This window comes from Methylobacterium planeticum (assembly GCF_008806345.1).
Lineage (GTDB): Bacteria > Pseudomonadota > Alphaproteobacteria > Rhizobiales > Beijerinckiaceae > Methylobacterium > Methylobacterium planeticum.
Genome location: NZ_VZZJ01000026.1, coordinates 1 through 56067, shown reverse-complemented (window position 1 = coordinate 56067; position 56067 = coordinate 1). Strand labels below are relative to the sequence as shown.

General features: G+C 71.7%; 48 protein-coding genes, 1 tRNA gene, 1 pseudogene and 1 riboswitch (1 of these 51 only partly in view). Of the genes and pseudogenes, 23 read left to right on the top strand and 27 right to left on the bottom strand.

What is annotated here, in order from left to right:
• From F6X51_RS22215 to F6X51_RS22205, 3 genes are all read left to right on the top strand, one after another.
• Nucleotides 1-177: the end of a hypothetical protein gene (locus tag F6X51_RS22215; protein ID WP_150965861.1), read on the top strand. The gene continues 351 nt to the left of window position 1, outside the view; the window shows 177 of its 528 coding nt (coding positions 352-528); the start codon falls outside the window, past its left edge; the stop codon is at nt 175-177.
• A gap of 95 nt (nt 178-272) precedes the next feature.
• On the top strand, nt 273-1004 hold the full coding sequence (locus F6X51_RS22210; RefSeq protein WP_150965860.1) for a P-loop NTPase family protein: 732 nt from the start codon (nt 273-275) through the stop codon (nt 1002-1004).
• Entirely contained in the window at nt 989-1582 is a 594-nt protein-coding gene (locus F6X51_RS22205; protein WP_150965859.1) for a hypothetical protein, read from the top strand. Before F6X51_RS22210 ends, F6X51_RS22205 begins: the two co-directional genes overlap by 16 nt.
• Before the next feature lie 22 nt (nt 1583-1604).
• On the opposite strand, the gene F6X51_RS22200 is transcribed toward F6X51_RS22205, so the two are convergent.
• The 8 genes from F6X51_RS22200 to F6X51_RS22165 all read right to left on the bottom strand — a co-directional run bounded on the left by F6X51_RS22200 (nt 1605) and on the right by F6X51_RS22165 (nt 10583).
• Nucleotides 1605-3266, bottom strand: a complete 1662-nt coding sequence (locus F6X51_RS22200; protein ID WP_150965858.1) for a type IV secretory system conjugative DNA transfer family protein — start codon at nt 3264-3266, stop codon at nt 1605-1607.
• 41 nt (nt 3267-3307) lie between these two features.
• A complete protein-coding gene (locus F6X51_RS22195) occupies nt 3308-3892 on the bottom strand; it encodes a hypothetical protein (protein ID WP_150965857.1) in 585 nt (194 codons plus the stop codon).
• Nucleotides 3893-4660: 768 nt separating this feature from the next.
• Nucleotides 4661-6394, bottom strand: coding sequence for a DUF6538 domain-containing protein (locus tag F6X51_RS22190; RefSeq protein WP_150965856.1), 1734 nt, complete (start codon nt 6392-6394; stop codon nt 4661-4663).
• Nucleotides 6395-6483: 89 nt separating this feature from the next.
• Nucleotides 6484-6556 (bottom strand) — tRNA-Ile (locus tag F6X51_RS22185).
• An 80-nt stretch (nt 6557-6636) separates the two neighbouring features.
• Nucleotides 6637-7971: a nucleotide sugar dehydrogenase gene (locus tag F6X51_RS22180; RefSeq protein WP_150965855.1), complete on the bottom strand. Its 1335-nt coding sequence runs from the start codon at nt 7969-7971 to the stop codon at nt 6637-6639.
• A 383-nt stretch (nt 7972-8354) separates the two neighbouring features.
• Complete coding sequence (locus F6X51_RS22175) at nt 8355-8753, bottom strand: hypothetical protein (protein WP_150965854.1); 399 nt, start codon at nt 8751-8753, stop codon at nt 8355-8357.
• A gap of 267 nt (nt 8754-9020) precedes the next feature.
• Complete coding sequence (locus F6X51_RS22170) at nt 9021-9680, bottom strand: 3-oxoacid CoA-transferase subunit B (RefSeq protein ID WP_150965853.1); 660 nt, start codon at nt 9678-9680, stop codon at nt 9021-9023.
• Nucleotides 9681-9845: 165 nt separating this feature from the next.
• The gene (locus tag F6X51_RS22165; RefSeq protein WP_150965852.1) at nt 9846-10583 is read right to left on the bottom strand and encodes a CoA transferase subunit A; all 738 of its coding nucleotides are present in this window, start codon (nt 10581-10583) and stop codon (nt 9846-9848) included.
• A gap of 345 nt (nt 10584-10928) precedes the next feature.
• Between F6X51_RS22165 and F6X51_RS22160 the strand changes: the two genes are divergently transcribed.
• Entirely contained in the window at nt 10929-12956 is a 2028-nt protein-coding gene (locus F6X51_RS22160; RefSeq protein ID WP_150965851.1) for an AsmA family protein, read from the top strand.
• A gap of 21 nt (nt 12957-12977) precedes the next feature.
• On the opposite strand, the gene F6X51_RS22155 is transcribed toward F6X51_RS22160, so the two are convergent.
• The 4 genes from F6X51_RS22155 to F6X51_RS22140 are packed head-to-tail and all read right to left on the bottom strand — an operon-like array spanning nt 12978 to nt 16506.
• Nucleotides 12978-13811, bottom strand: a complete 834-nt coding sequence (locus F6X51_RS22155; protein WP_150965850.1) for an ABC transporter permease — start codon at nt 13809-13811, stop codon at nt 12978-12980.
• A 16-nt stretch (nt 13812-13827) separates the two neighbouring features.
• On the bottom strand, nt 13828-14739 hold the full coding sequence (locus F6X51_RS22150) for an ABC transporter permease (protein WP_150965849.1): 912 nt from the start codon (nt 14737-14739) through the stop codon (nt 13828-13830).
• Nucleotides 14736-15827, bottom strand: a complete 1092-nt coding sequence (locus F6X51_RS22145; RefSeq protein WP_150965848.1) for an ABC transporter ATP-binding protein — start codon at nt 15825-15827, stop codon at nt 14736-14738. Before F6X51_RS22145 ends, F6X51_RS22150 begins: the two co-directional genes overlap by 4 nt.
• Complete coding sequence (locus F6X51_RS22140; RefSeq protein ID WP_150965847.1) at nt 15820-16506, bottom strand: Crp/Fnr family transcriptional regulator; 687 nt, start codon at nt 16504-16506, stop codon at nt 15820-15822. The genes F6X51_RS22145 and F6X51_RS22140 overlap by 8 nt, the downstream gene beginning before the upstream one ends.
• A gap of 390 nt (nt 16507-16896) precedes the next feature.
• On the opposite strand from F6X51_RS22140, the gene F6X51_RS22135 reads away from it, so the two are divergent.
• The 3 genes from F6X51_RS22135 (at nt 16897) to F6X51_RS22125 (ending at nt 21037) form a co-directional block, all read left to right on the top strand.
• Nucleotides 16897-17802 carry a UDP-3-O-acyl-N-acetylglucosamine deacetylase gene (locus F6X51_RS22135; RefSeq protein ID WP_150965872.1) on the top strand — a complete coding sequence of 302 codons (906 nt, stop codon included), beginning with the start codon at nt 16897-16899 and terminating at the stop codon, nt 17800-17802.
• Nucleotides 17803-18094: 292 nt separating this feature from the next.
• A complete protein-coding gene (locus F6X51_RS22130; protein WP_150965846.1) occupies nt 18095-19966 on the top strand; it encodes an ABC-F family ATP-binding cassette domain-containing protein in 1872 nt (623 codons plus the stop codon).
• Between the two features lie 57 nt (nt 19967-20023).
• Nucleotides 20024-21037 (top strand): alpha/beta fold hydrolase, encoded by a 1014-nt coding sequence (locus F6X51_RS22125; RefSeq protein ID WP_150965845.1) that lies wholly within the window; start codon nt 20024-20026, stop codon nt 21035-21037.
• A 13-nt stretch (nt 21038-21050) separates the two neighbouring features.
• Here the strand turns inward: F6X51_RS22125 and F6X51_RS22120 are convergent, their stop codons facing one another.
• Nucleotides 21051-22172 (bottom strand): hypothetical protein, encoded by a 1122-nt coding sequence (locus F6X51_RS22120; RefSeq protein ID WP_150965844.1) that lies wholly within the window; start codon nt 22170-22172, stop codon nt 21051-21053.
• Between the two features lie 98 nt (nt 22173-22270).
• Between F6X51_RS22120 and F6X51_RS22115 the strand changes: the two genes are divergently transcribed.
• The 4 genes from F6X51_RS22115 (at nt 22271) to F6X51_RS22100 (ending at nt 26553) form a co-directional block, all read left to right on the top strand.
• Nucleotides 22271-22705 (top strand): GlcG/HbpS family heme-binding protein, encoded by a 435-nt coding sequence (locus F6X51_RS22115; RefSeq protein ID WP_150965843.1) that lies wholly within the window; start codon nt 22271-22273, stop codon nt 22703-22705.
• A gap of 4 nt (nt 22706-22709) precedes the next feature.
• The gene (locus tag F6X51_RS22110) at nt 22710-24320 is read left to right on the top strand and encodes a peptide ABC transporter substrate-binding protein (RefSeq protein ID WP_150965842.1); all 1611 of its coding nucleotides are present in this window, start codon (nt 22710-22712) and stop codon (nt 24318-24320) included.
• Between the two features lie 64 nt (nt 24321-24384).
• Nucleotides 24385-25308, top strand: coding sequence for an ABC transporter permease (locus F6X51_RS22105; protein ID WP_150965841.1), 924 nt, complete (start codon nt 24385-24387; stop codon nt 25306-25308).
• A 111-nt stretch (nt 25309-25419) separates the two neighbouring features.
• Nucleotides 25420-26553, top strand: coding sequence for an ABC transporter permease (locus F6X51_RS22100; protein WP_150965840.1), 1134 nt, complete (start codon nt 25420-25422; stop codon nt 26551-26553).
• Nucleotides 26554-26576: 23 nt separating this feature from the next.
• Here F6X51_RS22100 and F6X51_RS22095 read toward each other — a convergent pair whose 3' ends face one another.
• Nucleotides 26577-27398, bottom strand: a complete 822-nt coding sequence (locus F6X51_RS22095) for a transglutaminase-like domain-containing protein (protein WP_150965839.1) — start codon at nt 27396-27398, stop codon at nt 26577-26579.
• A gap of 243 nt (nt 27399-27641) precedes the next feature.
• The gene (locus tag F6X51_RS22090; RefSeq protein WP_246696952.1) at nt 27642-27914 is read right to left on the bottom strand and encodes a hypothetical protein; all 273 of its coding nucleotides are present in this window, start codon (nt 27912-27914) and stop codon (nt 27642-27644) included.
• 113 nt (nt 27915-28027) lie between these two features.
• Between F6X51_RS22090 and F6X51_RS22085 the strand changes: the two genes are divergently transcribed.
• Nucleotides 28028-29518 (top strand): MFS transporter, encoded by a 1491-nt coding sequence (locus F6X51_RS22085; RefSeq protein WP_150965838.1) that lies wholly within the window; start codon nt 28028-28030, stop codon nt 29516-29518.
• 21 nt (nt 29519-29539) lie between these two features.
• Here the strand turns inward: F6X51_RS22085 and F6X51_RS22080 are convergent, their stop codons facing one another.
• On the bottom strand, nt 29540-30553 hold the full coding sequence (locus tag F6X51_RS22080; protein ID WP_150965837.1) for a glucokinase: 1014 nt from the start codon (nt 30551-30553) through the stop codon (nt 29540-29542).
• Nucleotides 30554-30691: 138 nt separating this feature from the next.
• Entirely contained in the window at nt 30692-31447 is a 756-nt protein-coding gene (gene otsB, locus F6X51_RS22075; RefSeq protein ID WP_150965836.1) for a trehalose-phosphatase, read from the bottom strand.
• Between the two features lie 156 nt (nt 31448-31603).
• On the opposite strand from otsB, the gene F6X51_RS22070 reads away from it, so the two are divergent.
• A complete protein-coding gene (locus tag F6X51_RS22070) occupies nt 31604-32155 on the top strand; it encodes a DUF427 domain-containing protein (RefSeq protein WP_150965835.1) in 552 nt (183 codons plus the stop codon).
• A complete protein-coding gene (locus F6X51_RS22065; RefSeq protein WP_246696951.1) occupies nt 32152-33504 on the top strand; it encodes a serine hydrolase domain-containing protein in 1353 nt (450 codons plus the stop codon). The genes F6X51_RS22070 and F6X51_RS22065 overlap by 4 nt, the downstream gene beginning before the upstream one ends.
• A 28-nt stretch (nt 33505-33532) precedes the next feature.
• Here F6X51_RS22065 and F6X51_RS22060 read toward each other — a convergent pair whose 3' ends face one another.
• Nucleotides 33533-34021, bottom strand: a complete 489-nt coding sequence (locus F6X51_RS22060) for a GFA family protein (RefSeq protein ID WP_246696950.1) — start codon at nt 34019-34021, stop codon at nt 33533-33535.
• A gap of 849 nt (nt 34022-34870) precedes the next feature.
• Here F6X51_RS22060 and F6X51_RS22050 point away from each other — a divergent pair.
• From F6X51_RS22050 to F6X51_RS22035, 4 genes are read left to right on the top strand one after another with little or no spacing between them, the layout of a single operon-like run.
• Complete coding sequence (locus F6X51_RS22050; RefSeq protein WP_150965834.1) at nt 34871-35305, top strand: sugar 3,4-ketoisomerase; 435 nt, start codon at nt 34871-34873, stop codon at nt 35303-35305.
• Nucleotides 35302-36405, top strand: coding sequence for a DegT/DnrJ/EryC1/StrS family aminotransferase (locus F6X51_RS22045; protein WP_150965833.1), 1104 nt, complete (start codon nt 35302-35304; stop codon nt 36403-36405). Before F6X51_RS22050 ends, F6X51_RS22045 begins: the two co-directional genes overlap by 4 nt.
• A 22-nt stretch (nt 36406-36427) precedes the next feature.
• Nucleotides 36428-37084 carry an LbetaH domain-containing protein gene (locus F6X51_RS22040; RefSeq protein WP_150965832.1) on the top strand — a complete coding sequence of 219 codons (657 nt, stop codon included), beginning with the start codon at nt 36428-36430 and terminating at the stop codon, nt 37082-37084.
• Nucleotides 37081-41022 (top strand): glycosyltransferase, encoded by a 3942-nt coding sequence (locus F6X51_RS22035; protein ID WP_150965831.1) that lies wholly within the window; start codon nt 37081-37083, stop codon nt 41020-41022. The genes F6X51_RS22040 and F6X51_RS22035 overlap by 4 nt, the downstream gene beginning before the upstream one ends.
• Nucleotides 41023-41301: 279 nt before the next feature.
• On the opposite strand, the pseudogene F6X51_RS22030 reads toward F6X51_RS22035, so the two are convergent.
• Nucleotides 41302-42301, bottom strand: a pseudogene (locus F6X51_RS22030) (IS630 family transposase).
• Nucleotides 42302-42486: 185 nt separating this feature from the next.
• Between F6X51_RS22030 and F6X51_RS22025 the strand changes: the two are divergent.
• Nucleotides 42487-42819 (top strand): hypothetical protein, encoded by a 333-nt coding sequence (locus tag F6X51_RS22025; protein WP_150965830.1) that lies wholly within the window; start codon nt 42487-42489, stop codon nt 42817-42819.
• A gap of 202 nt (nt 42820-43021) precedes the next feature.
• Here F6X51_RS22025 and F6X51_RS22020 read toward each other — a convergent pair whose 3' ends face one another.
• Together F6X51_RS22020 and F6X51_RS22015 are read right to left on the bottom strand one after the other, a co-directional pair.
• The gene (locus F6X51_RS22020) at nt 43022-43681 is read right to left on the bottom strand and encodes a DUF2147 domain-containing protein (protein ID WP_150965829.1); all 660 of its coding nucleotides are present in this window, start codon (nt 43679-43681) and stop codon (nt 43022-43024) included.
• 267 nt (nt 43682-43948) lie between these two features.
• Nucleotides 43949-44158, bottom strand: a complete 210-nt coding sequence (locus F6X51_RS22015) for a hypothetical protein (protein WP_150965828.1) — start codon at nt 44156-44158, stop codon at nt 43949-43951.
• A 176-nt stretch (nt 44159-44334) separates the two neighbouring features.
• Nucleotides 44335-44530, top strand: a riboswitch (cobalamin riboswitch).
• A gap of 304 nt (nt 44531-44834) precedes the next feature.
• Here F6X51_RS22015 and F6X51_RS22010 point away from each other — a divergent pair.
• On the top strand, nt 44835-47012 hold the full coding sequence (locus F6X51_RS22010) for a TonB-dependent receptor (protein WP_150965827.1): 2178 nt from the start codon (nt 44835-44837) through the stop codon (nt 47010-47012).
• A gap of 9 nt (nt 47013-47021) precedes the next feature.
• On the top strand, nt 47022-48533 hold the full coding sequence (locus F6X51_RS22005) for a PepSY domain-containing protein (protein ID WP_246696949.1): 1512 nt from the start codon (nt 47022-47024) through the stop codon (nt 48531-48533).
• On the opposite strand, the gene F6X51_RS22000 is transcribed toward F6X51_RS22005, so the two are convergent.
• Together F6X51_RS22000 and F6X51_RS21995 are read right to left on the bottom strand one after the other, a co-directional pair.
• A complete protein-coding gene (locus F6X51_RS22000) occupies nt 48508-49122 on the bottom strand; it encodes a DUF938 domain-containing protein (RefSeq protein ID WP_150965826.1) in 615 nt (204 codons plus the stop codon). The two genes, F6X51_RS22005 and F6X51_RS22000, sit on opposite strands and share 26 nt — an antisense overlap.
• Nucleotides 49123-49283: 161 nt before the next feature.
• Complete coding sequence (locus F6X51_RS21995) at nt 49284-50384, bottom strand: DUF2336 domain-containing protein (RefSeq protein WP_150965825.1); 1101 nt, start codon at nt 50382-50384, stop codon at nt 49284-49286.
• A gap of 366 nt (nt 50385-50750) precedes the next feature.
• Here F6X51_RS21995 and rnhA point away from each other — a divergent pair, with 366 nt between their 5' ends.
• Entirely contained in the window at nt 50751-51494 is a 744-nt protein-coding gene (gene rnhA / locus F6X51_RS21990) for a ribonuclease HI (protein WP_150965824.1), read from the top strand.
• 37 nt (nt 51495-51531) lie between these two features.
• Here the strand turns inward: rnhA and F6X51_RS21985 are convergent, their stop codons facing one another.
• Nucleotides 51532-52869: an aspartate aminotransferase family protein gene (locus F6X51_RS21985; RefSeq protein WP_150965868.1), complete on the bottom strand. Its 1338-nt coding sequence runs from the start codon at nt 52867-52869 to the stop codon at nt 51532-51534.
• Nucleotides 52870-53042: 173 nt separating this feature from the next.
• Between F6X51_RS21985 and F6X51_RS21980 the strand changes: the two genes are divergently transcribed.
• On the top strand, nt 53043-53591 hold the full coding sequence (locus F6X51_RS21980; RefSeq protein ID WP_150965823.1) for a cupin domain-containing protein: 549 nt from the start codon (nt 53043-53045) through the stop codon (nt 53589-53591).
• A 297-nt stretch (nt 53592-53888) separates the two neighbouring features.
• Here F6X51_RS21980 and acuI read toward each other — a convergent pair whose 3' ends face one another.
• The 3 genes from acuI to F6X51_RS28930 form a co-directional block, all read right to left on the bottom strand.
• Nucleotides 53889-54872 carry an acrylyl-CoA reductase (NADPH) gene (acuI, locus tag F6X51_RS21975; RefSeq protein ID WP_150965822.1) on the bottom strand — a complete coding sequence of 328 codons (984 nt, stop codon included), beginning with the start codon at nt 54870-54872 and terminating at the stop codon, nt 53889-53891.
• 52 nt (nt 54873-54924) lie between these two features.
• Nucleotides 54925-55590 carry an acrylate utilization transcriptional regulator AcuR gene (gene acuR, locus F6X51_RS21970; protein WP_150965821.1) on the bottom strand — a complete coding sequence of 222 codons (666 nt, stop codon included), beginning with the start codon at nt 55588-55590 and terminating at the stop codon, nt 54925-54927.
• Between the two features lie 127 nt (nt 55591-55717).
• On the bottom strand, nt 55718-55840 hold the full coding sequence (locus tag F6X51_RS28930) for a hypothetical protein (RefSeq protein WP_281407655.1): 123 nt from the start codon (nt 55838-55840) through the stop codon (nt 55718-55720).
• Between the last annotated feature and the right edge of the window lie 227 nt (nt 55841-56067).

Genomic DNA, 56067 nt, shown 5'->3' with positions numbered 1-56067 from the left:
TCGACTTCTGCTTCCGCGATCCAGACACCTGAAGCGTCGGGATCGGCTTCTCCCCGTCCGGCCTTGTCGCTGGATCTCATCGCGGATGCCGCGGTCGGCTCACGATCACGCCTCTCTGACGCGGAGCGCCGCATCGCCGCCCTCGCTCGCGCCCGTTCCCTGCTCAAGAAGGACTGATCCCCATGGCTCGCACACCGTCCAACCCCACCTCGCCACCACCGTCCGCGTCCACCGAGTCTGCCTCCGACGCTCCGGTCGCGACGGGTGCGCGCTTGCTGTTCGTGGTCCAGGAGACCGGTGGGGTCGGCAAGAGCACGGTGGCGCGAGCGCTCGCCGAGGCGGTGGAGAACGCTCCGGTCTACGAGATCGAATCGAGCCTGCGCCTGCTGGAGCTGGGCGATCGCGTTCAGCACTTCCCGATCCGCGCTGACACCGCCGAACTGATGCAAACCGGCGGCGAGGCGGCCATGGTCGAGTTCAATCCGGTGATCAACGCCCTGGTGCGTGAGACCCGCCCGGCCATCGTCGATATCGGCGCCAACGGCGCGGCCCCGTTCCTCGCCGCGGTCGGACGCGCCGCCGGCCTGTTTGCCCGGCGTGGGCGCCCGCTCGGCGTGCTGGTCGTGGCAGCCGCGCCCGAAAGCGCCTACGACAGCCTGGAGACGCTGACCGCCATGGCCGTACCTTGGGCCGCCCGCCAGTTCGTGGTCGCCAACGAGTACCGCGATACAGTCGATCTCGCGCGTGTCCGCCAGATCGCACCGGGCGCGAGCGTCTCGCGCCTGCCGCGGTTCTCCTTCGCGGCCGGCGTGCGCCCGGTGGTCGATCCCCTCGGCCTGGCGCTGATCCCGCAGCTCGACGAGGAGGCCCTGGCCGAGCGGCTGCGTGATCGGCGCGGTGAACCCGACTATGCGCTCGCTGCCACCACGGTCGGGGTGCTCGCCGAGTTCCGTCTGGAAGCGATGCGTTCGGTGAGGGAGGCGGCTGAGTGGCTGATCGGGTGAGCGAGGCATTGCGCCAACTCAGGGCGCGCTTTGGTCAAGCCGAGGCGCACGTCGATGCAACGCAGGCGCGTGCCCGCAAGGCGAGCGCCCGGCGCCTGCGCGAACTCCTCGCCGGACCTCCGGCGGCACGGGTGGCGGGCTTGCACGATGCTGCCCTCACCCCCGCCGACCGCGCCGAGCTCGAAAGCGCCGTGGCCGGGGCGCTCCCGCGCCGGCACGTCCGCATGCGGAGATCTCTCACGGGCGCTGGGCGCCGCCTGATGCGCCACGTCCGCTATCGCCGACGGGGCCTGATCGCTCTCGTGCTGCTCGTCACATCGGCCCTCAGCTTGGCGCGGACGATATCGACCCACACCCTGGGGGATGCCGTGCCGGTGCGCCTGACCGCGCCGTACACCATCACGTGGACGCTTGCTGGAGGCCAGGTGCTACAAATGGACGAAGCGAAGGAGGCTAAGTTCGTGTGGTTCCAGCGCGACGGGAAGAGCTATCTGCGCCGCTGGTTCGACGGCCGCGGCTACGGCGAGGTCATGGTGACAAACGCCTTTACCCGGACCGCGATCACACTTCGCTTTTAGCCGAGCCACGGCCGCCGCGTGGCTAGGCAGCGGCCGTCACGGCAATCGCGTCCGCCAACCCGTCGAATCGCAAATCGTCGTGAACGGTCTTGCGGATCTGGAGGGCGCGTTTGGGATGAGCCGGACTGTTGGGGAAAACGACGAGGTCGGTTGCCGGCAGGGAAGCGAGTGCCTCCGCGGTCTTCAGCCGCGCAGGTTTGGCGGTCTTGGCGATCGTCGTGCGGCCCGGCTTGCCGTTTTGGGCCGCCTCGATGGTTTGGCTTTCCTCCAGCAGGGTGTAATCGCCGATCGCCCGCGACCAGTGCTCGCGCTCGTCCGGATCGACGAGGGATGGGTCGGACAGGGTCACCACCTCGGCGGTGGCCATCATCGTGCGGGCGTCGGCATCACCATATACGCCGATCAGCTGCGACCTGTCCTGCCAGAAGGTCCACAGGCTCGCGTTGTAGCCGGGCAGTTCGCCAGAGGCGACGACGATCTCCTGGAAGCGGCCGAGCACCCGCGCCTCATCGATGAACACCACCAGTCTTTCCCGCGGACGGTTGCGCCGCACGCTCGTGAACAGCTCGGTCAAGAGCCATCGGATCAGCGGAGCGAGGCCGAGCATATCCTCGGTCGGCAAGGTGATGAACAGGTCGGCCTCGCCGCGGCACACGGCGCGCAGGTCGACGGTACTGGTCGTGGTCATGCGCTGCAGGCGCGGGTCGTCGCACCACTGGAAAGCCTGCGCCGCGGTCGAGAGGATCGGGTCGCGCGTTTTCGGGTCCGCATCCAGCAGTAAGGCCACTTTGCGGGCGGGGTCGGCAAGCACGGGCTTCAGAACCATTGCGAACAGGTCGAGGTCGGCGAGATACTGCGAGACGCGCCGCGCGCTCGGCTGGCCTTCCTCTCGCGCGGCTAGGAATCCCGCCACGATCACGTCGGCGGCTCGGTCGACGAAGTACTGGCCGTCGCCACTCACCGATGACGGCAGCAGGGCACGTGCGAGACGCTGCAGGTAGAGGATGTCGTCGGGGTGGAAGGTCAGGAGTGGGTTCCAGGTATCGGTACCACCGACGAGGCCCTTCGGATCGAGGCAGAATACCCTCCGTTCGAGGTCTCGCCGGCGACGGGCCGTGGCGGTGTAGGCCTCGCCCTTTGGGTCGAGCACGACCACTGGACCGAACCACGCCGTCTTCTCGGGCGCGAGCAAATTGGGGATCAGCAAGCCGCTGGTCTTGCCGGTCCGTGGCGGGGCGATGGAGAGGAGGTTACCCTTGACCGCAAAGCGGATGGTGTGGCCGGTCACCGGATCGGTGCCGATCTCCAGCCCCGCACGCATCCGAGCGCGCTCCGACACGCTTGTCCAGCGGGCGCCGCCGTAGGTATCGCTCGGGTCGCGCTGCGGCCCCTTCAGCTTGGGCGTGCCGACCCATCCGGCCGCAGCCCCGCCGAGGATCGTGACGACCAGAGCCTGTACGAATCCACCGCCGGCCAAGGCCGGCGCTCGGCCCGAGAACATCGTCCAGTAGGTGTCGACGATATGGACGCCGTACGTAGTCAGACCTTTGTAGAGGAAGTCCGTCGGCACCTCGGCGACACTCGGCCATAGCCGCAGATCGGTTCCGTGCTCGACGAGTGAAATCACCGGGACGCCCCCGATGAACACAATAAGTAAAACAAATAATGCTAATGCTGCGCGCATATCTAAAGTCCGCTGGTGATTTTACACCAAGATTACCTTCATTAAATAAAAGACTTTCTGAATCCATAATATGATACAAATGAAACATCTAGATCTCTTAAAAAACTCTTTGCTTTTATAACGTCTCGGAGGCTATAATATGTAAACTTTTTGTAGCCTCTGATATTTTGCGCAGAATCCCATAATATTTCAATCTTATCGTGCAATTTAATGGCCAATTCAGCCTCATCGTCTGTCGGAAAATCGGCAAAATCATCTAAAACTGATATAGTAAACTTCTCGATATTAAGTTTGTCTAATGCAAATTGACGACCACTTGCAATAGAAACCATATCGCTAGTGCATCCAATTTGATCGTAGGCTCCAAACAATTTGCGTTCCATGAGGGCGCCAGCCGCACTAATAAATTCATCATCTTTCTTTGTTTTTCCAAAAAAACTCGGTCGTTGAGCAGCACCACGGCTACCAACTATTCCAATATAAATGTAATATGGCACCAAGCCATATCGTCTAAGTGCAATTACATGCCCGGCCTCATGTATCATTGCTCCACTCCTATCAGTCAGGAGCTGCTTTTTCCGATCCAAAGGCAAGCAAGAAACTGATTTAAGATTGTGCAGCGGCATATCTGGGACCATCTCAGCTAAAGAACCAAAATTAGCGGACGCATACTGACAGCGCCGCAACAAACCTGAAATCTTTTGGTTGGCTCGTCTATAGCATTCAATTTTTATCGAACATGCACCAACGGTCGACTGTATTTTGTCGGCCGAAAGATTCCATATGCTTTCTATCTAAAAAATGATTAATGATTGTTGTATTACGAAAGCGAACTTTGGAAAAAAGTGGAAGCATCACCTCGGGTTAAATCGGCTTCCAAGCATGGTCGATCCGTGCGTTCTGTGCAGCTGGATTATTCGGGCGTGGTTCCTCGTCGCGGTCTGAGGGCAGCTCGACAACAATCTCGAACCCATCATCGCTGTCGGTCCTGGACGCCCCTCACGTCGATGATCTGACGCTGGACACGTCTGGGTAGCTGATAATCGCTAACATCTCCGCGGCCCAGGCTGCCTGTCCGAGTTGCGGACTGTCCTAGACGCGGGCGCACTACGCCTAACGGCGAACTTTGAAAAACCTGCCGAGGCAGGATCGGAGCGGAATATTGCGCATCCGCGTGCACCGCTTCCGCTGCTGTCAATGCCCGGGGCGGATCTCTGTACCAGCTCACGGAGTGGATCTTCGCTCGCGCCGATCCACACTACTATTGGGACGCGACCGGCACATCAAGCCTTGATCGGTGTTACGCATCACTGTAGGATATACTCAAGTGCGACCAATATTTCGTAGACGGATCAGTGGTTTGCGCGTAGTTGGCTGTCGGGTCAGAGTCCTGGCTACTCACCCGGTTGGCTACCGAAAATCGATGGGAGAAACGTCCATTCAAGTTTTTGGATCGTTCGGCTCAGAAGTTTTATGTCGACTGGTTTAGGTCGACGCTTCGCCCCATATCGACCGGTTGTTCCCGGGTCTGAGTGACCCAGTAATGCTTGCTTTATTTCCAGTGACATTTTTGCGCAATCTAAGGAGTCCTTAAACGAATGTCTAAATGAATAAAGAGACTTGTCCTCCTCCTTGATGCCTATCGTACTTCTCGAAAATTCACTCCAGAATGCCGAGAAGTAATTCGAGACTATTGAGATGTCGCCTCCCTTCTCTTCAACGGTGCTCCACAGGCTACGCCAACCCTTCTGTCGTGCTGTCTCGACGAAGTCGAGGAAGCCGAGAGACAAGAGCTCTTTTCGGATCGGCACATACCGCTCCCGGGAGTAAGCTTTGATGGCACGTCCCCCTGCCGTCGTAACCCTGAAACACAACACGTCGGCGTCGGGGTGCTTACAAATCGTGTCAGGGCCAAGCTGAAGAATCTCGGACGAGATCAAACCGTGCGTGCACGAGATGAGCGGCAGCCAGAATTGGAGTTCGCCGCACGCTTTCACACGGGCCAATCGCTCGCCGGATCGGAAGATGGGATGAGCGAAGATGCGGCTGAGCTCGTCCGGTGAATAGGAATCGCGCTTGTCCTCATCTTCCGGAACGTCAATGTAGATACCGCCCTCGATCGCACTGTGGACCCAGCCTTTACCGGACGCCGTCGCGACCATGGTGGTGAGAAAGCCGGTTTTTTTGTTGACGGTCGCGACCTTGTACCCGGCATGATCCGTCAGGTGATCGCGAAAGCGGATGACGTGTTTGCGTTCGACCAGGCCCACATCCGTAACTTTGGTGAGATCCGCGAACCGCTTGATCGTCGCCCGCATGTCCGCAACGAGGTGAGCGTCGACTTTTTTCTTGAGCCTCACTCGATCTCGAATCCACTCGTCAATGCATTCATCGAGCGACTTGCCGGTGCCACGAGTCACAGCGGAGATGGTTGCGACTACTTCTGGGGTCATATCGATCGGTGTTGTCTTCTGCCGCCAAGGTCCGTCGATTGTATCGGGATGGACGTGGCTCACGGGTTTGCCACCCTCACGATCGAAGACGACATCGAGCGCGTTGAGTTCGGCTTGCAGGCATCCACGCAGGATCTGCTCGTAGTACGGAGAGGAAACCGATAGCGTCACTCCGAGGCGGGTCGCATAGGTTTGCAGATATGAGATGCGCTCGCGCCCGTACTCGGCAATGCTCATATCGAGAAGTCGTTTTTTAAGCGCGATCCTCTCCTTAAGTACGAACGCGTCCAGCCAGACGGCCCGGTTCGGTACATCATCGCGGGATAGGTGCCGACCCGTCATCGCCTTCGCGCGCAGTTGCAGGTCTTCATCGATCCAGGTCGCCTTAAGCCAGGCGATAAAATTTTCCCAATCGGGCCATGTCCACCCTTCATGCACCACAGGCGCGACTTGGAAGCCAAGCTTCAGGCGGGCCTTCGTAAATTGCTCTTCGACTTCCTGATCGATCTGGGCTGCGCGCAACCTCGCCTCGGTCGGGATCCGGGTCTTTAACGAGCGCTGGATGCGGGCCGTGGCGAAGGCGCTTGCAACGTCATCCGGTATGCGTCGCACGTACTGGAAGACGCCGTTCCGGCGAATCACGTGATTGGGCAGGGGCACGTTCTCATCGTCCATGTTATGCAGATTGTTATGCATTCCGGCCTTTCGCAAGGCAGCATGGTCGACGAACGTTAAGCGTTTGCAGTGGCTTAGCAGAAAATCGGTGGGCCCGGCAGGACTCGAACCTGCAACCAGACCGTTATGAGCGGTCGGCTCTAACCATTGAGCTACAGGCCCTGCCCGATGCGCACCGAGTCCTACCGGGTCCCGGGCCCGGCGTCACCCCGGATTTCCGCGGGCTCCACCGCGCGCAGGCCTCAGGCCTTGACGATGGTGGCGCCGGCGAGCCCGGCCCGGGCGCAGGCGTTGCGGGTGTCGACCACCAGCGGCGCGTGCGCGACCACCAGGCCCCAGTCGATGCCGTCGTGGTCGGTGACGATCAGGGTCGCGGCGGAGCGGGCGAGGAGTCCGGGCTCCAGGGGCAGCGAGCGCCGGCCCGTCAGGGCCGGGTGCTCGCGGGTCGGCGGGATCTCGGGCACGAAGGGATCGTGGAAGGAGACCCGGGCGCCCCGCGCCTCCAGGATCTCGGTGAGCTTCAGGGCCGGGCTCTCGCGCATGTCGTCGACGTTGCGCTTGTAGGCGAGGCCGATGATCAGGATCTCGGCCCCCGCGAGCCCGCGGCCGCCGCGGCGGTCGAGGGCCTCGGCGAGGCGGCCGACCACGTAGTGGGGCATCTGCCGGTTCACCTCCCCGGCGAGCTCGATGAAGCGGGTGGCGACGTCGACCTCCCGGGCCTTCCAGGTCAGGTAGAACGGGTCGATCGGGATGCAGTGGCCGCCGAGCCCGGGCCCGGGCTCGAACGCCATGAAGCCGAAGGGCTTGGTGGCGGCCGCCTCGATCACCTCCCAGATGTCGATGCCGAGCGCCTCGTAGACGACCTTCAGCTCGTTCACGAGGGCGATGTTGACGGCCCGGAAGATGTTCTCGGTGAGCTTCACGGCCTCGGCCGCGGCGGTCGAGGAGACCGGCACGGTGCGGCGCACGATCGCCCCGTAGAGCCGGTCCGCGAGGTCGCGCGCCGCCGCCCCGTCGCCGCCCACCACCTTCGGGGTGCTCGCCAGGGTGTGGGTCGGGTTGCCCGGGTCCTCGCGCTCCGGCGAGAAGGCAAGGAAGAAGTCGCGCCCGCTGCGCAGGCCGCGCGCCTCGAGGACCGGCTTGAGCACCTCCTCGGTGGTGCCGGGCCAGGTCGTCGATTCGAGCACGACGAGCTGGCCCGGGCGCAGGTGCCGGGCGATGTCGGCGGCGGTGGCGCGCACGAAGGAGAGGTCGGGCTCGCGCTGGCGCGTCAGCGGCGTCGGCACGCAGATCAGGATCGCGTCGGGGGCGCCGAGCCCGTCCATGTCGTGGCTCGCCCGGAACCGGCCGGTGTCGAGGGCCGCCCGCACCGCCCCGGTGTCGAGATGGGCGATCACGGGCTCGCCCGCGTTGATGCGCGCCACCCGGTCCGGGTTCACGTCGAACCCGATCACCCGGAACCCGGCCCGCACCGCCGACAGGGCGAGCGGCAGCCCGACATAGCCGAGGCCGACGACGCCGATCGTGGCATCGCGCGCCAGAAAGGCGCGGTCGAGGTGGTCCCGGGGATCGCTCATCACCGGCCCCTCATAGCGGGGCCCCGCGCCCGGCGGTATCCACGATCGCGCGCCGTCCCCGGACGCGGGGGCGGGCCGTCGCTCCGGGACGACGGGCCGGCAGGCGCGGGTGGCACGCCGCGCCCCCTCTCCCGTGCGGGAGAGGTTTGCCCGCGGAGCGGGCCGGGGTGAGGGGTGCGACATTTCCGGAAAAGTCGCACCCCTCACCCGGTCGGCTTGCGCCGACTCGACCTCTCCCGGACGGGAGAGGTGGGGCGCAGCGTCGTCGCCGGAGGATTGGTCGGCAGACGCGGGCGGCGCGACACGCTCCCTCTCCCGAGCGGGAGAGGGGGGCGCGGCGCCGTGGCGGTCAGGCGGTGAGCCGCGTCCCGCGAGGTCGCGGCTCAGGCCGGCAGGCCCGCGGTCTCGAACAGGAAGTCGTCCACGGCCGGGATGGTGACGGCGAGGCCGGCGCCGTAGGCGGCCTTGGTCAGGCGCCAGGGGCGCTCGGCCCGGGCGCGGATCGCCTCGGAGGGGCGCAGGCGGCGGCCGAGGCCGTCCTCGCCGATCTCCTCGACGGTGAGGAAGCCGTAGACCTGCAGGCGCGAGGCGGTGAGCTTGGTGTCCCGGTCCCCCGCCGCCACCGCGAGGCTGCCGGTGGCGTAGACCGCGTCCATCAGGGCGCGCTGGTCACTGCGGCGCTTGGCCTGGCCCTCGCGGAGCCCCGCCGGACGCGGGGCGCCCCGCACGGCGATTCGCCGGAAGGGCACGACATTGTCCATCGCCGTCGATACGCGACCCATACGCCTTCACCCTCGTGCCCCTGCGCAACTCCGGCCGGGCGGTGGCACGCGCGATCCGCGGGTCCGGCGGTCGCGAGGATTCGAGCATTCGGCTTAAACTTCGCTTAGCCATGCGGCCGGCGCCGGGCCCGGAAACGTCCCGAAACGACCCGGCCCGCAGGGCAGGCGGCCCCCGGCCCGGCCTCCGCGGCGCGCCGGGAGCCGGGTCGAGGGCCGTCCGGTCCGTCGGAACCGCGAGCCTCCGGGGCCGGGACGGCCCGGGACGCCTCAGGCGAGCGCCACCGTGAAGGCGGCCTCGGTCTTCGTGCGGATCTCGTCCTCGCTGACGCCGTCCGCAAGCTCGATCAGGGTCATGCCGCCCTCCCCCTTCTTGTCGATGGTGAAGACGCCGAGATCGGTGATCACCAGGTCGACCACGTGGGTGCCGGTGAGCGGCAGGTCGCAGGCCCTGAGGAGCTTGGGGCTCTCCGAGCCGTCCTTGTTCCGGGCCACGTGCTCCATCACCACGACGACGCGCTTGACGCCCGCCACGAGGTCCATGGCGCCGCCCATGCCCTTCACCATCTTGCCCGGGATCATCCAGTTGGCGAGGTCGCCGTTCTGGGCCACCTGCATGGCGCCGAGGATCGACAGGTTGATGTGCCCGCCCCGGATCATCCCGAAGGAATCGGCCGAGGAGAAGTAGCTCGTGGTCGGCAGGGCCGTGATGGTCTGCTTGCCGGCGTTGATGAGGTCGGGGTCCTCCTCGCCCTCGTAGGGGAACGGGCCCATGCCGAGCATGCCGTTCTCCGATTGCAGCTGCACCGACATGCCCTCGGGGATGAAGTTCGACACCAGCGTCGGGATGCCGATGCCGAGGTTCACGTAGAAGCCGTCCTCGAGTTCGCGCGCGGCGCGCGCCGCCATCTGGTCGCGGGTCCAGGCCATGATGAAGTCTCCTGATGAGGCGGCGCGCGCTCGCGCTGCCGAACGGGGCCTTCCCGGCGAAGGGGAAGGGGACGGGAACAGGGTGTCCGGGCGGACGCGTGTCCGGGGGGCGTGTCCGGGGGGGCGTGTCCGGGGGACGCGTGCCCGGGGCGTCCGGGCCGACGCTCAGACGGCGCCGCCGCCGGCCGCCGCCTGCGCCGCCTCGGCGCGCTTGCGGGTGGTGCGCTGCTCGATGCGCTTCTCGCGGATCGGCACGTGCACGATGCGCTTCACGAAGATGCCCGGCGTGTGGATGTTCTCGGGGTCGATCTCGCCGGGCTCGACGAGGTGCTCCACCTGCGCCACCGTCATCTTGGCGGCGGTCGCCATCATCGGGTTGAAGTTGCGGGCGGTCAGCCGGTAGGCGAGGTTGCCCTCGGTGTCCCCCCGGTAGGCGTGGACGAGGGCGAGGTCGGCGAAGAGGCCGCGCTCCATCACGAAGTCCTCGCCGTCGAACGCCCGCACCTCCTTGCCCTCGGCCACCTTGGTGCCGACGCCGGTCCTGGTGAAGAAGGCCGGGATGCCCGCGCCCCCGGCGCGGATGCGCTCGGCCAGCGTGCCCTGCGGGTTGAACTCGATCTCGAGCTCGCCGGCCAGGAACTGCCGGGCGAACTCCTTGTTCTCGCCGACATAGGACGAGATCATCTTGGCGACCTGCCGGGTGTCGAGCAGCTTGCCGAGGCCGACGCCGTCGATGCCGGCATTGTTGGAGATGACGGTCAGGCCCTTCACGCCCGATTCGCGCACCGCGTCGATCAACTCGTCGGGGATGCCGCAGAGGCCGAAGCCGCCGCACATCACCGTCATGTCGTCGCGCAGCAGGCCCGCGAGGGCCGCCGTCGCATCGGAGTAAACCTTCTTCATCGAACTCGTCCTTCTCGAACCGTCAACCCGCCCCGGTCCGCCGCGCGACGGGCCCGTCGCCCCGGCCCGCCCGGGACGGCAAGCGCCGGGGGGCCGGTCATGCACACGAATCACAAGCGCCGCGCTCGCAGGAAGCGCGCCGTGGAGACAAACCCCGCCGAAGCGTTTAAGGGAATGTCCCGAGCGTACCGGATGGTTACGGCTGGGGGCGGCCTGAAACAACCGGGAGCGGTCGCCGGGGGCCGGTCACCCCAGGATGGCCGGACAGTCCCGGGGCCTCCGGGGTCCTTGGTTGGGTTTCCCTCGCTCGGCACCCGGTGCCGGGCGTCCGTTGCCAGGAGAGCAATGCCGCCGCGCCACCTCATCCCAGCCCTCGGAATCGGGGCGCTCGCCGTCGCGGGGCTCGGTGCCGCCTGCCTGCCCTGGCGGGTGGCGACGCCGGGGGCGGCGCGCTTCGTCAGCCGCGGGCTCGAGCCCTACGGCCTGTCGCTGACCGCCGAGGGGGCGACCCACCTCTCCCTCCTGCCCCTGCCCCATCTCCGCTTCAGCCGCACCCGCCTCGCCGCGACCCCGGAGGCGACCCGGCCGGGCGCGACCGGACCCGGCGCGGCCGAGCCCGTCCAGGCCCTGGCCGAGGGCGGGCGCCTCACCATCGAGCTGAGCCTCCTCGCCCTCCTGTCCGGCCAGGCCGAGATCGGTGGCGTCGCCCTCGACGGGGCCCGGATCGCCCCGCCGCGCAGCCTCGACGATCCCCGCTGGGCCGAACCCCTGGCCCGGATCTCGGCGCGCCTCGCCCAAGGGGTGACGAGCCACCCGCGCCGGGTCACCGTGACCCGCGCCACCCTGGCGGGGCCCGACCGGGACCCGGAGGGCCTCGACCTCGTCCTGTCCTGGCCCCTGTGGAGCGCCAGCCTCGACGGCGCCGGCACCCTGCGCTGGAAGGGGGAGAGCGCCCGCTTCGCCCTGACCGGCCTGCGCCCGACCGACTTCCTGGCGGGCCGCCCGAGCCCCTTCGCGGCGACCGCCCAATGGCCCGCCGGCAGCCTCGAGACCCAGGGCAGCGCCACCCTGGCGGCGGACGGCCTGAAGCTCTCCGGCGAGGGCCGCTTCGAGACCCGCTCGCTGCCCGAGACCCTGGCCTATCTCGGCCGCGACGTCGCCCTCTCGCCCTTCATCGAGGGCTTCGCCCTCGACGGCCGCTTCGAGGCCTCCCGATCGGGCCTGATGCTGCCGAGCCTGCGCGTCAGCGTCGGCAGCAACGTGCTCGAGGGCGCGGGCTCGGCGAGCTTCCAGGAGGCGCGCACCGCCGTCCAGGCGACCCTGGCCGCCGACAGCCTGAACCTCTCGCCCCTCGTCGGCGGCCTCGTGCGCCTGTTCGGCCCGGGGGCGCCCGAGCCCGCGGGCAGCCCGGCGTCCGCGAGCCCGTCGACCGCGAGCGCGTCGCCCGCAAGCCCGTCGCCCGAGGCCGTCCAGGCCTCGCAGGGGCCGGCCGAGGGGGCGTCCCGCGAAGCTCCGGCCCACCGGCCGATCGCCCTCAAGCCCCTGACCGGGGGCGACCTCGACCTGCGCCTCTCCGCCGGCAGCAGCCGCATCGGCCCCGTGCTCCTCGAGGACCTCGCCGCCAGCGTCCTCGTGCGCGGCGACTCGATCGAGGCCTCCCTCGGCCGGGCGAGCCTGCAGGGCGCCGTGCTGAAGGGCCGGATCGCGCTCGCCCCCTCCGAGGCGGACGAGGCCGAGACCGAGGTGAAGGCGCAAGGGGCCTTCGACCGGCTCGACCTCGGGGCGCTCCTGATCGATCTCGGCCAGTCGCGCTGGGTGCTCGGGGGCACGCAGGGGCAATTCGCCCTGGAGAGCGTCGGGCGCGACGTCGCGGCGCTGACCGAGCGCGTCAGCGGGCGCGCGGTGCTGGCGAGCGAGGGCGGCCTGATCTCGGGCCTCGACCTCGCCGACGTGATCCACCGGGGCCGCCTCGCCCCCGGGGCGCTCGCCCGCCGCAACGGCCGCACCCCCTTCGAGCGGGCCGGGATCAGCCTGCGCTTCGCCGACGGGGTCGGCGAGATCGGCGAGGGCTTCCTCAAGGCCGCCGCCCTGACGGCGAGCCTGCGCGGGCAGGTCTCTCTGGTGGAGCGCCGCTTCCGGGCCCGCGCCGAGCTCGCGCCCCGGGTCGCGGGGGCGCCGGCGGGCGGCGAGGCGCCCCGCGCCGGCGCCCTGTTCGAGATCGCCGGCCCCTGGGACGCCGTCTCGATCCGGCCGGCGCGCCGCGACGAGACCGCGCCGGATCCGGGCGGACGCGGCGGCTCGGTGCCGGGGCCGGAGGCCCTGCGCCCGGCACCCGCCGGCCTGCCCGCCGCGGTCCGGGCCTACGCGCCCTGAACGGCTCGCCCCGCGCGGGCCTCAGGCCGGGGCGTGCCCCGTGCCGCCCGCCTTGCCGGCTTCCTTGCCGTCGTCCTTGCCGCCCTCCCCCGTCCCCCGCCCGGTGAGCCAGGAGGCCGTCAGCACCAAGAGGCTGACGGCCCCGATCAGCAGGGTCGAGGCCGCGTTGATCTCCGGGTTCACCCCGAGCCGGACCTGGCTGTAGAGTCGCATCGGCAGGGTGGTGGATCCCGGGCCCGAGACGAAGCTCGCGATCACGAGGTCGTCGAGGGACAGGGTGAAGGCCAGGAGGAAGCCGGCGCCAAGCGCCGGGGCCAGCAGCGGCAGGGTGATGCTCCAGAACACCCTGGCCGGGCCGGCCCCGAGATCGGCGGCGGCCTCCTCCAGGGCGCGGTCGAGCCCCCTCAGCCGCGCCGCCGCCACCACGGCCACGAAGCCGGTGCCGAAGGTCGCGTGCGCCACCACGATGGTGGCGATGCCCCGGTCGAGGCCGATCCCGACGAAGAGCAGCAGCAGGGACAGGCCGGTGATCACCTCGGGCATCACCATCGGGGCGTAGACGAGGCCGGTGAACAGGCCGCGCCCCGCGAAGCGCCCGTGCCGCTCCAGGGCCAGCGCCGCCAGCGTACCCAGGATCGTGGCGATCAGGCTCGCCAGCAGGGCCACCCGCAGGCTGACCCAGGCCGCCTCGATCAGGGGCCGGTCGGCCAGGAGCACCCCGTACCAGCGCGTCGAGAACCCGCCCCAGACCGTCACCAGGGCCGAGGCGTTGAACGAGTAGGCCACGAGGACGAGGATCGGGGCGTAGAGGAAACCCAGGCCGAGGATCAGGGCGATTCTGTTCGTTCCGCTCATGATTTGTTCCACATGGCTACCGGGCCGCCTCCCCCCTCCGGGTCTCGGCCTCGCGGAACAGGATGACCGGCCCGACCACGATCAGCAGCATCAGGACCGCCACCGCGGAGGCCAGCGGCCAGTCGCGGTTCGAGAAGAACTCGCCCCACAGGACCCGCCCCAGCATCAGGGTCTCCGACCCGCCGAGGAGGTCCGGGATGATGAATTCCCCCACCATCGGGATGAAGCAGAGCAGCGCCCCCGCCACCAGCCCGGGCGCGGCGAGCGGCAGGGTGACGCTCCAGAACACCCGCGTCGGCGAGGCCCCGAGATCGGAGGCCGCCTCTCGCAGCACCGGGTCGAGCCGGCTCATCACGGCGTAGAGCGGCAGCACCATGAAGGGCAGGTAGGCGTAGGTTAAGCCAATCAGAACAGCGACTTGCGTGTTCAGGATCTCGAGTGGCGCCCCGATCAGACCCAGACGCAGCAGCCCGGCATTGAGCAGCCCCTCGGGCTTCAGGATCGCGATCCAGGCGTAGACCCGGATCAGGAAGCTCGTCCAGAACGGCACCACCACGAGCGCCACGAGGATCGGCTGCCAGCGCGCGGAGGCCCGGGCCATCGCGTAGGCGACCGGCGTGCCGATGGCGATCAGGATCGCGGTGGCGGTCAGGGCGAGCGCCAGGGAGGCGAGCGCCGCATCGCGGTAGAGCGCGTCTCCCGCGAGCGTCTCGAAATTCGTGAAGTGCAGCGCTTCTAGGAAGCTCGACCAGCCCTCGACCCCCCCGGCCCAGTCGAGGACCGGCAGGTAGGGCGGCATCGCGGTCGCGGGTTCCGACAGGCTGATCTTCAGCGTGATCGCGAAGGGCACGAGGAAGAACGCCCCGAGCCAGAGCAGCGGTGGCAGCCGCACCAGCGCGCGCAACGGTCGGGCGGACCGGGGGGTCATGCGGGCAGGACCACGGCGGAGGCCGGCGCGAAGCCGAGGCGGACGTCCGCGCCGACGGGCCAGTCCGGACCGCCGCCGGGCCCACTCGCGCGCAGCACCGTGCCGTCCTCCATCCGGATGAGCCGGCGGATGCGGTCGCCGAGGAACGTGACCTCGATGACGCGCCCGGCAAGCCCCTCCCCGCTCTCGTCCGCGAGGCGGATCCGCTCCGGCCGCAGCGCCACCACGACGGCGTCCCCCGGGCCGAGGGCGGCGCCGGCGCTGGCCCGGATCGGCCCCAGCCCGGTCTCGACGGTGCGGGTCGGGCCCGCGGCATCCGCCCCGAGCCGCCCCTCGATCAGGTTCACGTCGCCGAGGAGCCCCGCCACGAAGCGGTTCGCCGGCCGCTCGTAGAGCTCGGCCGCCGCCCCGACCTGCATCAGGCGCCCGCGATCCATCACGCCGATGCGGTCGGCCATCGTCATCGCCTCGGAGGGATCGTGCGTGACCACCACGAAGCTGGTGGCGAGCCGCCGCTGCAGGGCGCGCAGCTCCGCTTGCGTCTCCTCGCGCAGGGAGCGGTCGAGGGCGCCGAGCGGCTCGTCGAGGAGGAGGACGCGCGGCTCGCGGGCGAGCGCCCGAGCGAGCGCGACCCGCTGGCGCTGGCCGCCGGAGAGGCGGTCCGGCCGCCGGTCCGCGAAGCCGTCGAGGCGCACGAGGCGCAGGAGGCCCTCGACCCGCTCCGCCGTGGCGGCGCGGGACAGGCCCAGGCCCTTGAGGCCGTAGGCGATATTCCGCGCGACGCTCATATGCGGGAAGAGCGCGTAGGACTGGAACATCATGTTCACCGGCCGCCGATGCGGCGGCAGCCCGGCGAGGTCCCGGCCGTCGAGGCCGATGCTGCCCGAGGTCGGCGTCTCGAACCCGGCGATCAGGCGCAGCAGCGTGCTCTTGCCGCAGCCTGACGGGCCGAGGAGGCAGAGGAATTCGCCCGAGCGGAGGTCGAGGCTGACATCCTCGACGGCCGTGTGGGTTCCGAACCGCTTGGTGACGTTGGCGAGCCGCAGGGGCTGCGTCTCCGGCGCGCCCGCCCGGAGGGGATCAGCCATCCTCGCGAAGGGCTTCGGCCACCCGCGCCTCGAGGAGGTCCGGCCGACGGATCACGAGAGCGCCGCGGGTGCGGTCGACGAGCCCCTCGCTCGCCATCACGGTGAACTCGCGGGTCACCTGCTCGCGGCGGCAGCCGATGCGGGCGGCGAGGACGTGGTGGTAGGGCGGCGGCGTCACCACGCGCTCGTCCCCCGCGCCCGCGCGCGGCACCGACAGGCGCAGCAGCTCCGCGTAGAGCCGGTGGCGCAGGTCGAGGAGGGCGTGCTCCATCAGGCGGGTGTTCAGCTCCCGCACGCGCTTCGTCAGCAGGCGGAACAGCCGGTCGGCGATGGGCTCGGAGGCGAAGACCATCTGGCGGAAGACGGCGGCCGGCACCACGCAGACCTCGCCGCGGGTGAGCGCCGTGACGTTGGCCGAGCGGCCGATCCCGTCGAGCGCCGCGAGCTCGCCGAAGAAGGCACCGGCCCGCATCTCGCCGAGGATGACCTCCTTGCCCGATTGCGAGCGGTTGAGGATCCGCACCTCGCCCGCGGCCAGGAAGTACACGTCGGTCGAAACGTCATCGTAATCGACCAGAACCTCGTTCTCGTCGAACCGCCGCCAATGGCATCGGGTCTCGAAGGGTGCGAGCTCGATGCCCGGCTCCTTGAAGAACGGAATGCTCGCTAGCCGACCCATCCCCTCAGCCCCCACGGAATCCGACGCAACCACGCCCGGCACGCTCCCGTCGCGCAAGCCTTCGATACTTCGGCCGTGAGGGAGCAAAGGGCCGGTTGGACCCGAATGTCGGCAACGTCAAGCTGCCTGCGATCGTGGCGGCAGCGTTTACACCGGTCAAGTCGAGGCCGGGTGATCGACGTGGATGAACCATAATGGTGGATGCGCCGCGCCGGACAGTGCCGATGACGAACCTTTTACTTCCGCCAAGCTCCGGCACCCGATAGGCAGCGCGACCGGATCTGAACCGGCGCAGGGCCTTGGCCACGATGTCGAACCGTCCGGTGACCGCCGCTGCCTCCCCGATCCCCCAATTCCGCCGGCCCGGGTGACATGTCTGCCCTTCCCGCCATGTTCGAGACATCGGGACCCTGGACGGTCCCCGTCCGCGCCCCGGCCCCCGCGCAGGCGACGATCGCCAATGCCTTCGCCCGCCAGGGGCGGAGTCTCCACACCGGGCGCAACGCCGCCGTGCGTGTCTCCCCGGCCGAGGCCGGCACCGGCATCGTGTTCCGACGCCGGCTGCGCAACGGCCTGGCGATCACGGTCCCGGCCCTGTGGCCGGCCCGGGTCTCCCAGCCCCTGTGCACCGCCCTCCAGGCGTCCGATGGGACGCTGGTCCGCACGGTCGAGCACCTGCTCGCCGCCCTCAGCGCCCTCGCGATCGACAACGCCCTGGTGGAGATCGACGGTGAGGAACTGCCGATCTTCGACGGCAGCGCGGCCCCCTGGTGCGCGGCGATCCGCGACGTCGGCCGGACCGAGCTCGCGGCCCCCCGTCGGATGATCCGGGTGCGCCGGACCGTCGAGGTCCGGGACGGTCGGCGCTCCCTGCGCATCGAGCCGGCGCCGAGCCTCTCGATCGCCGCGAGCCTGTCGCTCGCGCATTTCGGCGAGATGCGGTGGCAGGGCGCGATCACGCCCGAGACCTTCCAGCGCGATCTCGCCCCGTCGCGCAGCTTCGGGCGCCTGAAATGGGCGTTGCCGACCAAGCTCTACGCCTACGCCACCGGCCGCCCGCTCCTGCGCGGTGCCAACCTGTCGACCACCGCCGCGATCTTCGGGAATCGCGTCATCGGGGGCATGCGCGTGCCCGATGAGCCCGTGCGCCACCGCATCCTCGACCTCGTGGGGGACCTGTCGCTCGCCGGGCACCCGATCCTCGGTCATGTCACGGCGGCGCATACGGGCCACGAACTGAACCACGCCCTCGTCGCCAAATTGATGCGGGACGCCTCGGCCTGGGACTTCGTCTGAGGCAGCTCACGAATCGAGCCGCTCGCTGAGGCAGCGCGCGATGGCCTCGCGCAATCGCAGGCGCCAGCCGCCGCGCTCGGGCTCGGAGAAGATCTGAAAGGCGCGCCGCATCCGGGACCATCCGCGCCCCCGGCACGCGGGAACGCCGTGAACGAGCCCGGCGAACGGCGCACCCGGTGCGGACGCGGCCGGCCCGCTTAGGCGCCGGACACCCCCGAACCCGCAACCCTCGCGGTACGATCCGGTGCATTGGCCGCTTGCCTCGCGGCGCGTGCCTCGCCAGAACGCCCCCATGCTCCGCGTCAACGACCTCACCTACCGCATCGGCGAGCGCCTGATCCTCGACCGCGCCTCCTTCGCGATCCCCGACCGTGCCCGCGTCGGGCTCGTCGGGCGGAACGGAGCGGGCAAGACCACGCTGTTCAGGGCCATCCTCGGCGACATTCCCACCGAGGGCGGCACCATCGGACTGCCGAAGGGCATGCGCATCGGCGCCGTCGCGCAGGAGGCCCCCGCCGGCCCCGAGACGCTGCACGCGGTGGTCCTGGCCGCAGACACCGAGCGGAGCCGCCTGATGGCGGAGGCCGAGCACGCCGAGGGCCTGCGCCGGGCCGAGATCGAGACCCGGCTCGTCGATATCGGGGCGCACTCTGCGCCCGCGCGCGCCGCCGCGATCCTGCACGGGCTCGGCTTCGACGCGGAGGCGCAAGGCCGTCCCTGCTCCGACTTCTCCGGCGGCTGGCGCATGCGCGTCGCGCTGGCCGCGGTGCTGTTCTCCGAGCCCGACCTGCTCCTCCTCGACGAACCCACCAACTACCTCGACATCGAGGGCACGATCTGGCTCTACGATTACCTCGAGCGCTATCCGCGCACGGCCATCATCATCAGCCACGACCGCGACCTGCTCGACGAGTGCGTGGACCACATCCTCCACCTCGAGCGCGGTCAGCTGACCCTCTGGCGCGGCGGCTACACCGCCTTCGCCCGCCAGCTCTCCGAGAAGCGCGTGCTCCAGGTGAAGGCGCGGGCGAAGCAGGAGGCCGAGCGGGCCCATCTCCAGAGCTTCGTCGACCGCTTCAAGGCCAAGGCGACGAAGGCCCGCCAGGCCCAGTCGCGCGTGAAGCGCCTCGCCAAGATGGAGCCGATCGCGGCCCTGATCGAGGACGACGTGCCGGTGATCCACCTGCCGAGCCCGGAACGGCCGCTCTCGCCGCCGATCGTCGCGATGGAGCGGGTCCAGGCGGGCTACGCCGACCGGATCGTCCTCTCGGGCCTCAACCTCAGCCTCGCGCCCGACGACCGCGTGGCGCTGCTCGGGGCCAACGGCAACGGCAAGTCGACCCTCTGCAAGCTGATCGGCGGCCGGCTGCCGCCCCTCGCGGGCGAGCTCAAGCGCTCGGGCAAGATGGAGGTCGCGTATTTCGCGCAGCATCAGCTCGACGAGCTGCGCCCGGCCGAGAGCGCCTACGCCCATGTCCGCGAGCGGATGCCGGACGTGCCGGAGGCCAGGGTGCGCGCCGCGACCGCGCGACTCGGCTTTCCGGCCAACAAGGCGGACACCCCCGTCGCGCAACTCTCCGGCGGCGAGAAGGCGCGGCTCCTGATGGGGCTCGCCGCCTTCAACGGGCCCCATCTCCTCATCCTCGACGAGCCGACGAACCACCTCGACATCGAGAGCCGGCAGGCCCTCGTCGAGGCCATCAACGACTACGAGGGCGCGGTGATCCTGGTCTCGCACGACCGCTTCCTGGTGGAGGCCTGCGCCGACCGGCTCTGGCTCGTGGCGAACGGCTCCGTCAAGACCTTCGACGGCGACATGGACGATTATCGCCGCCTCATCCTCGCGGGGCCCGAGCGCGAGGAGAGCCGCAATTCGGAGGGGAACGGGGGCCAGAAGGCGGAGGCGCGCCGCTCAGCCGTCGAACGCCGCGCCGCTCTGGCGCCGCTGCGCAGGAAGCTCGAGGCCGTCGAGGCGCGGATGGCCAAGCTCTCGGAGGCCGTCGCCAAGATCGATGCGGCGCTCGCGGACGGCTCGGCCTTCCAGCAGAACCCGGCCAAGGCCGGCGAGCTCGCCCGGATGCGGGCCGAGGCGGCGGGCGCCCTCGGCAACGCCGAGGAGGAGTGGCTCGCCCTCAGCGGGGAGATCGAGGCCGCGAACGCCTGAGGCAACGTTCGCCGCGCCCGCGACGTTGTCGCCCCAACTCCGTGACGAGGCGCAACGATGGCGAGCCGATCCGAGCCTACCCTCCCGGCCCGGGTTTCGAGGATCGGCAAGACCGTCGGGCTCGGCGCCCTGGGGGCTGCCGCGGGCTGGCTCGCCTACAGCCGCCTCGGCATCGACCACCGGATGCCGCTCCCCCCGGCCCTGCCCGGCCGGCGCGCGGACTTGCCGACCCGCGGCGGCGTGGTCGGCCTCTACGGCGACGGCCCGAACGAGGGGACGCCGCTCCTCCTGATCCATTCGATCAATGCGGCGGCGAACGCCTACGAGGTGCGCCCGCTCTACCTCCATTACGGCCGGGCCCGGCCCGTCTACGCCCTCGACCTGCCGGGCTTCGGCTTCTCGGAGCGGCGCCGGCGCGCCTACACGCCGCGCCTGATGGTCGACGCGATCCACGCGGTGGCCGGCCTCGTCCGGCGGCGGCACGGCGGTGCGCGCCTCGATGCCGTCGCGCTCTCGCTCTCGGCGGAATATCTCGCCCGCGCGGCCCTGGAGCAGGCGCAGGATTACCGGAGCCTCGGGCTGATCAGCCCGACCGGGTTCGACGCGCGCCTCGCCGGCCGCGGCCCCCTGGGCGGGCACCGGGGGAACGAGGCCGTTCGGTCCGCGGTCGACAATCCGCTCTGGGGCCGGGCCCTGTTCGACGCGCTCGTCAGCCGGCCGAGCATGCGCTACTTCCTGGAGAAGACCTGGGGATCGCGCCGGATCGACGAGGGGCTACTGGCCTACGATTACGCCTCGGCGCATCAGCCGGGCGCCGAGCACGCGCCCTTCTCGTTCCTGGCCGGCCACCTGTTCCCGACGGACGCCACCCGCCTCTACGAGGCCCTGTGGCTGCCCGTCTGGATGGTCCACGGCGAGCGCGGCGACTTCGTGGATTACCGCCACGCGGCGGGGTTCCGGGAGCGTCCGAACTGGACGATCGAGCGGATGCCGACCGGGGCCTTCCCGCATTTCGAGCGGCTCGGCGCCGTCACCCGCAGCTACGACGCCTTCCTGGCCAAGCTCGGCTGAGGCGGGCCCGCCCTCAGGGCACGCGCCAGCGCGAGTAGCCGACGAGGCGGGCGAGGTGCTCGGCGGCGGCCTCGGCGAGGTCGGCCGGGACGCGCTGCCAGGGGGCGGGCGCGCGAAAGCCGAAATGCCGGACCGTCTCGGCCATCAGGGTCTCGATCTGCGCCTCGGTCTCGGGCGGGATCGCGTGTCCCGCCAGCTCGTTCGGCGGCCGGGGCGGGGCCTGCTGGACCGCGGCGCTCCAGGGGACGCCCCAGAGCGCGTGGGCGAAGCGCTCGTTCGGGAGGGCGTAGCGCGCCTCGACCCGGGCGCGCATCTCCGGGGCCTCGCCCCGGAAGGGCTCCGGGTCGAGGCCCCGGCTCCAGGCCGCGTCGTCGAGGACGTGGCCGATCCGGCGGGAATGGCCCCGGACCTGGCGGTGCACCCGCAGGCGGCGCAGGCGGCGCGCCGCCTCGACGGCGATCGGGCCGGGGCTGCGGTTGGTGACGAGGCGCTGCGTCTCCGCGCTCATCAGGGGGAAGAGGCGGTCCGCGAGGCCGAGGTCGCGCACGACACGCTGCAGGAGCGGCGCCTCGGAGCGGGCGTCGCGCAGGGGAATCGCGGTGACGCGGCCGTCGGCGGCGCGGCGCCACGGCTCGATCAGGGCGGCGTAGTCGAGGCGGCCGGAGCGCCAGGTCTGGCGGGCGAAGCCCCGGAAGGTGCGGGTCTCGCGGACGAGCTGGGCCAGGTGCGCGTAGGCGGAATTGAGCTGCTCGAATTGCGGCTTGACCACGATGGCGACCTCCGTCCGGAAGCCGTGGGCCTTGAACAAATCATGAACGATCCGCGGGATTCCGAGCCCCGGCTTCTGGACGGCGAAATCCTCGTAGGACAGGATCACCGTGTCGGCCCGGGTCGAGCCCAGGATCCCGGACAGGCGCGCCAGCGCCGCCGCCCGCTCGCGGGCCGGGCGGCGGCCGTCGAGGGCCTCGCCGAGGGGCTGGTGGTTCACGTCCGCCCCGGCGGGGCTGCCGGGCGGGGCGAGCTCGGGATAGAGCAGCCCGACGCCGCCGAGCTGCGGCCGGAGGGTGGTCAGCACCGCCTGGAGCGAGGTGGACCCCGTCCGCGGCATTCCGATATGGATGATCCCCCGACGCATGGTCCCTTCCCGGTCCGTCCTGTCCTGATGCAACCTGGGCGTGTTTTTATACGAAGATGCCCGCAAAGGGCGAGGCCGCCCGCCATCCGAGATCCCAGATGACCGAACTGACCCTCGCCGCCGCCCGCACCATCGTGACGACCGCCCTGGAGACGGCCCGCGCCCGCGGCCTGAAGCCCCTGGCGGTGGCGGTCTATGACGCCCGCGGTTCTCTGAAATGTGTCCAGGTCGAGGACGGCACCTCCCTGCGCCGCGCCGAGATCGCGCTCGGCAAGGCCAACGGCGCGCTGGCCCTCGGCCTCGGCTCCCGGGCGATCGCCAGGCGGGCCGAGGAGCAGCCCCACTTCGTGGCCGCCGTCAGCCACCTCGTCGGCCCCGCCGCCCTGGTGCCGGTGGCCGGGGGCGTGCTGATCCGCGCCGGCGCCCGGATCCTCGGGGCGGTCGGGATCTCGGGGGACACCTCAGACAACGACGAGATCTGCGCGGTGGCGGGCATCGAGGCCGCGGGCCTCGAGGCCGATACCGGCGCCTGAGCCGGTGCGCCCGCGCCGCAGGGACTGGCTCGCGGGCGCCGCCGCCCTGGCGGCCACGGCCGCCGCGGCGCGCCGGCCGGCGCGGGCCACCGGGGAGCCCGGCCTCTACCGGCGCGGCAACGATGCCGACCCGGAGACCCTCGACCCGCACAAATCCTCGACGGTGGCCGAGGCCCACATCCTGCGCGACCTCTACGAGGGCCTCCTCACCTACGACAACCGGGGCGCCATCATCCCGGGGGCGGCGGAGAGCTGGTCCGTCTCCGAGGACGGCCTGACCTACACCTTCCGGCTGCGCGCGGACGGGGCCTGGTCGAACGGCGACCCGGTGACGGCGGGGGATTTCGTGTTCTCGCTCCGCCGCATCCTGGCGCCCGAGACCGCGGCGAAATACGCCGAGGTGCTCTATCCCCTGCGCCACGCGGCGGCCGTGAACCGGGGCGAGCGCCCTCCCGGGGAGCTCGGCGTCGCCGCCCCCGATCCCCGGACCCTGGTGATCACCCTCGAGGGGCCGACGCCCTATCTCCTCGAGCTCCTCACCCACCAGACCTCGATCCCCGTGCACCCGCCCTCGGTCGCGGCGCACGGGGACGGCTTCACCCGGCCGGGCCGCCTCGTCTCGAACGGGGCCTACATCCTCGCCGGGCTGGTGCCGAACGACCGCATCACCCTGGAGCGCAACCCCCGCTTCCACGACGCGGGCAGCGTCGCGATCCCCCGGGTCGCCTTCATCCCGACCCCGGACCTCGCCAGCGCGGTGCGGCGCTTCGCGGCCGGCGAGGTCGATTCGCTGGCCGACCTGCCGGGCGACCAGATGACGGCGCTGAAGGCCCGCTTCGGCGATCAGGTCGTGCTCGGCCCGGCCCTCGGCGTCACCGTCCTGGCGGCCAACACCCGCAAGGCTCCCTTCTCGGACGTCCGGGTGCGGCGCGCCCTGTCGCTTGCCATCGACCGGGAGTTCCTGGCCGACGCGGTCTGGGGCGGCACCATGACGCCGGCCTATTCCCTCTGCCCGCCGGGCCTCGACCATTACGGCACGCCCCCGGAGACGCCGGGGCGCGAGGCCCTGCCGATCGACAACGAGGCCGAGGCCCTGCGCCTCCTGGCCGAGGCCGGCTACGGGCCGGGCGGGCGCAGGCTCAGCGTCGAGTACCGCTTCAACACCACCGACAACAACCGCAACACCGCGGTGGCGACCGCCGACATGTGGCGCGGCCTCGGCATCGAGACCCGCTTCGTCTACACCGACGCCAAGACCCACTTCGCCCACCTGCGCGACGGCGGCGATTTCGACCTGGCCCGGATGTCCTGGATCGCCGACTACGCCGACCCGCAGAACTTCCTGTTCCTGCTCGCCGCCGGCAACGACGGCATGAATGCGGGCCGCTACGCCGACCCCGCCTACGACGCGCTCCTGGGGCAGGCGGCGGCCGAGCGAGACCTCGCCCGCCGCGCCGACCTCCTGGCCCGGGCGGAGGCCATCCTGATGCGGGACCTGCCCTGGATCCCGCTGCTGCATTACCGCTCGAAGGCCCTGATCGCGCCCCGCCTCCACGGCTACCACCCGAACCTGCGCAACGCCGCCCCGACCCGCTTCCTGAGGCTCGACGCGTGAGCGGCCCGGGCGGCGCCGCGCCGCGTCCGGGCACCCCGCCGCGCGGACGCCGCAGGGGCTCGCGATGATCGCCTACACCCTGCGCCGCCTGCTCCAGGCGGTGCCGACCCTGGTCCTGGTGATCACCTTGAGCTTCTTCCTGATGCGCCTCGCGCCGGGCGGGCCGTTCGACCTCGAGCGCCCCCTGCCCCCGGCCGCGATGGAGAACCTGCGCCGGGTCTACGGCCTCGACCAGCCGCTGCCGGTGCAGTTCGCCCGCTATCTCGGGGCCCTGGCGACGGGGGATCTCGGGCCCTCCTTCTCGTTCCGCGACCTCAGTGTGGCGGACCTGTTCGCCCGCGGCCTGCCGGTCTCCATGACCCTGGGGAGCCTGGCGCTCGCCCTGGCGCTCGCCGTCGGCATCGGGCTCGGCACCCTCGCGGCGACGCGGCAGGGGGGCGCAGCCGACCGTCTCGTCGGGCTCCTCGCCGCCCTCGCCCTCTCGGTGCCGAGCTTCGTGGTGGCGCCCCTGCTGCAGATCGCCTTCGGGCTGTCCCTGCGCTGGCTGCCCCTGAGCGGCTGGGAGGGCGGCGCGCCCTCCCATCTCGTCCTGCCGGTGATCACGCTGGCCCTGCCCCAGATCGGCGCCATCGCGCGGCTCACCCGCACGTCGATGGCCGAGGCCCTGCGGGCCCAGCACGTCCGGACCCTGCGCGCGATGGGCCTGCCGCCCCTGGCCGTCGCCCGCCACGCCCTGCGCGGGGCGCTCCTGCCCGTCGTGGCGATCCTCGGGCCGCTCGCCGCCGCGATGCTGACGGGCTCCGTCGTGGTCGAGACCATCTTCGGCCTGCCCGGCATCGGCCGCTACTTCGTCGACGGGGCGCTCAACCGCGACTACACGCTGGTGATGGGCACGGTGGTGCTGGTGGCGGTGCTCGTCCTCCTCTTCAACCTCGCGGGCGACCTCCTCTCGGCCCTCCTCGACCCGCGCCTGAGGCTCGGGGCATGAGGTTCGGGGCCATGAGGTTCGGGGCCATGAGGTTCGGGGCCGTGAGGTTCGAGGCATGAGGTTCGACGTCTCGGGGCGTCCGGGCGCGGCGCCCGCCCGCCCCGCCCGCGCATGAGCGCGCTCGCGTCCCCGGACGGCCCCCGCCGCGTCGTCCCCCACCGGGTCCCCCCCTGGCGCCTCGCCCTGGGGCGGCTCGCCCGCAACCGCGGCGCCGTGGCGGCGCTCGCCGTGCTGGCCGCGGTGGCGCTCGCCTGCCTCGTCGGCCCGTTCCTGACCGGGCACGCGCCGGAGCGCGCCTATCCGGACCTGCGCCAGCTCGCCCCGGGCCTCGCCGCCGAGCCGGGGCCGGAGCGGCTCGGCCCGGCCCTGGAGCGCCTCGCCTTCCGGATGCGGGCGCGGGTCGAGGCCTACGCGGTGGCGGAGGGCCGCCTGCGCCTGACGCTCCGGGCCGATCGGCCGATCGAGGCCCGCTCCCTCGTCTACCTGCCCCGCTCGGACCTGTTCGGCGAGGCGACGGTGATCGAGCGCGCCGAGGCGGGCCACCGCCTCGTGGTCGAGGCCCCGGTCCGCCGGCTGCGCTTCCCCCTCGGCACCGACGTGCACGGGCGCGACCTCCTGAGCCGCAGCCTCGTGGCGGGGCGCGTCTCCCTGCTGATCGGCCTCGTGGCGACGGCGGTCGCGCTCCTCGCGGGCGTCGCCTACGGGGCGGTGTCGGGCTTCCTCGGCGGCCGGGTCGACGCCGTGATGATGCGCCTCGTCGACATCCTCTACGCCCTGCCCTTCGTGTTCTTCGTGATGGTGCTGGTGGTGTTCTTCCGGGCGAGCCTCGCGCTGATCCTGATCGCCATCGGGGCCGTCGAGTGGCTCGACATGGCCCGGATCGTGCGCGCCGAGACCCAGGCCCTGCGCCGCCGCGACTTCGTGCGCGCCGCCGAGGCGCTCGGCCTCTCGACCCTGGCGATCCTGCGCCGCCACATCGTCCCGAACACGCTCGGGCCCGTCACGGTGGCGGCGACGCTGCTGGTGCCCCGGGTGATCCTGCTCGAGAGCTTCCTGTCCTTCCTCGGCCTCGGCGTGCAGGAGCCGCAGACGAGCTGGGGCGTGCTGATCGCCGATGGGGCGCGGGCGATCGAGTCGGCCCCCGCGATGCTCGCCGCCCCGGCCGCCTTCCTGGTCGCCACCCTGATGGCGCTCAACATCCTGGGCGACGGACTCGCCGACGCCCTCGATCCGCGGGGCCGCTGAGGCCGTGCCCCGTCCCGTCCCGTTCAGGCCGCGGCGGGCTCCGGCGCCTCCTCGGTGGTGACGCGGAACGCCAAGAGGGTGTTCGGCCCGAAGGTCAGGGTCAGGGGCACGTCGGCGGCGTCGCGCCCGTAGGCGATCAGGATGCGGCCGACGCGCGAGCTGTTGTTGCGCGGGTCGAAGGTGTGCCAGCGGCCCCCGAGATAGACCTCCATCCAGGCCGCGAAATCCCCCGGCGCGTGCGGCAGGGGCAGGCCGATGTCGCTGACATAGCCGTTGCAGTAGCGGGTCGGGATGTTGAGGCAGCGGCAGAACGCGATGGCGAGGTGCGCGTAGTCGCGGCAGACTCCCCGCTGCTCCTCGAACACGTCGTAGGCCGTGCGGGTCGGGCGGGCATGCTCGTACCCGAAGGTGATCCGGTCGTGCACGTAGTCGCAGATCGCCTGGACCCGGCTCCAGCCGGGGGGCAGGTGGCCGAACAGGTCCCAGGCGATGTCGGAGAGCCGGTCGGTCTCGCAGTAGCGGCTGCCGAGCAGGAACAGCACGCTGTCCGATGGCAGCGTCTCGATCGCGGTCTCCTGCGCGCCCGGATCCAGGGTGTCGCCGCTGCCGTGGTCGCGCACCACCGTGTCGGTCCTCAGGGTGAAGCGGCCGGCCGGGGCGACCATGCGGTTGCACCAGTTGCCGAAGCTGTCGCGGTAGCCGTCGAGGGGCACCGCCGGGCTGGTGATCAGGTAGTCCGGCCGCTCGAGGTCGGAGAAGCGCGAGGCATGGACGTTGAGCGTCGCGATGACGGGGGTGGGCCGCGGGAAATCGTAGGTCATCTCGCAGCCGACAAGAATGCGCATGGGCTCTCTCCAGAGAGGCGGGACGGGGCTCCATGCCGGTCATCGGTGAAGGGCGGGAGGCGCGCTGGCAGGTGAGCCCCGGTCGGATGAGCGCGGCCCGAGCCTAGCACGGAATCCGGGGGGCAAGCGGGTGCCGTTTCCCGCGCCGCCGCGCCGCCGCGCCGGGGACGGCCGCGCCGCCCCGGGCGATCCGGCGCGGAGAGGGCCGGGATCCCGGGCGGCGCGGGCCGCGCCGTTCCGGTCTCAGCGGGTCGCGATCAGGGCCGGGTAGACCATCCGGACGTGGCGCCGCGCCTCCGGGACCGCGCCCGCGGGGGCGCTCGCCGGGTGGCCCGGGGCGGCGGGGCCGGCCTCGGTCGGGCGCAGGGACCAGCGCTCGGCGCCCGACAGCGCCACGGGCCGGCGCGCGGGGGCGAGCGTCGCGTCGGCGCCCTGGGTCGGGGCGCCCGCGAGGCTGATCAGGATTGCCGCGGCGCGGATCGCGAGGGTCGTCGAAAGTTTCCGGAACGGTTTCATGGGGCGCTGCCGTGTGAGCGCCCTAGATGAACCCCGGCGGGTGAAGGCTTGTGCGGATCCGGACGATTCGCAACCGGTCACCAACAGAAGTCTTGGCGGAGGGTAAACGATCGATGGCGAGCAGAGCGGAGACGGCCCCCGGCGCGAGAACGCCCGCAAAGTCTCCTGAACGCGTGCCGATGGGGACGGTGGTGGACACCGACATCTCCGCCCGCCTCGACCGGCTGCCCTGGGGACGCTTCCACGTCCTGGTGATCGTGGCGCTCGGCATCACCTGGGTGCTCGACGGGCTCGAGGTGACCCTCGCGGGCTCCCTCGTGGGCGCCTTGCGCCAGCCGCCGATGTCGTTCTCGGAATTCGACGTCGGGCTCGCGGCGAGCGCCTACCTCGTCGGCGCCGTCACGGGGGCCCTCGGCTTCGGCTGGCTCACCGACCGGATCGGGCGCAAGAAGCTGTTCTTCATCACCCTGGCGCTCTACCTCGCGGCCACCGCCGCCACGGGGTTGTCCTGGAATATCTACAGCTTCTGCCTGTTCCGCTTCCTCACCGGGGCGGGCATCGGGGGCGAGTACACGGCGATCAACTCGACGATCCAGGAGCTGGTCCCGGCCCGGGTGCGCGGCTGGACCGACCTCGTCATCAACGGCTCGTTCTGGATCGGGGCGGCGCTCGGCTCCTTCCTGTCGATCGTGGCCCTGCGCCCGGGGCTGATCGACCCGGCCTGGGGCTGGCGCATCGCCTTCTTCGTCGGCGGCGGCATCGGCCTCGTGATCCTGCTCCTGCGCACCTGGATCCCCGAGAGCCCGCGCTGGCTCGTCACCCACGGCTACGTGGCGGAGGCCGACCGGGTCGTGACCGGCATCGAGAAGCGCTTCACCGACGAGGGCATCACCCTGCCGCCCCCCGACGAGAGCAAGCGCCTGCGCCTCAGGACCCGCAGCCACACCCCCCTCTCGGAGGTGTTCGGCGCGATGTTCCGCACCAACCGGCGCCAGACCTTCGTGGGCCTCGCCCTGATGATCGCCCAGGCCTTCTTCTACAACGCCCTGTTCTTCACCTACGCGCTGGTGCTGGAGCGCTTCTACGGGGTGCCGGGGGACCATGTCGGCTGGTACCTGCTGCCCTTCGCCCTCGGCTCCTTCCTGGGGCCGCTGCTGCTCGGGCGCCTGTTCGACACGGTCGGCCGCCGCCCGATGATCGCGGCGACCTACGGCATCTCGGCGCTGCTGCTCGCGGGCGCCGGATACCTGTTCCAGATCGGGATGTTCGGGCCCGTCGGGCAGACGGCGGTCTGGATGGTGGTGTTCTTCTTCGCCTCCGCGGCCGCCTCCTCGGCCTACCTGACGGTGGCCGAGACCTTCCCCCTCGAGATCCGGGCGCTCGCCATCGCGGCCTTCTACGCCATCGGCACCGGCATCGGCGGCGTCTCGGGGCCGCTCCTGTTCGGCTCCCTGGTGGAGAGCGGCTCGCGCGGCTACGTCCTCGTCGGCTACCTGATCGGCGCGGCCCTGATGGCGGTGGCGGCGGTGGTCGGCGGGATCTACGGCACCGCCGCCGAGGGCAAGTCGCTGGAGGCGGTCTCGAAGCCGCTGGCGGCGGCCTGAGGGGGCGGGCGGGGCCGGGGCTTACCCGGCCCGCCAGACCTGGCCGTGATACACGAAGGTCTCGCCCTCGCTCGCCAGCGCCGCGAGGCCGCTCAGCGCCGGGTCGTGGACCGCGATCACGCTGGTGGGGATCGCCCGCATCATCGCCGCGAAAGGGGCCTTGCGCTCGAAGGCCTCGCGGAACGGGCCCGATTCCAGCACCCGCACGATCCGGGGCGCGATGCCCCCCCCGATATAGACCCCGCCGGTGGCCAGGAAGGTCAGCGCGAGGTCGCCGCAGACCCGCCCGAGGAGGCGGGCGAACAGCTCCAGCGCCTCCGCCGCGTGAGGGTCGTCCGCCGCGAGCCCCGCCTGGGTGATGGCGGCGGGGTCGAGCTTGTCGCCCCGCTCCCCCGTGCGCACCCGGCGCAGCGCCGCGTGGATGCGGGCGAGGCCGGGGCCCGAGAGCAGCGTCTCGACGGTGATCCGCCCCTCGACCCGCTCGAGGGCGTGCCAGAGCGCCTCCTCGTCGGCATCGGCCGGGCCGAAATCGGTGTGGCCGGCCTCCGTCGACACGATGGCGAGGCGGTCGGCGTAGGGCACGAGCGCCGCCGCCCCGAAGCCGGTGCCGGGCCCGAGCACGAGGCGGGCGCCGCCCTTCGCCTCGATCCGGGGGCCGATCGGCGTGAGGTCGCCCGGGGCGAGGCCCGCCGCGCCCGCCGCGACGGGGACGTAATCGTTGACGATTACCGCCGAGGACAGCCCGAAATCCGCCCCGAGCCGGGCCCCGGCGATCACCCAGTGGGCGTTGGTGAGCTGCACCTCCGGCCCGTCGACCCGCCCCGCGATGGCGAGGATGGCCGAGCGCGGCGCGGCGGGGCCCCGCCCATCCCGCGCGCCCTTGGCGAGGGCGGCCCGGACCGCGCTCGAGGGGTCGGGATGGCCGGCCGTCTCCTCGTGCGAGAGCAGGCGCGGGGCCGCGCCCGTCTCCTCCACCAGGGCGAAGCGGGCATTGGTGCCGCCGATATCGCCGACGAGAACCGGGAATTCGAACATGCGCGAGACGTCCCTCCTGCACCGGCCCGGCCGGAATGGTCTTCGGATCCGGCCCCTCGGCACCGGCTCGGCCGAGCCGGCACCTTAGCGTCGCCGCCCCGGGCCGGGGAGGCCCCGGGCCCGGGTGACCCCGGGGCGTCACGCCCGCGGCAGCGCCTCCGGGTCGAACCGGCCGGTCTCGGCCCAGGCGTAGAGCAGGCCGCGCACCGCCTCGGGATCGGCGAGGCGGCGCGCCGCCGCCGTCTCCCCCGGGCCGACCCGGATGCTGAGGCCTCCGTCCTGGTTGACGGCCTCGAAGGCGAGCTCATCCGTGCGGTCGTCGCCGAGGAAGACCGCGCGGCGGCCCGCGTAGGGTGGGCGCTGCATCAGGGCCCGGATGGCGTGGCCCTTGGTGGCGGCGGCCGGCACGATCTCCCCCACCGCCTTGCCGAGCTGCAGCCGGTAATCCCCGGCGAGGTCCGCCGCGACGGCCCTGACCGCCGCCTCGGCCCGCTCGGCGTCGCTCGGGGTGGCGAGGCGCCAGTGCACCGCCACCGAGGCGCCCTTGTCCTCGATCAGCACCGCGTCGAGATCGGCCACCAGGGCCTGCAACTGCGGCAGGCGCGCGCGCAGCTCCGGATGGTCCTCCGCCCGTCCGCCGACCTGCACCCCGTCGATCCGGAGCTCGACCCCGTGCAGGCCCGCCACGTCGAAGCGGGCGGGCGCCAGGAAATCGTCGATCACGCCGACGGGCCGCCCGGTCACGACGGCGAGCGCCCCGCCGAGACGCCCGCGCAGGCGCTCCAGCGCCGGCGCGAGCTCGGGGGCGACCCGCACCTGGTCGGGCCGCGGCGCGATCTCCACCAGGGTGCCGTCGAAGTCGAGGAAGAGGGCGTCGTCGCTCTGGCCGGTCACGCGGAACTCCGTTCGTCGGATCAGGCCTGCGCTAGCACGCCGCGCCCCGGGGGCAAACGTCCCGCCCTACCTTGCGGGGCACGAGTCCGAGACGGGACGGCCGAACCGCCAGGACATGCCATGCGCACAGGACATCCCTTGAGCACAGGACATGCCATGCGCCCGGCTCCCCTCACCCCCGGTCCCGGCCAGGAGAGCGTCTGGGACTATCCGCGCCCGCCCCGCCTCGAGCCCGTGGCCGAGCGCCTGCGGGTGATCCTCGGCGGGCGGACCATCGCCGACACCCTGGCGGGCTTCCGGGTCCTCGAGACCAGCCACCCGCCGACCTATTACTTCCCGCCCGGGGACGTGGCCGCGGGGGCGCTCGGGCCGCCTCGCCTCGCCGGCATCTGCGAGTGGAAGGGCCGCGCCGTGCTGTTCGATGTCCAGATCGATGTTCGAGGCGATGTCCGTGCGGGCGGGCACGGGGGCGCGCCTGCCCAGGCGGCGCCTGACGTCCGGGCGCCCGGCGCCGCCTGGGCCTATCTCGACCCGACCCCCGGATTCCGGCCGATCGCCGGCTACGTCGCCTTCCATGCCGGGCCGATGGAGGCCTGCTACGTCGGCGCGGTCCGGGCCGAGCCCCAGCCCGGGGGCTTCTACGGCGGCTGGATCACCCCGGGCGTCGTCGGGCCGTTCAAGGGCGGCCCCGGCACGATGGGCTGGTGACGCGCCGGTTTGTCGCCGGCGCGGACCGCCGCTACACCGGCAGCGATCCGGTGGCGAGCGAGGGAGTGCGCGGGATGCAGGGCGGGGTGCAGGACAGGCAGAACAGGCAGGACAGTCAGGATCGGAACGACGGGGATGCGGGGGCCGACCCGCGGGCGCTGGGCCTCTGCCCCGAGCGGCTCGGGCGCATCGACGGCTGGATGGACCGGCTCGTCGCCGAGGGCAAGCTCGCGGGCCTCTCCGTCACGGTCTCGCGCCGGGGCGGCACCGCCTATGCCAGGGCCGCGGGCCGGGCCGACCTCGCCCGCGGGACCCCGTTCACCGAGGACACCCTCACCCGCATCTACTCGATGACGAAGCCGCTCACCTCGGTGATGGTGATGATGCTCTACGAGGAGGGCCGCTTCCAGCTCGACGACCCGGTGGCGCGCTTCCTGCCGGAATTTTCCGAGATGCGGGTGCTCACCGGCGGCAACCGCAACAAGTTCGACAGCGAGCCGGCCCGGCGCCCGATCACCATCCGGGACCTCCTCACCCACACCTCCGGCCTCACCTACGGCTTCATGGAGGCGACCCTCGTCGACGAGCTCTACCGGCGCAACGGCGTCGATTTCCACCAGCCGGAGGCGACCCTCGCCGAGGTGGTCGGGCGGGTGGCCCGGCTCCCGCTCCTGTCCCAGCCCGGGGAGCAGTGGAACTACAGCGTCGCCACCGACGTGCTCGGCCACCTCGTGGCCGTGGTCACCGGCCGGGATTTCGCCGAGGTACTGCGCGAGCGGGTGATCCGGCCCCTCGGCATGGTCGACACCGACTTCTTCGTGCCCCCCGAGAAGCTGCCGCGGCTCGCCGCGAACTACACCCTGTTCCGCGACCGCAGCCTCAAGCTCTATGACGATTCCGTCGACACGCCCTACGCCCGGCCCCCGGCGATCGCCTCGGGCGGCGGCGGCCTCGTCTCGACGGCCGCGGACTACCTGCGCTTCTGCCGCTTCATCCTGGGGGGCGGCGCCCTCGACGGGGTGCGGCTGCTCGGCCGCAAGACCGTCGCCCTGATGCTCGCCAACCAGCTGCCCGGCGATCTCGCCAGCATGGGCACGCCGCGCTTCGCCGAATCCTCCTACACGGGGATCGGCTTCGGCCTCGGCTTCTCGGTGATGCTCGACCCGGTCCGCGCCCAGATCCTCGGCTCCCCCGGCGAGGTCGCCTGGGGCGGCGTCGCCAGCACGGCGTTCTGGATCGACCCGGCGGAGGACATGGCCGTGGTCCTGCTGACCCAGCTCGTTCCCTCCTCGGCCCTGCCGATCCGCCGGGAATTGCGGGTGCTGACCTACGCGGCCCTGGTGGATTGAGGCGGGGCGCGCGCCCCGCCCGCCGGGCTCAGGCCCCGGCCGGCTTCCGGTAGGGCAGCGGCGAGCCCTGCGGGTAGCGCGGCAGGGCGTCGGGGCCGAGGGCCCAGGGCAGCGCCTCGCAGGTCCAGACATGCATCTCGGGCTGGATCGCGGCCGGGTCGTCGAGGGTGGCGAGCGGGATGCCGAGGCGCGGGGCGTCGCGCGGCTCCAGGAACAGCCGGGTGCCGCAGCGCGGGCAGAAATGGCGATAGAGCCGGTCCGACGAGCGCCAGCGCGCCGTCGTGCCCTCCCAGCTCACGGCCCGGCGCGGGAACTGCGCCTGGGCGAGGTACGGCGCCGCCATGGCGGCGCGGCAGGTCGCGCAATGGCAGATGCGCGCGCCGAGCGTCGGGGCGGCGGCGACGTAGCGCACCGCCCCGCAGAGGCAGCCGCCCCGGTAGGGCGGCGGCGCGTTGCGCCGGATCGCATGCGCCTCCGCCATGCCTTGCAGCTGTCGGCCTTTTCCCGTCTCCTGCATCAGGGATATCTCACATCTCTCTGCGGGACGGGCAATGGCGAAGGCGCCTGCGATCGACACGGCCGCCACGTTTGCCAAGCCGGAGCCTCGGAGAATTCCCGGCCGGCACGGCATATCAGGCGGTCGGGGCGCCGTCTCGCCCCGGGTCTCGCGGGACGGCGCGCCGGTCGCGGTCGACAGGACCCAGGGTCTGCTGCGGGATCCGGGACGTCGCATCGACGGCGGCGGGTGTTCGGGGATCGACCGCACGGAGCATCGGCTGTGCTGTTCAGGCACGGTGTTGCCCTTCTGGCCCTCGCGACGGGGGGCGCGGTGCCCGCCGCGGCCGCGGCATGGGGCGTTCCCGGATGCCCGAACCGTCCCGAATACGCCCGCGCCCTCGGTGCCCTCCAGGGGATGACCAGCGCCTGCGGCCTCAGCGTCGAGGAGGCTCGCCGCATCGTCGCCGCCCAATCGCCGCCGCCCAATCGTCGCCGCCCAATCGTCGCCGCCCAATCGTCGCCGCCCATGACGACGGCGTCGCCGTCGCGGATCAGCGGATGGCGCCGGTGCCCCGGGCGCATCGTCCCCGAAGGCCGCTGCGGGCGAGGATGCCCCAGCCTCGGCGGGATGCCGCATGCGAGGCGCGGACGCGGTCGCGCGGCCTTCCGCGAAGGGTCGCCCCGATGGCCTGCCAGTCCGGACTTCCATGGCCTGCCAGTCCGGACGTCTTGGGATAAACCGGCAATAAAACTTGCCAAAGTTCAATATTCGATTTGCCGGAATGTAGATGTTGTACGTTGCATCAGAACTACTTGCTGTCATTCTTGGTTGTGACCATAATTCGATCCAATACCCAGGGAGAACGGAATGCGGGCAACCCCCTCAGGAAGGGACCTCATCGCGGGCGTCCGTCTCCTGTCCCAGCGCGTGCATGCCGACGCGCGCGGGGAACTCGTCGCCTTCGAGCAATCCGGCAATCTTCCCTTCCCGGCCGAGCGCATCTTCTTCCTGCGCGTCGACCGGACGGGCGTCGTTCGCGGCGGGCACGCGAATTCCTGCGACGAGCTCATCGTGCCCCTCTCCGGGTCCGTCCTGGTCGAGGTCGACAACGGTTCGGAGCGGACGGCCATTCGCCTGCGCGACCGGGACCAGGCACTCTGGATCGAGCCCGGCATCCTGATCCATCTTCGCGAGTTCGAGCCGAGGACGGTGCTGCTGGTCTTCGCGTCGGCGCGCTACAGCGAAACCCGGCACTACGATCGCGCGCAGCCGCACATGGTGGCCGCGGATCGCGCTGCGTGATCCCGCAGGCGGCACCGCCCCTGCGCATCGCCCGGTTCAGGCGCGAGGTCGAGGCGGCCATCGCCTCGGTGTTGGGCGGCGACGCCTACATCCTCGGCTCGGCCGTCGCGTCCTTCGAGGCGGCGTTCGCGCGGCATTGCGGCGGGCGCCACGGGGTCGGGGTGGCATCCGGCACCGACGCCCTGACGCTGTGCCTGCGCGCTCTGGGGATCGGGCCCGGCGACGAGGTGATCCTGCCGTCGCTGACCTTCGCGGGCAGCGCCCAGGCGATCCTCCAATGCGGCGCCGAGCCCCGCTTCGTCGAGGTCGATGCGCGGACCCGCTGCATCGATCCGGCGGCCGTCGCCGACGCGGTGAACGGGCGCTCGGCCGCTCTCCTGCCGGTCCATCTCTTCGGGCATCCATGCGACATGCCGGCGCTGATGGCGATCGCGGACCGGCATCACCTGGCGGTCATCGAGGATTGCGCGCAGTCGCACGGCGCCACCCTGGATGGGCGCCGGCTCGGCGGCTTCGGTCACGCGGCCGCCTATTCGTTCTACCCCACCAAGAACCTCGGCTGCATCGGCGACGGCGGCGCCGTGGTGACGGACGACGCGGGCCTCGCGGACCGCCTGAGATCGTTGCGCAACTACGGCTTCGCGCCGGGCGAGCGGGTCAGCCGGACGCTCGGCTTCAACGCGCGCCTCGACGAGATCCAGGCCGCGATCCTCCTGGCCCTCCTGCCCCATCTCGAGGCCGGCAACGCGGAGCGCCGGGCGATCGCCTCCCGCTACCGCGCGGCCCTCGGATCCTGCCCGGCCCTCGGGCTGCCGCCGGAGGCGGATGGCTGCGTCTACCACCAGTTCGCCCTCACCCACCCGGACCGCGACGGCCTGATGCGGCATCTCGCGGCGGCCGGCATCGGCAGCGCCGTCCATTACGCGCCGGGCCTGCATCGTCACCCGGCCTTCGTCGAGGGGGCGGCCCGGCCCCTGCCCGTCACGGACGCGTTGAGCCGGACGCTCCTCAGCCTGCCGATCCAGCCCGAGGTCGCCCGGGAGGGCGTGGATCGGATCGTCGCGGCGGTGTCGAGCTTCCACGCGGCGAGGCCCCGATGAGCGTCCGCGCGGCGGGGCCCCGATGAGCGGCGTCCTCCTGTTCGGCACCGGCTCGCCGGTCCTGATCGACGTCGAGGAGAGCCTGCACCGGGCCGGCCTGCCCGTCGCGGCGGGCATCCGCAATCGGCCGGGCGCGTGCCATCTGCCCGCGGACCTTCCCGCCCGCGCGGTCGGCGATCTCGACGACGCCCTGCGGGCCCTCCCGTTCCTCGTGCCCCTGTTCACGCCGGCGCACCGGCAGGTGGCCGCCCTCGAAGCGGCGGTGGCCGGCCTGGCGCATCCCTTCACGTTGATCGATCCGAGCGTGCCGGCGCCCCGCCGGATGGAGGCCGGGCCGGGCAGCTACGTCAATGCCGGCTGCAGCCTCGGCAGCGGCTCGGTCCTCGGCGCCTTCGTCTTCGTCAACCGCGGGGCGAGCCTCGGGCATCACGCCCGGCTCGGTCCCTTCGTGTCGATCGGGCCCGGCGTGGTCGTGGCGGGGCACGTCACGATCGGCCGGGGCGCCGTGATCGGCGCGGGGGCGACCATCCTGCCCGAGCTGACGATCGGCGAGAACGCCGTGGTCGGCGGCGGCGCGGTGGTGACCCGCGACGTGCCGGCCGGCGCCCTGGTGCTCGGCAACCCGGCCCGGATCGTCCGCCCGGATCTCGGCGGCTACAAGGGGCTCGCGGTCTCGTGAGGACGCCGGTCGTCCACCTCTACACCGTCTGCTGGGACGAGGCCGACATGCTCGGCTTCTTCTTCCGGCACTACGACCCTTTTGTCGACCGCTACGTCGTCTACGACGACGGCTCGACCGACGGCTCGCTCGACCTGCTGCGGGCCCACCCGAAGGTGGAGCTCCGCAGCTTCGCGCGCGTCGAGGCGGAATCCTTCGTGCTCTCGCACAAGGCCATGCAGGACGAGGCCTGGAAGGAGAGCCGCGGCGCGGCCGACTGGGTCGTCGTCACGGCGATCGACGAGCACCTCCACCTCCGCGGCCGGACGATGCGGGACTACCTCGCCGCGCAGGCGGCGCAGGGCGTCACGCTGATCCCGGCGCTCGGCTTCGACATGAACCATCCGGTGATGCCCGACGATTCCGGCCTCCTCGTCGAGCGGGTCACCCGCGGCAGGCCCCGCATCGCCTTCAACAAGCTGAGCGTCTTCCGGCCCGAGGCTCTTCGGGAGAGCGGCTTCACCGCCGGCCGCCACGCCGCCGAGCCCGACGGCAGGCTCCGCCTGCCGGCCCGGGACGCGCTGATGCTCTGGCACTACAAGCATCTCGGCTTCGCGCGGAACGCCGCGCGCGAGGCGGCTCAGGCCGAGCGCCTCGGCACGATCGATCGCCGCAACGGCTACGGCCAGCATTACCTCTGGGGACCGGAGCGGCTGCGCGCCTTCTGGGACGAGATGGAGCGCGAATCGCGCGACCTGTCCGGGGCGGGGTTCGATCCCGCCGCCGAAGCGGCCCGGCCCCTCTGGTGGGACGCCCGGCCCGGCACGGTCCGGGCGGGCGACGCCCCCGCCCCTCCGGTGCGGGCCGCCTCGGCGCCGAGCGTGTCGGTTCTCGTGAAGAGCTACAACCACGCGCCCTACGTGGCGCAGACGATCCGGAGCATCCTCGACCAATCGTTCCAGGATTTCGAGATCGTCGTCACGGACGACGCCTCCTCCGACGCGACCGCCGCGATCGTGCGCAGCTTCGACGATTCCCGCATCCACCTCGCGGTGCTGCCCGAGAACCGCGGCATCTCGGGGGCCATGAACGCCACCATCGCCCGCGCCCGCGGGCGCTACCTCGCGATCCTGAACTCCGACGACTGGGCTCTGCCCGGCCGCCTCGCGTCCCAGGCCGCCTTCCTCGACGCGAACCCGGAGGTCTCGATCGTCTTCGGAATGCCGCTCGCCGTCGACGAGGGCGGCACGCCGACCGTGCCCTTCAACGACTTCCGCGCGCCGTTGCGCCTGCCGGATTTCTCGCGGCGCGCGTGGCTCCGGCAGTTCTTCTTCCACGGCAACTGCCTGTGCGCGCCGACCGCCATGATCCGCCGCGAGGCCTACGAGCAGGTCGGCGCCTATGACCCGCGGCTGACGAACTACCAGGACCTCGACATGTGGATCCGGATGCTCGTCGCCGGCCGCAACATCCACGTGCTCGATGCGGCGCTGACGGCTTTCCGGATCCGGGCGGGCGACGCCAACATGAGCGCGCCGCGCCCCGATACCCACCTGCGCTCGGCTTTCGAGATGACGAAGCTCCTGCGCCACTTCGCGAACCTCGACGCGGCCGCCTTCGACGAGGTGTTCGGCCCGGACCCGTCCGACGGACAGGGCGAGGTGTGCCCGCCCGGGATGCCGGTCCCGCTTCGGGTCGCCGAGCTGGCGCGCCGCGTGGGCCGGGTCGAGTACGATCACTTCGCCCTGGAGATCGTCTACGAGACCGCGCACCGGCAGGAGGATTTCGATCGGTTGCGGGTCCGGGCCGGCGAGACCGACGCGTTCGGCCTGGGCGCCGTGGCGGCGCGCGACCGGGTGATCCGGGACCTCGGCGCCCGGGCCGGTTTCGGCTTCACCTACCCGGTCAGCCCGGCCGAGTGCCGCATCCTGGCGGATTTGACCCTGCTGTACCGGGTCGTGCTCGGGCGCGATCCGGATCCGGACGGGCTCAGGCATTACGTCCGGCATCTTCGCGGCGGACAGGGCCTGCGATCCATCGCCGAGGACTTCCTGCACTCGCCCGAGTTCCGGTCGCTGCAGGGCACGGGCGACGGCGCCACCCTCCTCTGCCGGCAGGCCGCCGGCCGCCTGCCGGATGCGGGGGAGCGCGGCCTGGCCCTGGCCGACCTCGCGGTCGCGCTCGTCGCCTCGCCCGAGGCCGCGAGCCGGCACTCCGTGCTTGCGGCGGTCTACCCGCACGGGCTGCCCGTCCACGCCCCGCACCTCTACGCCTGGTGGGACGAGGAGCGCGAGCGCCTGGGCGCCGAGCAGCCCGTGCCTCCGGGCGATCCTGTCCCGGACGCCTCGCTCTCGGTCATCGTCCTGATCGACCGGCCGCTCGATCCCGACGAGCAGAGCCTGCTGTCGCGGCAGGTGCGGGACATGGCGGCCTACGGCCAGATCGTGCTCGCCCCGGTCGATGCGGCGAGCACCCTGTTCTGCCGCAGGCTCTGCCGGAGCCTGCGCACCCGCTCCCTCACGATGGTGAGCGCGTGGCGGTCCCGGACGCCCGAGGCGGTGCTCGGCCGGGCCCAGCGCCGATGCCGGGGAACCTTCACCTGTCTCGTCAACCGCGGCGACGTCGTCGCGGCCGGGAGGCTCGCGGCCGTGCTCCCGATGCTGGCGCAGCGCGACGTCCTCCTGTGCGACGAGGATGTCCGAGCCTGCGGCGGCGGGCGGCGGGACCCGGCCTTCAACGGCCGCTGGGACCCCGATGCCGGCCTCGCCCGTCCGCCCTCCGCCCTGGTCCTCTTCAGGAGCAGGCTGATCGGCGCCTGCGGCGGCTGGCGCGGGCCGTCGGCGCCCGGATACGCGCGGGAGTTGCTGCAGTGGGATCTGCTCCTGCGCATCGGCCATCGCGCCGGCCCCGCCCGCATCGGGAACGCGCCGCTGGTTCTCGTCCACAGGCGGGCGCTCCCGGCGCGCGCGCCGGACGCCCTCTCGGAGGCCGGGGCGGCCCTCGTCCGGCGCTTCCTCGACGAGACGGGGCGGCGCTCCGTCGCGGCGGCGGTCGCGGCGCCCGGCATCCTGCGCCTGCACCACCGGTACCCGGGCACCCCCAAGGTCTCGATCCTGGTGCCGACCCGCGACCGCGTCGACCTGCTGAGACCATGCATCGAGAGCCTGCTCGCGCGGACCCGCTATCCCGCCTTCGAGGTGCTCGTGATCGACAACGAGAGTTCCGAGCCGGAGACGCACGCCTTCCTGGCGCGTGCCGCCTCGGATCCTCGCCTGCGCTCCGCGTCCTGCGCGGGCGTCTTCAACTGGGCGCGCAGCAACAATGTCGGGGCGGCGCAGACGGATGGCGACGTCCTGCTGCTCCTCAACAACGACACCGTGGTGATCAACGACGACTGGCTGGACGAGCTCGTCTCGCAGGCATGGCGGCCCGAGGTCGGTGTCGTCGGCGCCAAGCTCTCCTACCCGGATGATCGGGTGCAGCACGCCGGCATCGAGATCGACCCGGACGGCGAGGCACGGCACGGGTGGCGGGGGACGCCGCGCCGGGACCCCGGCTACCTCGACCAGCTTCGCATCGTCCGCGCCGTCTCCGCGGTGACGGGCGCCTGCATGGCCTTTCGGCGAACGACCTTCGACGAACTCGGCGGCCTTGACGAGACGCTGCGGGTCGCCTGGAACGACGTGGATTTTTGCCTGCGCGCGCGGGCCGCGGGCTATCGCGTCCTCTGGACGCCCTACGCCGAACTCTACCACCACGAGGGCGCGACACGGACGTTCGACACCTCCCCGCAGGATGACGCCCGCTTCAACCGCGAGAAGGAGCGGGTTCGGGACGCCTGCGGCGGGAAGCTCCCGGATCTCGGCTTTCAGAGCCCGAACCTCGTGAGCCACCACGATCAGCCCTATCTCTCGACGCGCGTCCTCGCCGATCTGGCTCAGCGCCACCGGGCCGATTGAGAGCGCTCGGGACTGCGGGCGTCCCGCTGAAGGCTGGCCTCGTTGCCTCGGCAACCGGCGGCGCCAACCAGGCGCATGCGGTCCTATCCACATCGAAAACGCGGCCGGAACGCCCATCATCGACGGAAGTGAGGCTTCAGAGAAAGTCTAGTCACGGGTCCTGAAATCGACGTCAGTCAAGCTGCGAAATTATGCGGGATACATTATTGGTAATACCACATCATTTGCGAAAACGCATTATCTTATACCACGAAAAATAACAATTAGAGCATTTTCCACCTAATTCGGCTCGTAACAGGCGGCGGCGCAGTAGTTGGCGCACTCGGCTGGCGTGAAGGCGTCGAGCAGATCGCCGACGGCAGTCCAGAGCCGCTCGACCGTGCGCTCGGCCGCCTTGCGCAGCAGCGCCTTGAGCTTGGCGAAGGCCATCTGAGGGGGTCCCCAATCGACAGGTCGATTGGGGTATCCCCTGATCGGATTGAAGTCGGGCGAGTACGGCGGCAGGAAGCGAAGCCGTGCTCCGCGCGCCGCGATGGCGGCCTCGATCGCTGCGCCCTTGTGGGCGGGGAGGTTGTCGAGGATGACGGTGTCGCCGGGCCTGAGGGTCGGGGCGAGCACCTGCTCGACGTAGGCGAGGAACCAGTCCCGCGTCATGGGACCGTCGAGGACCATCGGCGCGCTCATCCCCGACAGGCGCAGGCCCGCCACGAAGGTCGTCGTGAGCCAATGGCCATGCGGGATGCCCGAGCGGAGGCGCTGACCGCGGGCACAGCGACCGCGCAGGCGCGCCATGCGGGTGGACAGCCCCGTCTCGTCGACGAAGATCAGGCGCTCGGGATCGAGGTCGGGCTGCGCGGCAAACCACGCCTCGCGCGCTGCGGCCACGTCCGGGCGAGCCTGCTCGGCCGCGTGCGCTGACTTTTTCTCCACGTCACCGTTTCCACGTCACCGCCCGGCGGGCGAAGAACCGCCAGAGCGTGCCCAATCCGACCGATACGCTGCGCTCGGCACGCAGGCGCTCCTGCATCTCGGCGAGCGTGATGGCGTCCTTCTCTTCGGTGAGGGCGAGCAGGAAGGCTTCGTGCACGTCGAGCGTGGAGCCGGATGGGCGGCCCTGACGCTGAGCCCGCGTCTCTCCTGTCGTCGTCGCGTGCGCGGCCCAGCGGATCACCGTGGCGATGCCGACCCGATAGCGCAGGGCCGCGGCCCGGCGGGACAGACCGGCGCCCACCGCGTCCAGGACGCGAACACGCAGATCATGGCTGCAGGCACGGGCCATGGCGATCTCCCTGACGAACCCTCAGGGATGCTGGACGGCTGGACCGGCGGCCTGCCGCCGCCGCCCCGCATCGCCCCCGATCGGATGGTGCCGGGGCGTCCCGACATCGACGCTCGGCACGCTGCCGCAGTTGAAAGTTGATGCCGGCGGCATCACCTGGGCGCTGACCGCGATAGAAGGCGCGCATGAGCAACGTCATTCGCCCAGATTTCGGCGGCAAGCGCCGCAACGAGCCCGCAGCCGACGATGCGCAGATGGTCGATGCACAGGTGGTCGAGGCGCTCGCGCTTTACGGTGAAGAGGCCGGCTACCGGGTCGGCCTCGTGCAGGACGACACCGGGCCGGAAGGGCTCGTGTTCCGGGTGTTCGTCGGCGCCTGCGCGCTTGACGATGTCGAGACGGTCGCCGTTCTGCCGCCGACGCCGGAGGGCCGGGTCGAGGCCGACGCGATCGGCCTTGCCATCCTGCGCACGCTCGAGATCATCGCCAGCGACCAGGACTTGTCCGGCGCGACGTGAGAGGCACGGCGCGCCGGACTCGCGCCTCCGCTCGGCGCGCACGGGGTGAGCAGAGGGCGGATGGCTGGCGCCGGAGCCGAGCGCGAGCGCGTCGAACGCCTATCGATTGCGGTCGGCCCGCCTCACTTGTCCCGGTGCGGCGGGGGCGTTGCGGGGGGCTCTGGCGGTGGTCGCGTCCCGCCTTGAGCAGGACGCGCGGGGCTCACTCCTGAGGGGGAGCGGTCGGGGTGGCGGTCTTCGGGGCCGCCGGCTTCGGGGCGGGCTTGGCCGCCTGGGCCGCCGTGCCGGTGGTGCCGGGGACGGACGCGGCCGCGGCGGGCTTCGGGGCCCACTCGGCGTCGGTGCGGGGGCCGCCCGGGCCGTTGGTGGGGCCGGTGAGCTGGCCGAGCGCCGTGTCGGTCACGCGGCTCCAGGTCTGCGAGCCGCACAGGATCGCCAGCATGCAGCCGCGGATCGAGAGCTCGGTCGGCTGCTCGGTCCAGATCGTGACGTCGTAGAACTTGCCCTCGTCGGCGTTGTAGATCTTGCCCTCGTAGCGGGCATCGGCGTTCGGCTTCAGGCCCATGATGAGCTGGTGGCCGAGGGAGGGCCGGGCCTGCTTCTTCGGGTCGGGGTTCTTGAAGTCGACCCGGGGCTGGCCCTTGTCGTTCAGCGGGACCTTGAGCCAGACCACGAAGCCGCAGACGCTCTTCTCCTGCGGGCCGCATTTCTCGATGCGGATGCGGGCGCGCCCGTCCTCCGTCAGCCAGGTGCCGCTCGGGTCGGCCGGGGCCGCCGCCTGGGCGAGCCCGGTCAGGGCCGCGAGGGCGATGAGCGGCGCGGCCACGCGTCCGCCAACAGCGCCGATCCGTCGAAACGTCATACGAGAACTCCCATCGCACCGAGCCGCGAGGCGGCAGCGGAGACGGCACCGCCGACGCGACGCCGCTCCCGTCAAGGCCCCGCCATCGTCCGCGAAGGTGACCGGATCATGACCGAGGCGTGTCGCCAATCCGCCAATCCCGCCGCCAGGGCGCGGCGGTACGCTCCCGGCGGGCGGACCCGCCCGGGACGCCGGCCTGTCCCGGACGCGAAAAAGGGCCGGCGCGCCTGCGCCGGCCCTTCCGCCCGGATCCGATCCGGATGCCGATCACTCGGCGGCGGTCATCTCGGCGGTGAAGTGACCGCACCAATCCTGCGCGGCCACCACCGGCCACAGGCCCTTCGACTCGGGAGCCGGCTGGCTCACCGGCGGGTTGAAGCGGCAGAGGCCCTCGTCGCCCATGGCGGTGGCGCCGTTCAGCTTGTGGTCGTCGAAGAAGCGGCAGCTCTGGCAGGCGGCGTTCTGGGAGGTGGCCATGGGTCTGATCTCCGTATGGTGGGCTGCGGGCCCTCGGGGCCCGTCGATTCCGTACAGTTCTTAATTAGAACAACTCCAATGAACAGTCAATGCGCGGAGCGGCGGGCGGTTCCTGCCAATCCCCACCTTTCCGGGCACCGCCGGGCCGTCGCGCGTTGACGCGGCCGCCCTCTACGGCCTAGCTTGCGCCGGACGGTTCCTCATCGAGGATCAAAAGGGAACGCGGTGAGGAGCTTGCTCCGAGGCCGCGGCTGCCCCCGCAACTGTGAGCGGCGAGCCTCCATCAACACGTCACTGGGCGGATCGGCCTGGGAAGACGATGAGGGGCAGCGACCCGCGAGCCAGGAGACCTGCCGTCAGCCGTGGTCACACGCGAAGCGCGTCGGGCGGGGTGTCCTGACGGGTGTCGAGCCCTGCGCCGGAAGCGGCGTGCCGGCCGGCCTCGTTCGCGGTGACGTGCCACTGCCGAGCCCGTTCCGCACGAGCCCATGTCCGTTTCCGCCGCAAGGCCCCTGCCCGCCCCCGCGCGTCCCCGCGCCGTGCCGCCCCGCGCGGCCGGCCCCGGCGCGGCCGGACCGGGCCGGACCGGGCGTTCGGAGCGCAATTGTAACAAAGTTACATTTGCGCTAGGTCTCGGGCCGGCTGCCGCGCTCCGAAGGTCGATCCCCGCCGAACCATGTCCATCGCATCCCGCTCCCACCGGTCCCGCGGCCGGAACGCCCCCGCACGCGCGCTCACCTTCCTGCTCGCCTCCGGCTGCCTCGCGGAGGCCCGCGCCGAGGAAGGCGGGCCCGCCGGCGTCACCCTCGACACCCTCTCGGTCGCGGGGTCGGGCACCGCGCCGACCGGGCTCAACCTGCGCACCCCCGACCGGGGCGCCAGCCGCCTCGGCCTGACGCCCCTCGAGACGCCCGCGAGCGTCGACGTGATCGCGGGGGAGACCGCGCGCCTGCGCGGCCAGAACACCGTGGTGGAGGCGGTGACCCAGAACGCCACCGGCATCACCACGATCGCCTCCCCGGGGAACGGCAACGGCGCCTTCACGGCCCGGGGCTTCGCCGGCCCGAACTCGATCCAGCAGCTCTACGACGGCACCCGGCTCTACGTCGGCGCCGGCACCGTCACCTTCCCGTTCGATACCTGGAACATCGAGCGCATCGAGGTGCTGCGCGGCCCGGCCTCCGTGCTCTACGGGGACGGCGCCATCGGGGGCGTCGTCAACGTGGTGACGAAGAAGCCGGTCTTCACGCCTCTGAACGAGGCCCGGGCCGTTCTCGGCTCGGACGGGATCGCGCGCCTCGCCGTCGATTCCGGCGGTCCGATCGGCGAATCGCTGGCCTACCGTCTCAACGTCAGCGGCAACCGGGCCGGGGGCTGGATCGCCCCGGAGGGCGACTTCCGCAACCTCGCGGTCTCGGGCGCGGTGACGCTCAGGGCCACCCCCGACCTCGACATCACCCTCAGCCACGATCTCGGCTACCAGGAGCCGGCCCGCTACTGGGGCACGCCCCTGGTCCAGGGCCGCATCCTCGATGCGCTGCGCTTCAACAATTACAACGTGCGCGACGCGAAGATCACCTGGACCGACAACTGGACCCAGCTGAAGGCCGAGTGGACGCCCACCGCCGACATCACGATCCGCAACACCGCCTACCGGCTGCAGAGCCGGCGCCACTGGCGCGACGTGGAGCAATACGCCTTCAACCGCCAGACCGGCCTCATCGACCGCTCCGACTACATCGAGATCTATCACCAGCAGGAGCAGATCGGGAACCGCTTCGACGCGGCCGTCCGGGGCGAGGTCCTGGGCTTCCGCAACGAGTTCCTGGCGGGTTTCGACGTCAACGCCATCGCGTTCCGCCACACCAACAACGCGCCCTATGGCGGCGAGACCAGCGTGAGCCCCCTCGCCTACGACCCGGGGACCTTCCTCAACCTCGCCGGCACCCTGCCGAAATACGCGACCCAGACCCGGCAGGCCTCCGTCTTCGCCGAGGACCGGCTGGTCCTGTCCGACCGGCTCTCGCTGCTCGCGGGCGTGCGCTACGACGTACCGAGCCTGCAGCGGACCGACCTGATCACCGGGGGGAGCTTCGAGCGCACCTTCACGGCGGTGAGCTACCGCTTCGGCGCCGTCTACAACCCGACGCCCGAGACCGCGCTCTACGCGCAATACGCCACCGCGGTGGACCCGGTCGGCAGCCTCATCACCCTGTCGCAGAGCCTCGCGGGCTTCGAGCTCTCGACGGGTCAGCAGGTCGAGGTCGGGGCCAAGGGCCTGTTCTGGGGCGGGGCCGCCGAGTGGACGCTCGCGGGCTACCGCATCGTCAAGGACAACCTGGTCTCGGCGGTGCCGGGGCAGGCCGGGATCAGCACGCAGGTCGGCCGGCAATCCTCGCAAGGCGTCGAGGCGGCGCTCTCGTTCCAGATCAACCCGGCCTGGCGCATCGACGCGAACCTGGCGCTCCTCCACGCGCAGTACGACGAGTTCAACCAGTCGGTGAACGGCGCGGTGGTCTCCTATGCCGGGCGCCAGCCCATCGACGTGCCCGAGCGGGTCGCCAATCTCTGGCTCAACTACGCCTTCCGGCCCGCCTGGGAGGCCCGGGTCGGGGTGCAGTATGTCGGCGAGACCTACAGCGATTTCGGCAACACCGCCCGGCGGCCGGACTACGCCCTGGTCCATCTCGGTCTCGACCATCAGGTGAGCCCGGGCTCGCGCCTGTCCCTGCGCGTCTACAACCTCCTCGACAGGGTCTACGCCGTCAGCGGCAACGCGGTGGACGGGGCCGGCACCAACTGGATCCTCGGGCGCCCGCGCTCCTTCGAGGTCGCCTTCACGACGGCCTTCTGAGCCGGGCCGGTGCGCGCGCTCCCGAAGGCCGGCAAACGCTGGCTCGTCCTCGGCCATCGCTGGCTCGGCATCGGCACGGCCCTGTTCTTCCTCACGTGGCTCCTGTCGGGGCTCGTGATAATGTACGTGCCCTTCCCGGGCCTGACCGAGGCGGAGCGCCTCGCCGCCCTGCCCCCCGTCGCCTTCGCGGAGGTCGCCGTCGCGCCCCCCGCGGCGGCGGGCGCCCTCGCGCTCGAGATGCAGGGGGACGAGCCGGTCTACCGCCTCGTCGACCCGGAGGGCGGGCACCGGACCCTCTCGGCCCGGACCGGCGCCCCGATGCCGGCGCTGACCGAGGCGGCGGCCCTGGCGCTGGCCCGAGCCCGGTTCGGGGCCGGCCCGGAGGCCTTCGTCGACAGCGTGGAGCGCGACCAGTGGACGGTGCCCGGGCGCTACGATCCGCACCGCCCCCTGCGCCGCGTCGGCCTCGGGGACGCGGCGGGGACCGAGCTCTACTTCTCCGGGCCGACCGGCGCGCTGGTTCTGGAGACCACCCGGCGCGAGCGCGCCTGGAACTGGCTCGGCGCCGTGCCGCACTGGCTCTACCCGACGCCCCTGCGGGCGCGGCCTGGGCTCTGGCGCGACGTGGTGCTGTGGGTCTCCGGCCTCGGCATCGCGGGGGCCGTCAGCGGGCTCGTCCTCGGGGTCTGGCGCCTGCGCCTGCGCCGGCCCTACCGCTCCGGCAGCGTCACGCCCTACCGGGGCTTCGCGCGCTGGCACCACCTGTTCGGCCTCGTCGGCGGGATCGCGATCCTGAGCTTCGTGGCGAGTGGCTGGCTCTCGATGAACCCGAACCGCTGGTTCACCGGCCCGAGCCCGACGCCGGCGATGCGGGCGGGCTTCGCGGGGGCACCCGGCGAGGGTCCCGACCGCGCGGCGCTCGAGGCGGCGAGCCCGCCCGGCACGGTCAGCCTGCGCCTCCTCCGCCTCGGCGGCCGGACCCGCCTCGTCGCGACGGACGGAGCGGGCGGGCGCAGCGTGACGCCCCCCGTCGACGCGGACGCGATCCGGGCCGCCGCCCCGAGCCTGATGCCGGGGGCGGCGCTCGCCCGGATCGAGCGGCTCGCGGCCTACGACGCCTACTGGTACGCCCACCACGACGCCCGGGTGCTGCCGGTGCTGCGGCTCGTCTTCGACGATCCGGCCGCGACCTGGTTCCACGTCGACGCCGCGACCGGCGAACTCCTCGACCGCCTCGACCGGAGCGGACGGGTGCAGCGCTGGCTCTTCGCCGCCCTGCACCGGCTCGACCTGCCGCTCCTGATCCGCCACCGCCCGGCCTGGGACCTCGCCCTCTGGTCGCTCACCGCGCTCGCCCTCGTGGTGGCGCTCTCGGGCACGGTGCTCGGCTGGCGCCGGCTCCGGCGGGGGCGGCCCGGGCGGGGCGATCCTGGGCGGGGCGATCCTGGGCGGGGCGATCCTGGGCGGGGCGTGCCTGGGCGGGGCGTCCCCGGTTTCAGCGCTTCCGGAACACCAGGATGAGGTTGTTCGCCGGCATCGCGACGCGCTCGGTGAGCGCGAGGTCGTTCGCCTCGGCGAGCCGCGCCATCGCGGCGCGGTCGCGCAGGCCCCAATCCGGGTCGCGCCCCCGCAGGTCCGCGTCGAAGGCCGTGTTGCCCGGCGCGGTCGGGACATCGGGTTCGCGGAACGGCCCGTAGAGGACGAGGGCGCCGCCCGGCGCCAGCACCCGGGCGGCGCCCGCCATCAGCCCTTCGCTCGCCGGCCACGGGGCGATGTGCACCAGGTTGATCGCCACCACCGCGTCCGCCCGCGGCACCGGCCAGTGCGCGGCGGAGGCGTCGAGGGCGAGCGGCGCCATCAGGTTCGGCAGGCGGGCCCGCGCCCGGTAGGCCGCGATGCTGCGCAGCGCCCGGGCATCCGGGTCGCTCGGGCACCAGGCGAGATGCGGCAGGCCCCGGGCGAAATGCACCGCATGCTCGCCCGTGCCCGCCGCGACCTCGAGGACGAGGCCGGCCGGCGGCAGGACCCGGGCCAGAACCGCCAGGATCGGATCGCGGTTGCGCAGGGTGGCGGGGGCGTGGAGCGCCTCCTCGCCGATCTCGTCGGACATCGCGGCCGAACCTCCGGGCTGCCGTGGCGGGTCTTGGCGGGTTCTTGGCGGGGTTCTTGGCGGGGTTCTTGGCAGTCTCGGCGCCCGCCGGGACAGGCGCGTGTGCCGGGGTCGCGAGGTCCCGCGGGCAGGGAACGAGCCGACGGCTCCGGCGGATCCCCTCAGGCCGTGCGCGACAGGTCCGCGGTCTCGCCGATCTTCCCGCGCGCGGCCTCGCGCGCGGCGGTGAAGCGGACGACGCGCTGCGCGGTGGCGACGGAGAGATCCTCGAAGGCCTGGAAGGCGTTGCGCAGCTCCTCGGTGGAGGGCGGCGCCCCTTTGCGCGCGGCGAGGAACAGCTTCAAGGTCTTCCAGCCGAACTTGACCGAGCGCACCAGGAACAGGATCGGGTCCATCGTCGGCGCCCGGTGGGCCGTCACCGCCATGCCGGAGGGCACCCCGGCGAGGCGGGCCAGGGCCACCAGGGCGTGGGTGGCCTCCCCGGTGGTCAGCCAGGTCTGCACCATGGCCTCGTCGAGGCCGGCCTTGGCCCGGGCCGCCACCGCGACCTCCGCCGGGGTGACGTCGAGGGGCGGCGGCGCGAGGCCGGCGGCGGCGGCGCGCGTCGCCTGCGCGGCGGCGCTCTCGCCGAAATCCTGCGCCAGGGCCCGGCGGGCCCGCTCCTGGGCGAGGCCGACGAGCTGCGCCATCTGGGCCGGCGGCAGGTCGGCCCGCGCCGCGAGCGCGTCCGTCAGCGCCACGTCGTCCCGCGCCCGGGCGGTGAGGATCTGGAAGCCGCCCTCGGAGAAGCGGGCCCCGCGATTGCCGGCGACGCCCCGGACCACCCGTTCGTCGCCGCGGGTGACGATCACGTCCGTCACGGCCGTGCCGATCGCGCGCCGGCGGGAGATCGCCAGCAGGTGCGCCTGGTCACCCGCGCTCGCGATCTGCACGAGGTCGCGCTCGTCCAGGCGCTCGGAATGCTCCAGCACCGGGCCCGCCACCGCGGCGGAGGGGTCGAAGGCGAGATCCCGGATCACCTGGATCGGGGCATTCGGCAGCGGGGCGAGCGCCGTCGACAGATCCGCCCGGGCCCTCGTCTCGATGTCGCGCGAGAGCCGCAGGATCACCGCGTCGAAGGCATCGACCTGCGCCTCGTTCAGGCGCGGCGCCTGGTCGGTGAACAGGTCGGTCATCTGGCGGAGCATGCCCATGCGCTTGGCGTGGTCGCCGCTGGCGATGGCGCCCTCGACATCGGCGACCACGGAGCTGAGCACGATCATGACCAGGGTCCGTATTTCGGGAGTCCGACTGTGCGGCGAAGTGCTTGCAAACAAGTTAAACGTTTCATCTTGGTTACGGCGTCGCTAGTGTAGAGCACAAATTGTGCGTTTCAGAACATCCAAGTCCCTGCCGCGCCGGAGACGCGCGCAGAGCCGAACGGTACCGGGTGCGGCGCCATCCGGCGGCGCGGGTCGCCGGGCAGGGATCTGGAAAGGAATGGGCGGGCATGAGGCGCCCGAGCGTTTTCGCGCCGGGCGGATCCGGCTAACGTGGAGACCGCTCGCTCATCCAGGGATCCGGCCCGCCGCGCGGCGGTCGGCCCCCTGTCGCGTCGTTTCCCTCACTCCCCGAACAGGTCACTGCCCATGCGAACCGTCGTTTACGCCGATGGCGGCTGCGATCCCAATCCCGGCCCGGGCGGCTGGGGCGTCGTCATCGCGGGGCCCGACGGCCCGATCGACCTCTGCGGCGGCGAGCCCGGCACCACCAACAACCGGATGGAGCTGACCGCGGCGATCCGGGCCCTCGAATCCTTCCCCGAGGGCGCCCAGATCGAGATGCGCTGCGACAGCCAGTACGTGGTGAAATCCGTCACCGAGTGGATGCGGGGCTGGAAGGCCAAGGGCTGGCGCACCACCACGGGCGAGGTGAAGAACGTCGACCTGATGAAGCGCCTCGACGCGCTCGCCGCCCGCCGCGACGTGCGCTGGGTCTGGGTGCGGGGCCATGCCGGCGATCCGATGAACGAGCGGGCCGACCGCCTCGCCACCCGGGGCCGGCGCGAGGCCCGCGGCATGCCGGCGGGGCCGCTCCAGGCCACGCCGCAGCCCCTACCCGCCCTCGGCCTCCCGGCCGCCTCCCCCGCACACACCGTCTCCCCGGCCGCCGCGCCCGGGCCGCGCACCGCGCCGGTGCCGATCGATTCCGCCCTTGGCCTCGAGGTCTCGCGGGCGGCCAAGCGCGCCGGGACGTCGACCACGGCCTTCGTGGAGGACGCGCTCCGCCTCGTCCTCGCCCTCGGGCCGGAGGAGACGGCCCGTCTGCGGGCGGGCCTGGGGGGCGGGGCCGCCCCCGCGGCCGCCCGGACCAAGCCGGCCTCCGCGGCCTGACCGGCCGGCCCGAACCCGGATCCCGGCCGCGCCGCCTTCAGGCGACGCGGTCGATGGCCTCGGCGAGGATGCGGGTCATCTCGGCGATGTGCTCGGGCTCGACGATCAGGGGTGGCGACAGGGCGATGATGTCGCCGGTGACCCGGGTCAGGAGCCCGCGCTCGAAGCAATCGACGAAGACCTCGTAGGCGCGCGCGCCCGGCGCGTCCGGGCGGGGCTGCAGCTCGATGCCGGCCACGAGGCCGATCGTGCGGATGTCGATGACGTGGCGGTGCCCGCGCAGGTCGTGGACCGCGCTCGCCCAATCCTCCGCGAGACCCGCCCCGCGGGTGAGCAGGCCCTCCTCGGCGTAGATCCCCAGCGTCGCGAGCCCCGCCGCGCAGGCGAGCGGGTGGCCCGAATAGGTGTAGCCGTGGAACAGCTCGATGGCGCTCTCCGGCCCGTGCATCAGGGCGTCGTGGATGCCGCGGCTGGCGAAGACCGCCCCCATCGGCACGGTGCCGTTGGTCAGCCCCTTCGCGGTGGTGACGAGGTCCGGCACGACCCCGAAGTAATCGGTGGCGAAGGGCGCCCCGAGGCGCCCGAACCCGGTGATCACCTCGTCGAAGATCAGCAGGATGCCGTGGCGGGTGCAGATCTCGCGCAGGCGCTCGAGATAGCCCTTCGGCGGGACCAGCACCCCGGTGGAGCCCGCCACCGGCTCGACGATGCAGGCCGCGATGGTCTCGGCCCCGTGCAGGGCCACGAGACGTTCGAGATCCTCGGCGAGGTCGGCGCCGTGCTCGGGCTGGCCCTTCACGAAGCTGTTGCGGGCGAGGTCGTGGGTGTGGCGCAGATGGTCCACGCCGGGCAGCTGCGTGAAGACGCGCCGGTTGTTGACGAGGCCGCCGACCGAGATTCCGCCGAAGCCGACCCCGTGGTAGCCGCGCTCGCGCCCGATCAGCCGGGTCCGGGTGCCTTGCCCGATCGCCCGCTGGTAGGCGAGCGCGATCTTGAGCGCCGTGTCGACCGATTCGGAGCCCGAGCCCGTGAAGAAGACCCGGTCGAGACCGGCCTCCGGGCCCCCCGGCGCGACCGCCGCCAAAGCCTCCGCGAAGGCGAAGGCCGCCGGATGGCCCATCTGGAAGGAGGGGGCGAAGTCGAGGGTGAGGAGCTGCTGCTCGACCGCCTGCGCGATGGCCCGGCGCCCGTGCCCGGCATTGACGCACCACAGGCCCGCCGTGCCGTCGAGGACCCGGTGTCCGTCGCTCGCCGTGTAGTGCATGCCCTCCGCCGAGGCGAGGAGGCGCGGCGCCGCCTTGAACTGGCGGTTCGCCGTGAACGGCATCCAGTAGGCGTCGAGGCTCGGGGCGTTCTTCAGGCTCGGGCTGGTCATGGTCGGGCTGGTCACGGTCGAGCTCCTCGGGCGGCCCTGTCGGCGGCACCCCAGTGGCACCGGTTCCGGGGGCCGCAACAAGTCCTTTTCTGCGCCCCGCCAAGTGCTTGCGGAGACTGGGCCAAGCCCCCTAGTGTTGTCCGATCCTCAACACCCTCAACGGGGCCAGCGCCTTGAGCGTCGATGTCGGAGAGCGCCTGCGCCATGTCCGGACCCTGCACGGGCTGTCCCAGCGCGGCCTCGCCAAGCGCGCCGGGGTCACGAACTCGACGATCTCGCTCATCGAGTCGAACCAGATGAACCCCTCGGTCGGTGCCCTGAAGCGCATCCTCGACGGGGTGCCGATCGGCCTGTCCGAGTTCTTCGCGATCGAGCCGGAGCGGCCCCGCCGGGTCTTCTACCGGGCAGAGGAGCTCACCGAGATCGGCAAGGGCCCGATCTCCTACCGGCAGGTCGGGGACAGCCTGTTCGGGCGGGCGCTCCAGATCCTGAAGGAGCGCTACGAGCCGGGGGCCGATACGGGCCGGGTGCCCCTCGTGCACGACGGCGAGGAGGGCGGCATCGTGCTGAGCGGGCGCCTCGAGGTGACGGTGGACGACGAGCGGCGCATCCTCGGGCCGGGGGACGCCTATTACTTCGAGAGCCGGCGTCCGCACCGGTTCCGCTGCGTCGGGGGTGCGCCCTGCGAGATCATCAGCGCCTGCACGCCGCCGACGTTCTGAAGGCGCCCGCCTCGGGCCGAGGCCCGGCGCTCCGGGGCGTGCCGGAGGGAGCGGATGATGGCGTCGCCGTCGCAGGGCTTGCGCAGGAAGCCGCTGGCGCCGGCCGCGCGCCCCGAGCCGTCGGCTGCGCGATGGATACGAGACCGTCATCTCAATGTCCCGGCCCGTCCCCCTGCCGCCCGTTCCAGCAAGGCGATCGATGCATGACCGCAGGTCTCGTCGCCATCGTTCCCGCGGTCGCCGTCGCGTCCCCGCCCGCCTGAGGCCGGCTAAGCGCCGGGCGCGCGCGGCTTTCGCCTACCGGTTGACGTCGACGGTGATGCGGCCCCGGACCTGGCCCGCCAGCAGCCGCTCGGCGGTCGCCAGAACCTCCGACAGGCCGATCTCGCCCGCCATGGCGTCGAGCTTGCCCGGATCGAGGTCGCGGGCGAGGCGCCGCCACGCCTCCAGCCGCTCGGGGCGCGGGCACATCACGCTGTCGATGCCGACGAGCGTGACGCCGCGCAGGATGAAGGGCGCGACCGAGGCCGGCAGGTCCATGCCCTGCGCGAGGCCGCAGGCCGCGACCACGCCGCGATACTGCGTGGCGGCCAGCACGTTGGCGAGGGTGTGGCTCCCCACCGCGTCGATCGCCCCCGCGAACCGCTCCTTCGCGAGGGGCTTGCCGGGGCTCGAGAAGGCCGCGCGCTCGAGGATCTCGGTGGCGCCGAGGCCGCGGAGATACGCGGCCTCCTCCGGCCGTCCGCTCACGGCCGCCACCGTGTAGCCGAGCCCCGACAGGAGGGCGATGGCGGTGCTGCCGACGCCGCCCGCCGCCCCCGTGACCACGATCGCGCCCTTGTCGGGCGTCACCCCGTGGCGCTCGAGGGCCATGACGCAGAGCATCGCGGTGTAGCCGGCGGTGCCGATCGTCATGGCCTGGCGCGGCGTGAAGGCCTCGGGCAGCGGCACCAGCCAGTCGCCCTTCAGGCGCGCGACCTGCGCGAGGCCGCCCCAATGGGTCTCGCCGACGCCCCAGCCGTTGAGCACGACCCGGTCGCCCGGCTTGTAGTCCGCGTGGCTGGAATCCCGCACGGTGCCGGCGAGATCGATGCCGGGCACCATCGGGAACTTGCGCACCACCGGCCCCTTGCCGGTGATGGCGAGCCCGTCCTTGTAGTTCAGGGTCGAGTGCGCGACCTCGACCGTCACGTCGCCCTCGGGCAGCTGCGCCGCGTCGATCTCGGTCAGGCCGGCGCGATAGCCGGCCTCGTCCTTCTCGATCAGGATCGCTCTGAACATCGGCCTCTCCTCCGTCTCGCTGCGTGTCTCGGTGGTGGTTCGTCCCCGGTCCTCAGCGGCGCAGGCCGGCCAGGAAGGTGTCGGCGAAGAGGTCGAGGGGCGCCGGGCTCCGCTCGAGCTTCGCCCGCAGCACCGCGCCCTCCCAGCCGATCCAGAAATAGGCCGCGAGCGCCGCGCAATCGGCCTCCGGGGCGATCTCGCCCGCGGCGCGCGCGGCTTCGAGGCAGCGTGCCGTGCGCGCCTGCCAGTCGAGCAGGGCATTGTGGAGCGCGTCCCGGAACGGCTCGGGCAGGACGCCCGTCTCCTGGCCGAGATTGCCGACGAGGCAGCCCCGCCGGAAATCGTGCCGGGCCATGCTGGCGCGGGCGTCGTCCGCGAAGGCGCGCAGGCGCTCCAGCGGGGGGCGGCTCTCGTCGAGCAACCGGCGATCGAGCCGGGCCGCGAAGGCAGCGGCGTAGCGCCCGATCAGCGCGGCCCCGAAGGCGTCCTTGCTGGGGAAATAATGGTAGAACGAGCCCTTCGGCACGCCGACGGCGCGCAGGATCGCGTCGAGGCCGGTGGCCGAGAAGCCTCTTTCCGACAGGGCCACGACACCCGCGCGCAGCAGCGCCTCGCGGGTCTGGCTCTCGCCGGCGGCGCATTTCGGCGGGCGCCCGCGGCGGCGCGGCGGCACGAGGGCCTGTGCCGGAGGCGGATCGAGGGCGGGCGCGCTGGCCATCGCCGATTTAGTAGACCGATCGTCTCGAAAATCAAGACGCCGGTCTTCCGCTCGGGTGGGGCGGGCCCACGAGGGCGTCACCGATGCAGGCGCCGAGGCCGGCCGGACGCGCCCGCGCCCGTCGATCTCAGAGGTAGCCGCCGGTGCTCTTCTCCGCGTCCGCGAGCTCCAGCGCCCGGACACGGGCGAGGGCGCCGAGGCTGAGGAGGGGCGCCAGCACGACAGCAAACCATAGGCATGTCAGCATCATGCGGAGGATCATGCCGGACTAACCTTAAGGAAGCGTGGTGGGGGGCACCACTCGGTTAACCGGCCGGCCCGCGGCTCGTTTCCGGGTGAGCCGGACGCAACGTGGTTCCGGAAACGACGAAAGGCCGCCCCGTGCGGGAGCGGCCTTTCGTGTCGTGTTTCGGATCGTGTCGATCCTTCTCGGATCGTGTCGATCCTTCTCGGATCGTGTCGATCCTTCTCGGATCG

Excerpts from the sequence above, each read along its gene's own strand:
- F6X51_RS22200 (WP_150965858.1), bottom strand. The coding sequence starts at position 3,266 with ATGCGCGCAGCATTAGCATTATTTGTTTTACTTATTGTGTTCATCGGG.
- F6X51_RS22195 (WP_150965857.1), bottom strand. The coding sequence starts at position 3,892 with ATGCCGCTGCACAATCTTAAATCAGTTTCTTGCTTGCCTTTGGATCGG.
- F6X51_RS22190 (WP_150965856.1), bottom strand. The coding sequence starts at position 6,394 with ATGGACGATGAGAACGTGCCCCTGCCCAATCACGTGATTCGCCGGAAC.
- F6X51_RS22180 (WP_150965855.1), bottom strand. The coding sequence starts at position 7,971 with ATGAGCGATCCCCGGGACCACCTCGACCGCGCCTTTCTGGCGCGCGAT.
- F6X51_RS22175 (WP_150965854.1), bottom strand. The coding sequence starts at position 8,753 with ATGGGTCGCGTATCGACGGCGATGGACAATGTCGTGCCCTTCCGGCGA.
- F6X51_RS22170 (WP_150965853.1), bottom strand. The coding sequence starts at position 9,680 with ATGGCCTGGACCCGCGACCAGATGGCGGCGCGCGCCGCGCGCGAACTC.
- F6X51_RS22165 (WP_150965852.1), bottom strand. The coding sequence starts at position 10,583 with ATGAAGAAGGTTTACTCCGATGCGACGGCGGCCCTCGCGGGCCTGCTG.
- F6X51_RS22160 (WP_150965851.1), top strand. The coding sequence starts at position 10,929 with ATGCCGCCGCGCCACCTCATCCCAGCCCTCGGAATCGGGGCGCTCGCC.
- F6X51_RS22155 (WP_150965850.1), bottom strand. The coding sequence starts at position 13,811 with ATGAGCGGAACGAACAGAATCGCCCTGATCCTCGGCCTGGGTTTCCTC.
- F6X51_RS22150 (WP_150965849.1), bottom strand. The coding sequence starts at position 14,739 with ATGACCCCCCGGTCCGCCCGACCGTTGCGCGCGCTGGTGCGGCTGCCA.
- F6X51_RS22145 (WP_150965848.1), bottom strand. The coding sequence starts at position 15,827 with ATGGCTGATCCCCTCCGGGCGGGCGCGCCGGAGACGCAGCCCCTGCGG.
- F6X51_RS22140 (WP_150965847.1), bottom strand. The coding sequence starts at position 16,506 with ATGGGTCGGCTAGCGAGCATTCCGTTCTTCAAGGAGCCGGGCATCGAG.
- F6X51_RS22135 (WP_150965872.1), top strand. The coding sequence starts at position 16,897 with ATGTTCGAGACATCGGGACCCTGGACGGTCCCCGTCCGCGCCCCGGCC.
- F6X51_RS22130 (WP_150965846.1), top strand. The coding sequence starts at position 18,095 with ATGCTCCGCGTCAACGACCTCACCTACCGCATCGGCGAGCGCCTGATC.
- F6X51_RS22125 (WP_150965845.1), top strand. The coding sequence starts at position 20,024 with ATGGCGAGCCGATCCGAGCCTACCCTCCCGGCCCGGGTTTCGAGGATC.
- F6X51_RS22120 (WP_150965844.1), bottom strand. The coding sequence starts at position 22,172 with ATGCGTCGGGGGATCATCCATATCGGAATGCCGCGGACGGGGTCCACC.
- F6X51_RS22115 (WP_150965843.1), top strand. The coding sequence starts at position 22,271 with ATGACCGAACTGACCCTCGCCGCCGCCCGCACCATCGTGACGACCGCC.
- F6X51_RS22105 (WP_150965841.1), top strand. The coding sequence starts at position 24,385 with ATGATCGCCTACACCCTGCGCCGCCTGCTCCAGGCGGTGCCGACCCTG.
- F6X51_RS22100 (WP_150965840.1), top strand. The coding sequence starts at position 25,420 with ATGAGCGCGCTCGCGTCCCCGGACGGCCCCCGCCGCGTCGTCCCCCAC.
- F6X51_RS22095 (WP_150965839.1), bottom strand. The coding sequence starts at position 27,398 with ATGCGCATTCTTGTCGGCTGCGAGATGACCTACGATTTCCCGCGGCCC.
- F6X51_RS22090 (WP_246696952.1), bottom strand. The coding sequence starts at position 27,914 with ATGAAACCGTTCCGGAAACTTTCGACGACCCTCGCGATCCGCGCCGCG.
- F6X51_RS22085 (WP_150965838.1), top strand. The coding sequence starts at position 28,028 with ATGGCGAGCAGAGCGGAGACGGCCCCCGGCGCGAGAACGCCCGCAAAG.
- F6X51_RS22080 (WP_150965837.1), bottom strand. The coding sequence starts at position 30,553 with ATGTTCGAATTCCCGGTTCTCGTCGGCGATATCGGCGGCACCAATGCC.
- F6X51_RS22070 (WP_150965835.1), top strand. The coding sequence starts at position 31,604 with ATGCGCCCGGCTCCCCTCACCCCCGGTCCCGGCCAGGAGAGCGTCTGG.
- F6X51_RS22060 (WP_246696950.1), bottom strand. The coding sequence starts at position 34,021 with ATGCAGGAGACGGGAAAAGGCCGACAGCTGCAAGGCATGGCGGAGGCG.
- F6X51_RS22050 (WP_150965834.1), top strand. The coding sequence starts at position 34,871 with ATGCGGGCAACCCCCTCAGGAAGGGACCTCATCGCGGGCGTCCGTCTC.
- F6X51_RS22040 (WP_150965832.1), top strand. The coding sequence starts at position 36,428 with ATGAGCGGCGTCCTCCTGTTCGGCACCGGCTCGCCGGTCCTGATCGAC.
- F6X51_RS22025 (WP_150965830.1), top strand. The coding sequence starts at position 42,487 with ATGAGCAACGTCATTCGCCCAGATTTCGGCGGCAAGCGCCGCAACGAG.
- F6X51_RS22020 (WP_150965829.1), bottom strand. The coding sequence starts at position 43,681 with ATGACGTTTCGACGGATCGGCGCTGTTGGCGGACGCGTGGCCGCGCCG.
- F6X51_RS22015 (WP_150965828.1), bottom strand. The coding sequence starts at position 44,158 with ATGGCCACCTCCCAGAACGCCGCCTGCCAGAGCTGCCGCTTCTTCGAC.
- F6X51_RS22010 (WP_150965827.1), top strand. The coding sequence starts at position 44,835 with ATGTCCATCGCATCCCGCTCCCACCGGTCCCGCGGCCGGAACGCCCCC.
- F6X51_RS22000 (WP_150965826.1), bottom strand. The coding sequence starts at position 49,122 with ATGTCCGACGAGATCGGCGAGGAGGCGCTCCACGCCCCCGCCACCCTG.
- F6X51_RS21995 (WP_150965825.1), bottom strand. The coding sequence starts at position 50,384 with ATGATCGTGCTCAGCTCCGTGGTCGCCGATGTCGAGGGCGCCATCGCC.
- rnhA (WP_150965824.1), top strand. The coding sequence starts at position 50,751 with ATGCGAACCGTCGTTTACGCCGATGGCGGCTGCGATCCCAATCCCGGC.
- F6X51_RS21985 (WP_150965868.1), bottom strand. The coding sequence starts at position 52,869 with ATGACCAGCCCGAGCCTGAAGAACGCCCCGAGCCTCGACGCCTACTGG.
- acuI (WP_150965822.1), bottom strand. The coding sequence starts at position 54,872 with ATGTTCAGAGCGATCCTGATCGAGAAGGACGAGGCCGGCTATCGCGCC.
- acuR (WP_150965821.1), bottom strand. The coding sequence starts at position 55,590 with ATGGCCAGCGCGCCCGCCCTCGATCCGCCTCCGGCACAGGCCCTCGTG.
- F6X51_RS28930 (WP_281407655.1), bottom strand. The coding sequence starts at position 55,840 with ATGATGCTGACATGCCTATGGTTTGCTGTCGTGCTGGCGCCCCTCCTC.